The sequence below is a fragment of the Derxia gummosa DSM 723 genome (assembly GCF_000482785.1).
GTDB classification, from domain to species: Bacteria; Pseudomonadota; Gammaproteobacteria; order Burkholderiales; family Burkholderiaceae_E; genus Derxia; species Derxia gummosa.
In genome coordinates, this window is record NZ_KI519500.1 from 1,327 (window position 1) to 58,997 (window position 57,671).

Below are 57,671 nucleotides of genomic sequence, written 5' to 3' on the forward strand. Positions count from 1 at the left end.
CGCTCAGCTACGTCAACGGCACCCTCACCGTCGACAAGGCCGCGCTCACCGTCACCGCCAACGACGGTCGCAAGACCTATGGTGATGCCGATCCCACGCTCGGCTACACGATCGACGCGAGCCAGCTGCGCTACACCGACACGGCTTCGGTCGTCTCGGGCGTGCAGGTGGCAACCGTCACCGGCGCGGCCGCCACCGCAGGCACGCATGCGATCACCGCGAGCAGCGGCCTGGCCGACAACTACGCGCTGACCTATGTGAACGGCACCCTCACCGTCGACAAGGCCGCGCTCACGATCACCGCCAATGACGGTCGCAAGACCTATGGCGACACGGACCCGACGCTGGGCTACACGGTCGATGCCTCGCAGCTGCGCTACACCGACACGGCTTCCGTCGTGAGCGGCGTCCAGATGAGCACCGCCACCGGCGCGGCCGCCACCGCCGGCACGCACACGATCACCGCCGCGAACGGCGCGGCCTCGAACTACACGCTCAGCTATGTCAACGGCACCCTCACCGTCGACAAGGCGGCGCTGACGGTCACCGCCAACGACGGTCGCAAGACCTATGGTGACGCCGATCCCACGCTCGGCTACACAGTCGATGCGAGCCAGCTGCGCTACACCGATACGGCCTCGGTCGTCAGCGGCGTCCAGCTGAGCACCGCCACCGGCGCGGCCGCGACCGCAGGCACGCACACCATCACCGTCGGCAGCGGCCTCGCGTCCAACTACGTGCTGAGCTACGTCAACGGCACGCTCACCGTCGACAAGGCCGCGCTGACCATCACCGCCGACGACCAGTCGCGCACCGCTGGCGAGCGCGATCCGCTGCTGACCTGGCGCTACGACCCGAGCCAGCTGCGCTACAACGACACGATCGCGGTCGTGTCCGGCGTGCAGCTCAGCGCGCCGACCGGCGCGGCCGTGCCTCCGGGCAACTACGTGATCGTCGCGAGCAACGGCAGTGCCGACAACTACGCGCTGACCTACGTGGACGGCACCCTCACCGTGAAGCCAGCCGTGAACGTCAACGCCGAAACCCTCGTGAACCAGACGGCGAACACCAGCGCCACGACGCGCACCGGCGCCCTGCCGACGACGCTGCCGGCACCGGCAGCTCCGGGCGGCAACAGTCCGGCGAACGGCAGCTTCGGCGCACCGGGCAGCCTGACCGTCGTGGGCGGCGGTCTGGCGGGCGGCGGAGCCGAGAGCGGATTCGGTGGCGCCAGTGGCACTGGCGGCTTCGGTGCTGGCGGGCTTGGCGGCAGCGGCTTCGGCGGCAGCGGTTCGGCCGGCACCGGCGGACTCGGCGGCGCCAGTGGCACTGGCGGTGACGGAATCGGCGGCGCCAGCGGCAACGTGCGCCAAGGCGGCGGGCTTGGCGGCACCGGAGCCGACACGGGCAACTCCGGCGGCACCGGGGCCACCGGCGGCCAGGATGGTTCCGAAGGTCTCGGTACCACGAACGGCGTGGGCGCCAACGGTGGCGGCTCGACCGGCGCGGCTGGCTCGACCGGCGCGGCCGGTTCGGGTGCCGCGGGCGGCACGCGTGGCATGGGTGCGGCCAACGGCGGAAATGGCGGTGGCAGCGAAGGCAGCAGCTCCACTGACGGCTCGGCCGGCAGCCTGGGCAGCAACTCCGCCAGCGCCACCGGCAATCCCGGCAACACGAGCGGCACCGGCGAGGCCGGCAACACGGGCTCGGCTGGCGCCGGCAACGGCAACGGCAACGGCAACGGCAACGGCAACGGCTCCGGCTCCGGCTCCGGCTCCGGCTCCGGCTCCGGCTCCGGCTCCGGCTCCGGCTCCGGCTCCGGCAGCAGCGTCAACGGCACGGCCAGCGACAGCAAGGCGGCCGGCAATGCTTCCGGCGCAGCCTCCGCCGGCGCCAGCGGCAACAGCGCTTCCGGCGGCAGCGGCCGACTGGTGACCCTGCGCGCGACGACCGAGCTGGTCGTCATGCCGGGCGAGCCGGTCAACTTCCCGGCGGCGGCGGCCTTCCAGCGGCCGACCGAGACGAACGTGAGCTACAGCGCCACGCTCGCCGACGGCAAGCCGCTGCCGAAGTGGCTCACGATCGATGCCGACACCGGCGCGCTCAAGGGCACGCCGCCGCGCGGCGAGAGCCAGCCGCTCGACATCGTGGTCACCGCCACGACCGAGGCCGGCCAGACCGCGACCACGCGCCTCAACCTCGGCATCGGCGCCCGCTGATGCCGGAGGGCCCCGACGGCGACCGCTCCGGTCGCCGTCGGGCCGGTCCTGACGGGCGGCGGCGGCGCGGGACGGGCCGAACCCGCCCGCGCCGGTCCGCCAGGAACGGCAGACCGCTCAGCCCAGCTCGCTTTCGTGCCAGCCGCGCAGCGCGAGCCGCGACAGCCAGCTCATCACCACGAACAGCGCCACGCCCGCGAGCGCGATCAGCAGCAGCGCCGCGAACATCAGCGGGATGTCGAGCTGGAAGCCGGCCTGGAGGATCTGGTAGGCCAGCCCCGCGCTCGTCCCGCCGGTACCGGCCACGAACTCCGCCACCACCGCGCCGATCAGCGCAAGCCCCGACGAGATGCGCAAGCCCGCGAAGAAATACGGCAGCGCGCTCGGGATGCGCAGCCGCACCAGCGTCTGCCAGCGCGTCGCGCGGTTGAGCCTGAACAGGTTGAGCAGCCCCGGATTCACGCTGCGCAGCCCCAGCACCGTGTTGGAGATGATCGGGAACAGGCAGACGAGCACCGCGCACAGCACGAGCGCCGGCGTGGGCTCCTTGACCCAGATGATGATCAGCGGCGCGATCGCCACGATGGGCGTGACCTGCAACAGGATCGCGTAGGGGAAGAGGCTGGCCTCGATCACGCGGCTCTGCACGAGCAGGAAGGCGAACAGCACGCCCGCGACGATCGCGGTGGCGAAGGCGAGCAGCGTGATCTTCATCGTCACCGCGAGCGCGCCGAGCAGGCTGCTCCAGTTGGCTGCAAGCGTTTGCAGCACCTTGAGCGGCGTCGGCACGAGATAGATCGGAATCTCGAAGAAGCCGCAGGCCCATTGCCACGCGGTGACGAACACGAGGCCGACGACGACGGGCGCGAGCACGCGCAGCGCGGCGGGATGGGAGAGCAGCGGTTGCTTCATGGCGATGGCTTCGGTGCCGGATGACGGTTCAGGCGGGCTTGGGTCGGGCAATGGCGGGCGCGGCGCGGGTGGCGGGGACGCTCGCTCAGGCCTCGTCGGCATGCGCCTCGGTGAGCAGCGCCGACAGCCGCTGGCAATGGCGCAGGAAGGGTTCGGAAACCCGCCAGTCCTCGCCGCGCTCGTCGGGGCCGTCGATGTCGATCTCGGCGATCACGCGGCCCGGGCGCGCGGCCATCACGACCACCTTGGTCGAGAGGAACACCGCCTCGTAGATGCTGTGGGTGACGAACACGACCGTCAGGTCCTCGCGCCGCCACAGCGCGCGCAGATCCCCGTCGAGCTTGTTGCGCGTGAACTCGTCGAGGGCGCCGAAGGGCTCGTCCATGAGCAGCAGGTTCGGGCCCGTGGCGAGCGCGCGCGCGATGGAGGCGCGCATCTGCATGCCGCCCGACAGCTCGCGCGGGCGGCTGCGGTGGAAGCGGCCGAGGCCGACCAGATCGAGCGCGTGATCGACACGCGGCTGCGCCTCGGCCTTCGGCATGCCGGCGAGATCGAGCGGCAGGCGCACGTTGGCGGCCACGTCGGCCCAGGGCATGAGCGTCGCCTCCTGGAACACCATCGCCAGCCGCCGGCCCTCGCTGTTGCGCGGCGGCGCCGGTTCGTTCCACCAGCGCAGATGGCCGGCCGAGGGCGTTTCCAGCCCGGCGAACATGCGCAGCAGCGTGCTCTTGCCGCAGCCCGACGGCCCGAGCAGCGAGACGAACTCGCCGCGCCGGATGTCGAGCTTGAGCGCTTCGAGCGCCTGCGTGCCGTTGGGATAGGTCTTCTCGACGCGCTGGGCCGAGAGCACGGGCGGCGAGGTATCGGAGGAATCGAAGGGCATGGGCGATGGGCTGCGGAGACGATGGCGGGACGCAGGCAAGCCATGTGCCCGCCGCGCGGGCCACCGTCAGGCGACCGACGAACGCCCCCCGCTCAACCGCGCAGACGGCGGCGCAGCAGCGCGACCAGCCCGATGCCGAGCGCGATCATCCCGCCGGCTTCCGGCTCGGGCACCGGCGACGCGCTGAACACCACCGGCAGCTCGCTGACGAAGGTCGTGCCGACGGTGTAGACCTCCTGGTAGACCGGCGGCGCGAGGAAGTCGGCCCAGTAGGGATTGGCGTAGGCGCCCGACGCCAGCGAGTAGCCGAAGCCGTGCACCGTGATCTGGCCGTCGCTGCCGAGGCGGATGACGTTGTCGAGCGCGAAGGGCTCGTTGCCGGGGATGGCCGAGCCACTCGGCCACAGGCCGGTGATGGCGACGCCATTGCGCTCGCCGGTGATGCCGAGGATCTCGTGAAAGCCGCTGGCGTCGGCAGTGTCGGAAACGTCGAGGCTGCCGCCGGCGCTGATGCCGGCGCCGGTGTAGCTCCAGCTCCAGGTGGCGGCCCGGGCGGCGGGCGCGGCGGCGATACCGGCGACAAGCGCCAGGGCAAGGGACAGACGACGAAGCGGATGGGTCATGGGCTTGGCTTTCTTCTCGACGGGTTGACGGGACGCGCCGGCGGCGCGTCCGAAGGAGCCGGACCAGCCAGACCACGGCCGGCATCGGCGGGAATATCGACGCCGGGCGGCGCGTACCGGCGTCAGCGCGAGCCGGCCCGTTCCACCACGGGTGCGGCGGTGAAGATGCCCTCGGTCTCGGCCATCTTCCCGGCCCTGGACGACATCTCCTGGTACACGGCCGGCGTGCGCTTGAGGTCGTAGAACACATTGGCGCAGGCGCCTGACTTGAGGCAGTAGCCGAGGCCGAGGATGGTGAGCATGCCGCCCTCGTCGTAGCGGATGAGGTTGTCGACCGGATAGCCCTCGTTGCCCGGGATGGCGCTGCCGGCCGGGAACAGCGCGGCGATCTCCTCGCCGTTGCGCCTGCCCTCGATGCTGGTGATGCGGTGGAAGCCCTGGGCGTCGCCCGCGTCGGCGGTGGTGAGCACGCCGCGCGCGGTCACGCCCTTGCCGGTGAAGCTCCATTTCCAGAGCGTGTCGGCATGGGCGGCGGGGAGCACGGCGCAGGCGAGCACGGTGATGACGGCGGCGAGCAGCGGACGGCGGAGCGGCTTGGGCATGGCGGCGAAGGAGAGGAATGGAGGCGGCGCGGATTTGACCACCGTCGTGGCCGTCCGCCCATCGGGATCGACAACGCTTGCCAGCCCCGACCGACATGCAGGCCTCCGTCGCGCCGCTGCCGCCGCGTCCGGCCGGCGGCCAGCATGAGGCAATGCGCCGATGCATTCCGCGTCGGCCAAGGCATCAGGAGCAAGGCCATGGAAACCTTCCGCAGCGCGGCAAGTCGCCCCGGCAAGGGCACCGACATCGATCCCGCCGGCACCGGCGGCTGGGAGGGCTTCAGCACCGGCGCGGGCCATGCGTCGCGGCCCGAAGGCGCGGTCGAGGAAGCCGAGGCGGCCGGCCAGCCGCCGAGCGCGCCGCATGAGCCACGCACGAGCGTGGGCGGCACTGGCGATGCCGGCCCGGCCGGCGCCGGCAATACGAACGCCGGCTCGGCGGGCGGCGACGACGGTGCCGAAGCCGCCGCGACCGGCGGCGGTGCCAACGCCAGCAGCCTCGGCGGCCATCCCGAGCCGCGGCCGAGCGAGGACCTCGCCGCTCCCGCGCATGACGCGCCGCGCGCAGCCGCGCCCGGCATCGGCTCGACAAGCGCCGTCGTCAGCCGCGACGCCAACAGCAGCGACGGTGCCGGCTCGGGCGCGAGCGGCGCGGGCAGCGCCGGAACGATCCTCCGTGGCGAGGGCGACCAGGCCGCCACCATCACCGATCCGGCCTCGGTCGGCGGCGCCGGCGTGCCCTCGGGCAGCGGCGCGGCGGCGCAACCGTCGCCGCAAGGCAACGAGCCGTCATCGGGCAAGGGCATGGGCGACGGCAGCGAGCCGCCGGTTCTCCCCGGCATCGCGCCGACGGCCATCGGCGGTCAGGGGCCGTCGTCGATCGACGGCAACCTGGGGCAGGACGGGTCGGTGCCGCCGGCCAATCACCGCTGAGCGGCGGCCGCCCGGCGCCGCGACCGCTCAGCGCCCGGCGGCGTCGGCCCGGCCGCTGGCGCGTCGAGGCTGCGCCGGAGCAGGTCGGCGAGCGCATCCGCGTCGGGTGGCGGCTCGTCGCCGGGCGGCGGCGCGGGCGCGGCGACGAGCGCCCGGGGCTCGCCACCCCGCCGCTTGCGCTCGACCAGCGCGAGCAGCGCCTCGCGGTAGTCGTCGTGATGCTCGGCCGGCTGCCAGCCGGTGCGCATCTGCTGCACGAGGCGGTCGGCCATCTGAAGTTCGGCGGGCTTGATGCCGGCCTTGCGCGCGTCTTCCGGCGGAAAGCGCATCTCGCTGAAGTCGCGCAACTCGGCCGGCCAGCGCAGCGTGTTGAGGACGAGCGCCGGACCGCGCACCAGCAGCGCGGCGAGGTGCTCGCGGGTCTGGAGCACGATGCGCGCGAGACCGACCAGCCCGCTGCGCGCAAGCGTCTCGCGCAGCAGGGCGTACACCTTGTCGGCGCCGCGCTGGGGCGCGAGCACATACGGCGTCTCGAAGAACTCCGGCCCGATCGCCTCGACCTCGACAAAGCCGGTGATCTCGATGGCGCGCTCGCGGTTCGGCCGCAGCGCGGCGATCTCCTCGTCGGTCACGAGCACATGGCCGCCGTCCGCCATCGGCACCGCGCGTGCCACGGCCGATGCCGGCACGACGCGGCCGCTGGCCTTGTTGATGCGGCGGTAGCCGATGGGCTGCATGTCGCGCGAGTCCACCCACTCGAAGTCCACGCCGTCGCGGCCGGCGCCGGTGTGCATGCGCACGGGGATATGGACCAGGCCGAAGGTGATCGCGCCTTTCCAGAGGACATGGGGCATGGCGGGCTCGCTTGCGTTCAGACGGACATGGCCGCGAGCCTCGCGCCGGCCGCCGCGCCGAGCGGCAACGCTTTGTCAGCGTCGTGGGAGCGCGCCGACAGCGCGGCCGCCACGCCTGACGCCGGCAGACCGGTTGGCGACGCCGCCGGCCATGCGCCGCCGCCGCCGGGCCGGCAAGATGGCGCGGACCTCGTTCCGCCCGGTGTCGCCGCCATCGCCTGTCGCATGGCGGCTGGCCCGGGCACCTTCGCCGGAACCGCCGCATGAGCCTCGCCCAGACCTATCTCCTCCTCGGCTTCGCGATCGTCGCCGAGGTCATCGCTACCACGGCGCTCAAGGCCTCGGACGGCTTCACGCGCCTGTGGCCGAGCGTGATCGTCGTCGTCGGCTACGGCATCGCCTTCGTGCTGCTGAGCCTCACGCTGCGCGTGCTGCCGACGGGCATCGTCTATGCGGTGTGGTCGGGCGCGGGCGTGGTGCTGATCACCGCGGTGAGCTGGATCTGGTACCGCCAGGCGCTCGACCTGCCGGCGCTGGCCGGCCTCGGGCTGATCGTGGCGGGCGTGGTGGTGATCAATCTGTTTTCGAAATCGGTGTCGCACTGAGACGACGGCGTCGGGCCGTGACGCGAACGGGAGGCGACGGCGCCCGCCGGCCACCGTACCGTCAAGCCGCGCGCGCCGGCCCCGTCATCGACGTGCGCAGGATGTAGAGCCCGCCGCGCAGCACGATCACTCCGATCACCGCGCCGATGACGAGGTCGGGCCAGCGCGAGCCGGTCAGCATCACCAGCAGCCCGCCCGCGATCACGCCCACGTTCGCGATCACGTCGTTCTTGGAGAAGATCCAGCTCGCCTTCATGTGGACCTCGCCATCGCGGTGCCGGCTCAGCAACCTGAGGCAGGCCACGTTGGCGATCAGCGCCAGCAGCCCGACGCCCATCATCAGCAGTGACTCGGGCTCGGCGCCGAACAGCGCGCGCTGCGCCACCTGCATCAGCACGCCCAATCCGAGCGCCAGCTCGACCACGCCGCTCAGCAGCGCCGCACGCCGCTTGTGCTCCAGCGTGCGGCCGACGGCGTAGAGCGACACGCCGTACACCATCGCGTCGGCCGCCATGTCGAGCGAATCGGCCAGCAGCGCGGTCGAGCCCGCGATCCAGCCCAGCCCGCCCTCGACGAAGAACATCACCGCGTTGATCGCCAGCAGCTTGCGCAGCACCGACGTCTGTTCCCGATCACGCGCCTCGAATCCGCAGCCGCAGCCGCCATTGCCGCATCCCGACACTGCCATCTCCCGCAAGAAGTTGAGTGAAACGCGCGGATGCTAGCCGGGAAGGCGCCACGCCCGGCGTCAGCGCGCCGCCGCGGCTCTTTTTTGAGCATGGGCAACGGCAACCGCGCCGCCGGTCCGGCCCACGCGAGCCGACGTTCCCCGTTTTTGCGCCCGCTCAAGGAGAAACGCCCGCGACGCAAGACTGTCATTCGGACAAACATGCTGCGAAGCACAATCCTCAACGAAAGACCGCATGCGGCGACGTACTGGCAGGCTTGTGCGCAATCGGGCAGCCCGCAGGCGACCGCCGCAGCCCCCGCTCCTCCGGAGAACAGCATGGACATCCGCAGCACCGACCTCATCACCAACCGCACCTGGGACGAGATCGCCGTCGGCGACACCGCCACCCTGGTTCGCACCCTCACCGCCGACGACATCCGCGTGTTCGCCGCGATGTCGGGCGACGTGAACCCTGCCCACCTCGACGCCGAATACGCCAAGGCGAGCGTGTTCCACGAGGTCATCGCCCACGGCATGTGGGGCGCGGCGCTGATCTCGGCGCTGCTCGGCACCGAGTTTCCCGGCCCGGGCACGATCTACACCGGCCAGTCGCTGCACTTTCTGCGGCCGGTGCACATCGGCGACGTGCTCACCGTCAAGCTCACGGCCAAGGAGAAGGTCGAGCGCGGCCACCGCATCGTGTTCGACTGCGAATGCAGCAACCAGAACGGCGAGCCGGTCATCACCGGCGAGGCCGAGGTCAAGGCGCCGACCGAGCGCATCAGCCGCCCGCGCTGGCCCGTGCCCGACCTGATCGTCAACGACAGGCACGCGCGGCTCGCGGCGCTCGTGGGCCTCGGGCGCGGGCTGGCGCCGGTGAGCATCGCGGTCGCCCATCCCTGCGACACCGAATCGCTCAAGGGCGCGCTCGACGCGGCGGAGGCCGGGCTGGTGCTGCCGATCCTCGTGGCGCCGCTCGGCAAGCTGCGCGAGGTGGCGGCGGCCGCCGGCCTGAGCCTCGACGGCATCGAGTGCATCGACGTGCCGCACAGCCATGCCGCCGCCGAGCAGGCCGTGGCGCTGGTGCGCGCGGGCCGCGCCGAGGCGCTCATGAAGGGCAGCCTGCATACCGACGAACTCATGCACGCCGTCGTCGCCCACGACACCGGCCTGCGCACCGCGCGCCGCCTGAGCCATGTGTTCGTGATGGATGTGCCGACCTATCCGCGCCGGCTGCTCATCACCGATGCCGCAATCAACATCGAGCCGACGCTGGAAGACAAGGCCGACATCCTGCGCAACGCGATCGACCTCGCGCGCGCGCTCGGCATCGCCACGCCCAAGGCCGCGATCCTCGCGGCGGTCGAGACCGTCAACCCGAAGATGCGCGCCACGCTCGACGCCGCGGCGCTGTGCAAGATGGCCGACCGCGGCCAGATCGCGGGCGCGGTGCTCGACGGGCCGCTCGCCTTCGACAACGCGATCTCGGCGGCGGCGGCGAAGACCAAGGGCATCGTCTCGCCGGTCGCGGGCGAGGCCGACATCCTGCTCGTGCCCGACCTGGAGAGCGGCAACATGCTCGCCAAGCAGCTCGAATACCTCGCCGACGCCCAGGCCGCCGGCATCGTGCTCGGCGCCAAGGTGCCGATCGTGCTCACGAGCCGCGCCGACGATGCCGAGACGCGGCTTGCGTCCTGCGTGCTCGCGCTGCTGCTCGCGCGCGCCGGCAAGGGCGGCGCCGGCGGCCTCGGCCGCGCGGGCGCGAGCCTGAGCGCTGTGCCGCAGGCGGCACTGGACGGGAGCGTGGAATGAGCGGCGGCGCCCTGCCCGGCGAGGCGGCGCGCCGCCCGGCCGATGCAGCCGCCCCGCCCGTGATCGCCGCGACGGCCGGCGGCGACGTGCCCGCCATCCTCGTCATCAACGCCGGTTCGTCGAGCGTGAAGTTCGCGGTGTTCCAGACCGACGGGCACGACCTGCGCGAGCCGGCCGCGCTGCACGGCCAGCTCGAAGGCATCGGCGGCGCGCCGCATCTCGTCGCGAAGGACGCGGCCGGCCGCAAGCTCGCCGATGACGCCCTGCCCCACGACCCGGCCGCCTCGCTCGACACCGCCTATGACACGGCGCTCGCCGCACTGCTCGCGTGGATCGGCGAGCACGAGGTCGGCTTCGCCATCGAGGCGATCGGCCATCGCGTCGTGCACGGCGGACCGACGCACGCCGCGCCGGTCGTGGTGGACGACGCGGTGCTCGCCGAACTCGACCGCTACGTGCCGCTCGCGCCGCTGCACCAGCCGCACAACCTCGACGCGATCCGCGCCCTCGGCCGCATCGAGCCGGACGCGATCCAGATCGCCTGCTTCGACACCGCCTTCCACCGCAGCCAGCCGGCGGTCGCGCAACGCTTCGCGCTGCCGCGCCGCTTCGAGGCGGCCGGCGTGCGCCGCTACGGTTTTCACGGCCTGAGCTACGAGTACATCGCGGGCCGCCTGCCCGAGCTGCTCGGCGAGCGCGCGGATGGCCGCGTGATCGTCGCCCACCTTGGCAACGGCGCGAGCCTGTGCGCGCTGCACGGCCGCCGCAGCGTCGCCTCGACGATGGGCTTCTCGGCGCTCGACGGCCTGATGATGGGCACGCGCACCGGCGCCATCGATCCGGGCGTGCTGCTCTATCTGCTCGACACCGAGAAGATGGATTCAGCGCGCATCTCCAGGCTGCTCTACAAGGAGTCGGGGCTGCTCGGCGTGTCGGGCATCAGCGCCGACATGCGCACGCTGCTCGCCAGCGACGCGCCCGAGGCTGCCGAGGCGGTGGAGCTGTTCTGCTATCGCATCGCGCGCGAGATCGGCTCGCTCGCGGCGGCACTGGGCGGGCTGGATGCGCTCGTGTTCACGGCGGGCATCGGCGAGCATGCGGCGCCGGTGCGCGAGCGGGTGTCGGCGGCCTGCGGCTGGCTCGGCGTGAAGCTCGATGCCGAGGCCAACGCCGCCGGGCAACTGCGGCTGGACGCGGCGGGCAGCGCGGTGGCCGTCGCCTGCATCCCGACCGATGAGGAAGTGATGATCGCCCGCCATGCGCTGCCGGCGCTGCGCGTGCATCACGCCGAGCTGGTCAAAGCTTCATCCTGAAGGCGGGTTTGGCGGCGAGTGTCGGGTTGCCGTTGACGTCGGCAACCCGCCCCTGCCCAGCCGGACACGCGGCCGCCGGCCCGATGTGCGTCGGGCCGGGGCACAGCCGACAGGTCGCCCCGCGTTCAGCCCGCCGCCTGGCTCCCGCGCCGGGGCTGCTCCAGATACTCCTTGCTCTGCATCTCGACGATGCGGCTCACCGTGCGGGTGAACTCGTTGGCCATGCGACCCTCGGTGTACAGCTCCTCGGGCACGACCTCGGCGCTCATGATCAGCTTCACGCGCTGGTCGTAGAACACGTCGATGAGCCAGGTGAAGCGGCGCGCCTCGCTCTGCATCGCGGGCGTCATGCGCGGCACGCCCGACAAAATGACGGTGTGGAACTGCGAGGCGATTTCGAGATAGTCGTTCTGCGAACGCGGCCCGCCGCACAGCGTGTGGAAGTCGAACCAGACCACGCCGCCCGCGCGCCGCAGCGAACGCAGCTCGCGGTGCTCGATGTGCAGGATCGGGCTTTCATCCGACGCCTCGGCAATGCGCGAAAAGGCCTGGCGCAGCTTCTCGTCGGTGTCGGCGCCGAGCGGCGTGAGGTAGACGTCAACCTGCTCCAGCGCGCGCTGGCGGTAGTCCACGCCACTGTCGACGTTCAGGATGTCGAAGCGCTGCCTGATGATCTCGATCGCGGGCAGGATGCGGTCGCGGTGCAGCCCGTCCGGATAGAGCGTGGACGGCTCGTAGTTCGAGGTCATCACGAAGGTCACGCCGTTCGCGAACAGCTGGTCGAGCAGACGGTAGAGGATCATCGCATCGGCGATGTCGCTCACGTGGAATTCATCGAAGCAGATAAGCCGGTACTTGCGCGCGATGCGCCTGGCCACCTCGTCGAGCGGGTCGGCCATGCCCTTGAGTTCGTCGAGCTGCCGATGCACCTCGCGCATGAACTCGTGGAAGTGCAGCCGCGTCTTGCGCACGACCGGCACCACCGAATAAAAGGCATCCATGAGGAAGCTTTTGCCGCGCCCGACGCCGCCCCAGAAGTAGATCGCGCGCGGCAGCGCCGGCCGACTCACCATCTTGAGGAAGGCGTTGCGCCGCTGATGCTTGTAGGCGACCCATTCTTCGTAGGCCTGCTGGAGCCGGGCGACCGCGCGCTTCTGGGCATCGTCGGGCTTGAAGCCGCGACGGCCGAGCGCGTCGGCGTAATAGCTGCTGACGTCGTGAGGCGTCGTGGAGGAGGAGCTGTCCATCTTCGGCCGTTGTAATGAGGAAGGGGCGCCGAAGCGCCCCTTTGCCATGCGCGGCCCCGCTCGGCCGCACCTGCTGTGCTGATGCGGATCGTCGCCGGTCCGGCGCCCGCCGCCGCGCCCGACTGCTGTCGGGCCGACGGCCGGTCGCCGCGAGGGCGAGCGCGCCGATCAGAAGTTGAGCGTGCGACCGAGGACGGCGAGCGCGGCTTCCTTGGTGGACTCGGACAGCGACGGGTGGGCGTGGCAGATCATGCCGATGTCTTCCGACGAGGCCTTGAACTCCATCGCGACCACGCCTTCCGAGATCAGCTCGGACACCATCGGGCCGATCATGTGCACGCCGAGGATCTCGTCGGTCTCGGCATCGGCCAGGAACTTGACGAAGCCCGTCGTGTCGCCCAGCGCCCGCGCACGGCCGTTGGCCAGGAACGGGAACTTGCCGGCCTTGTACTTCACGCCTTCGGTCTTGAGCTGCTGCTCGGTCTTGCCGACCCACGCGATTTCCGGGCTCGTGTAGATGACCCAGGGAATCGTGTTGAAGTTGACATGGCCGTGCTTGCCCGCGATGCGCTCGGCAACCGCGACGCCCTCTTCCTCGGCCTTGTGCGCGAGCATCGGGCCGCGAACCACGTCGCCCACCGCCCAGATGCCCGGGACGCTGGTCTTGCAGTCTTCATCGACGACGATGAAGCCACGCTCGTCGAGCGGCAGGCCGACGGCTTCGCCGTTGAGGCCGTTGGTGTTGGCCACGCGGCCGATCGAGACGATGAGCTTGTCGACGGCCAGCGTCTGGGCTTCGCCCTTGGCGTTGGCGTAGGCGATGGTCACGCCCTCGCCGTCCGTCTTGACTTCGCTGATCTGCACGCCGAGCTCGATCTTCAGGCCCTGCTTGGTCAGCTGCTTGTGCGCTTCCTTCGCGACTTCCTCGTCGACCGCGGCGAGGAAGTTGGGCAGGCCTTCGAGCACCGTCACGTCGGCGCCGAGACGGCGCCAGACGCTGCCCATTTCGAGGCCGATGACGCCCGCGCCGATGATGCCGAGCTTGGCCGGCACCGCGCCGACGCGCAGCGCGCCGTCGTTCGACAGGACCTTCTCTTCATCGAAGGCGGCGAGCGGCAGCGCGCGCGCGTTCGAGCCGGTCGCGACGATCACGTTCTTCGCGATCAGGTCTTCTTCCTTGGCGCCCGTGACCTTGATCTCGGTGCCTTCGGCGCCCGTCTTCACGAACGACGCGAGGCCGTGGAAGAAGGTCACCTTGTTCTTGCGGAACAGGAAGAGGATGCCCTGGTTGTTCTGGTCGACCACCGCGTCCTTGCGGGCGATCATCTTCGGGACATCCATCGACAGGTTGTCCAGCGAGATGCCGTGCTCGGCAAAGCCGTGGGCCGCGTGCTCGAAGTGCTCCGAGCTTTGCAGCAGGGCCTTCGAGGGGATGCAGCCCACGTTCGTGCAGGTGCCGCCGGGGGCGGGACCGCCCCTGGCGTTCTTCCAGGCGTCGACGCAGGCGACCTTGAGGCCGAGCTGCGCCGCGCGGATCGCGGCGACGTAGCCGCCGGGGCCCGCGCCGATGACGACGACGTCGAATTGCTGTGCCATGTCGTCGTCCTCGCTCAGATGCCGAACAGCAGGCGCGACGGATCTTCCAGCGCGTCCTTCATCGCCACGAGACCCAGCACCGCTTCGCGGCCGTCGATGATCCGGTGGTCATACGACATCGCGAGGTAGTTCATCGGACGCACCACGACCTGACCGTTCTCGACCACCGCGCGGTCCTTCGTGGCGTGCACGCCGAGGATGGCCGACTGCGGCGGGTTGATGATCGGGGTCGACAGCATCGAGCCGAAGGTGCCCCCGTTCGAGATCGAGAACGTGCCGCCGGTGAGCTCTTCGAGGCTGAGCTTGCCGTCCTTCGCCTTCTGGCCGAACTCGGCGATCTTCTTCTCGATTTCCGCGAACGTGAGCTGGTCGGCGTTGCGGATGATCGGCACCACGAGGCCGCGCGGCGAGCCGACGGCGATGCCGATGTCGAAGTAACCGTGATAGACGATGTCGGTGCCATCGACCGAGGCGTTCAGGACCGGATACTTCTTGAGCGCATGCACCGCGGCCTTCACGAAGAAGCTCATGAAGCCGAGCTTGACGCCGTGTTCCTTCTCGAACTGCTCCTGGTACTTCTTGCGCAGCGCCATGACCGGGGCCATGTTCACTTCGTTGAAGGTGGTCAGGATCGCGTTCGAGGCCTGCGATTGCAGCAGACGCTCGGCGATACGGGCACGCAGGCGGCTCATCGGCACGCGCTGTTCCGGACGGCCTTCGAGGCCGGCGTCCGGGCCCAGCGGGGGCGCGACGACGGGCAGCGCGGCGCCGGTCTTGGGCGCGGGGATGCTCGACGGCGCGGCGGCAGGCGCGGGCGCCTTGCCGGCGGCGATCACGTCGCCCTTGGTGACGCGGCCGTCACGGCCGGTGCCAGTCGCGGGCGTGGTCGCACCTTCGGCGATCAGCTTGGCGGCGGCAGGCATGGCGTTCGACACGGCGGCGGCCGGAGCCGCAGCGGCAGGCGTCGGCGCGGCGGCAGCGGGCGCCGGGGCCGCAGCGGCCGGCACAGGCGCGGCAGCGCCGGCGGTGGCTTCGGTGTCGATCTTCGCGATCAGCTGGTCGGCGACGACGGTCGCGCCATCGGCCTGGGTGATCTCGACGATGACGCCGGCGCTCGGGGCCGGGACTTCGAGCACGACCTTGTCGGTCTCGACTTCGATGAGGATTTCATCGGCGGCAACAGCTTCGCCAACCTTCTTCTTCCACTGGAGGAGGGTCGCCTCCGCAACCGATTCCGACAGCTGGGGGACCTTGACTTCTACGAGTGCCATTTGGATTGCTCCTGGAGTTCTTTGGCGCCCGTCGTGCGGTCGCGCGGGCAAGCGGCGTCCTGCGCCGCTTGCTCGTCGCGCATATCAACCGTCACGCGAGCGTGACGGGAATTACTTGTTGATGACGAAGCCCTTGAGCTTGCCGAAAGCTGCGTCGAGGAGCGCCTTCAGTTGCTCGTTGTGCTTGGCGTAGTAGCCGACCGCCGGCGAGGCCGACGCGGGGCGACCCGCGTAGCCGAGCTTCTGGCCTGCGTCCATGTTCTCCAGCAGGTTGTGCTGGATCTGGAACCACGCGCCCTGGTTCTGCGGCTCGTCCTGCGCCCACACGACCTCGGTGAGGTTCGGGTACTTCTTTAGCTCGGCCGAGAAGGCCTTGTGCGGGAAGGGATAGAGCTGCTCGACACGCAGGATCGCGACGTCATCGGCCGAACGCTCGCGGCGCGAGGCAACGAGGTCGTAGTAGACCTTGCCCGAGCACGCGACAACGCGCTTGACCTTGTTCGCGTCGATATCCGCCGAGACTTCGGGGATGACGGTCTGGAACGAACCCTTGGCCAGGTCCTGGAGCGAAGACACGGCTTCCTTGTTACGGAGCAGAGACTTCGGGGTCATGATGACCAGCGGCTTGCGGAACAGCCGGATCATCTGGCGACGCAGCAGATGGAAGATCTGGGCCGGGGTGGTCGGCTGGCAGACCTGCATGTTGTTGTCGGCGCAAAGCTGCAGGAAGCGTTCGAGGCGGGCCGAGCTGTGCTCCGGACCCTGGCCTTCGTAGCCGTGCGGCAGCATGAGCGTCAGGCCGTTCACACGGCCCCACTTCACTTCGCCCGAGCTGATGAACTGGTCGATCACGACCTGGGCACCGTTGGCGAAGTCGCCGAACTGGGCTTCCCAGATCACGAGCGTGTTCGGCTCGGCGGTCGCGTAGCCGTACTCGAAGCCGAGCACCGCCTCTTCCGACAGCACGGAGTCGATGACCGTGAACGGAGCCTGCTTTTCGGTGACGTTCTGCAACGGGATGTACGAGCCCGAATCCCAGCGCTCGCGGCTCTGGTCATGCAGCACGGCGTGGCGGTGCGTGAAGGTGCCGCGACCGCAATCCTGACCCGACAGACGCACCGCGTAGCCCGAGGCCACGAGCGTCGCGAAACCGAGGTGTTCGCCCATGCCCCAGTCGAGCGCGAGCTTGCCTTCGGCCATCGAGCGACGGTCGGCGACGACCTTCTCGACCAGCGGATGCAGCTTCATCGTCTCGGGGATGGTCGTGATGCGCTCGCCGATCCGCTTGAGTTCGGCCAGCGGCACGCCGGTGTCGGCGGCATCCGTCCACTTGCGGTTCAGGAAGGGCATCCAGTCGACCGAGTACTGGCGCTTGTAGTTCGACAGCACCGGATCGGACGTGCGCTTGCCTTCGTCCATCGCGGCGCGGTAGTCCTTCACGTACTGCTCGACATCGGCGTCGGCCATCAGCTTCTGGGCCACGAGCTTGTCGCCGTAAAGGCGGCGCGTGCCCGGGTGCTGGCTGATCTTCTTGTACATCAGCGGCTGGGTGACGGCCGGCGTGTCCTGCTCGTTGTGGCCGAGCTTACGGAAGCACACGATGTCGATGACGATGTCCTTGTGGAACTCCGCGCGGAAGTCCACGGCGATCTGGGTCGCGTAGGCGACGGCTTCGGGATCGTCGCCATTCACGTGCAGCACCGGCGCCTCGATCATCTTGACCACGTCCGAGCAGTACAGCGTCGAACGCGAGTCGCGCGGATCGGAGGTCGTGAAGCCGATCTGATTGTTGATGACGAGATGGATCGTGCCGCCCGTACCGTAGCCGCGCGTCTGCGCGAGGTTGAGCGTTTCCATGACCACACCTTGACCGGCAAAAGCCGCGTCACCGTGCACGAGCACCGGCAGGACCTGGTCGCCCTTCTCGTCGCCGCGACGGTCCTGGCGAGCCATCGCCGAACCTTCGACCACGGGGTTGACGATTTCGAGGTGCGACGGGTTGAACGCGAGGCTCAGGTGCATCGGACCGACCGGCGTGCTCACGTCGCTCGAGAAACCCTGGTGGTACTTGACGTCACCCGCCGGCAGATCGTCGCCGTGCTTGCCTTCGAATTCGGCGAACAGATCCTTGGGCATCTTGCCGAGGATGTTCACGAGCACGTTCAGGCGGCCGCGGTGGGCCATGCCGATGACGATTTCCTGCACGCCCTTCGTCGCGGCGCGCGAGACGAGTTGGTCCATCGATACGATGAAGCTCTCGCCGCCTTCTAGCGAGAAGCGCTTCTGGCCGACGTACTTGGTGTGCAGATAGCGTTCGAGGCCCTCGGCGGCCGTCAGGCGCTCGAGGATGTCCTTCTTGGTCTGCACGTCGAACGACGGCTTGCTGCGCGTCGATTCGAGACGTTGCTGAAGCCAGCGCTTCTGCGCCGGATCGGTGATGTACATGAACTCGGCACCGATCGTGCCGCAGTAGGTCTCACGCAGCGCCGCCACGATCTCGCGCAGCGTCATGTGCTCGGCGGTCGTGAAGTAGGTGTTCGTGGCGCTGAACACCGTGTCCATGTCGGCTTCGCTGAAGTCGTAGAAGCCGGGTTCGAGTTCGGGGATGCGCGGACGTTCCTGACGCTTGAGCGGATCAAGGTCGGCCCAACGCGAGCCGAGGAAACGGTAAGCGGCAATGATGGACTGCACGTCCACCTGCTTGCGGGCAATGCTCAGGTCGCGTTCGGCGACGCGCGGCAGGAAGGCATTGGCCTTGGCGCGCTGTGCGAAGGATTCGACCACCGGGGCGTGCGCGACATCGCGGCTTTCGGTGCCATCGGCCGCGGCAACGAGCTGCATGCGGTCGAAGTACTCACGCCAGTTTTCGGGGACCGATGCCGGGTTGTCGAGATAGGCCTCGTACAACTCTTCGACATACGGAGCGTTGCCGCCGAACAGGTAAGAGTTCAGCTGGTACTGCTTCATCATGACGTTCACCTTTCCTTCGAGCTTCTCGAAGATGGATGCGGGATATCGAAAGCGCGGCACCGTCAGCCGGCCTGCTGGCCTTGACTGACGCCGGACTGTCGCCCATCCGTGCCGCCGGTCATACCGTCGGTACGGACAACGAAGCGCCGGCCGGACTGGGGCTTGTCCTGACGGCGCGTTTCGAGTTCGCGGATGCTAGCACCATCACGCGAGCGACTTCGGGACCGGGTTGACGGATCAACCCTGAGTTGCGTTCACCAAACAAAAAGGCGGACTTGAAGTCCGCCTTTTGAGAGGCCTCGACGAGGCCCTGAACGATCACGAGGATCAGCGCGCCGACAGATCCGGCACGTTGCGGGTGACCGCGCCCGTGAACAGCTGGCGCGGACGGCCGATCTTGTATTCCGGATCGGTGATCATCTCGTTCAGCTGGGCAATCCAGCCGACCGTGCGCGCGAGCGCGAAGATGGCCGTGAACAGCGAAACCGGAATGCCGATCGCCTTCTGCACGATGCCCGAATAGAAGTCAACGTTCGGGTAGAGCTTGCGCTGCACGAAGTAGTCGTCTTCGAGGGCGATCTTTTCGAGCGCCATGGCGAGCTTGAACAGCGGATCGTTCTCGAGACCGAGGGCGCCGAGCACTTCGTGGCAGGTCTCGCGCATCAGCTTGGCGCGCGGATCGTAGTTCTTGTACACGCGATGGCCGAAGCCCATCAGGCGCACGCCCGAGTTCTTGTCCTTCACCTTGGCCACGAACTCGCCGATCTTTTCCACGCCACCCTGAGCCTGGATGTCGTACAGCATGTTCAGCGCGGCTTCGTTCGCGCCACCGTGCGCCGGACCCCAGAGGCAGGCAACGCCAGCGGCAATCGCGGCGAACGGGTTCGTGCCCGACGACGCGCACAGGCGCACGGTCGAGGTCGAGGCGTTCTGCTCGTGATCGGCGTGCAGGATGAAGATGCGGTCGAGGGCGCGCACGAGAACGTCATTGACCTTGTACTCCTCGCACGGGGTCGCAAACATCATGCGGGTGAAGTTCGCGGTGTACGACAGGTCGTTGTGCGGATAGATGAACGGCTGGCCGATCGAGTACTTGTACGCCATCGCGACGAGCGTCGGCAGCTTGGCGATCAGGCGGATTGCCGAGATCTCGCGCTGATGCGCGTCGTTCAGGTTCATCGAGTCGGGGTAGAACGCCGACATCGCACCGACGAGACCGGTCAGGACGGCCATCGGGTGGGCGTCACGACGGAAGCCGCGCAGGAAGAAGTGCATCTGCTCGTTGACCATCGTGTGCTGGGTCACACGCGCAACGAAGTCGTCCTTTTGGGTCGCGTTCGGCAGTTCGCCGTTCAGCAGCAGATAGCAGGTTTCGAGGAAGTCGCACTTGGTCGCGAGCTGCTCGATCGGGTAGCCGCGATACAGCAGCTCGCCCTTGTCACCATCGATGTAGGTGATGGCCGACTGGCACGAGGCGGTGGAGAGGAAGCCAGGGTCGAACGTGAACTTGCCGGTCGAGCCGTAGAGCTTGCGGATATCGATGACATCCGGGCCTACCGTGCCCTTGAGGATCGGAAAGTCAACCGACGGCGATCCGTCGGAAAAGCTAAGCGTTGCCTTTTGATTGGCGGCCGTCATGGAACTCCCTCCTAGTTTTCTTTCATCGATGCCGGGCCTCGTCGAACCGGCGATTGCGGACCGCTGCCAGCCCTCTGCGCTGCCTGCCTCAGGCGGCGCGAAGCATGCCGAGCACCCTGTGCACGGCCGGCGCGTCAAGCCCCCCCTCGGGCTCGCGCCTCGCGAGAATCAGGTCGAGAAGCTCGTTGTCGGGCAACTCGAACAGCTCGCTCAGTACGGCAACGTCCTCGTCGGACAGCTGCAATTCATGTTGGTCGAGAAAGCGCGTGATGATCAGGTCGTTCTCGAGCAGACCGCGGCGCGCGCGCCAGCGAAGACGCGCGCGCTTGAGCGGATCGGCCTGATGCTCGAACGAGGTGGTCATCACACCGCGCGCCGGACCATCAGTTCCTTGATCTTGCCGATCGCCTTCGTCGGGTTGAGACCCTTCGGGCAGACGTCGACGCAATTCATGATGGTGTGGCAACGGAACAGGCGATACGGATCTTCGAGGTTGTCGAGACGCTCGCTCGTGGCCTGGTCGCGGCTGTCGGCGATGAAACGGTAGGCCTGGAGCAGGCCGGCGGGACCGACGAACTTGTCGGGGTTCCACCAGAACGACGGGCAGGACGTCGAGCAGCAGGCGCAGAGAATGCACTCGTACACGCCATCGATCTCTTCGCGCTCCTCGGGCGACTGGTAGCGTTCCTTTTCGGGCGGCGGGTCGTTGTTGATGAGGTAGGGCTTGATCGAGTGGTACTGCTTGAAGAACTGCGTCATGTCGACGATGAGGTCGCGAATGACGGGCAGGCCCGGCAACGGCTTCAGCACGATGGGTTCCTGCAGTTCGCGCAGGTTCGTAATGCAGGCGAGGCCGTTCTTGCCGTTGATGTTCATCGCGTCCGAGCCGCACACGCCTTCGCGGCACGAACGACGGTAGGCGAAGCTGTCATCGACATCGGACTTGATGCGGGTGAGCGCATCCAGAAGCATCTTGTCCGTCGGCAGCAGCTCGACTTCTAGCTTCTGCATGTACGGACGCTCGTCCTTGTCCGGGTCGTAGCGGTAGATCTCGAAGCGCACGACGCGCTTGCTGGTGCTGGCGGCGGAGCCGACGGCCGTGAGTTCGCTGGGATTCGTAGCGGTCATGTCCTGTCCCTCTGGCTCAGAAAGTGCGCTTCTTCGGTTGGAAGGTCTCGACGGTCAGCGGCTTCATGTTGACCGGCTTGTAATCGAGACGGTTGCCTTCCGAATAGAACAGCGAGTGCTTGATCCAGTTGGCATCGTCGCGCTCGGGATAGTCGTCACGAGCGTGGGCGCCGCGGCTTTCCTGGCGCGCCTCGGCCGAGATGATCGTGGCCTTGGCGGTCTCGATGAGGTTGTCGAGTTCGAGGGCTTCGACACGGGCAGTGTTGAAGACCTTCGACTTGTCCTTCACATGCACGTGCATGCGACGCTTATCGAGTTCGAGGATCTTCTTGACGCCTTCTTCCAGCAGTTCCTGCTTGCGGAACACGCCGCAATGCGCCTGCATGTCCTTGCGGATCTGGTTGGCGACGTCCTGGACGCGCTCGCCCGAGCTCGAACCGTCGATGCGCGCGAGACGCGACAGCGGCAGGTCGGCGGCATCGGCCGGCAGGTCCTTGTGAGCCTTGTCCTTGAGGTTCTGCTTGACGATGAAATCGCCCGAGGCACGACCGAACACGACCAGGTCGAGCAGCGAGTTCGTGCCGAGGCGGTTCGCGCCGTGCACCGACACGCAGGCGCATTCGCCGATCGCGTACAGGCCGTTGACGACCTCCGCGTGGTTGCCGTTCTTCGGCACAACGACCTGACCGTAGTAGTTCGTCGGGATGCCGCCCATCTGGTAGTGGATGGTCGGCACGACCGGGATCGGTTCCTTGATCGGGTCGACGTTCGCGAACTTGAGCGCGATCTCGCGGATCGATGGCAGGCGCTTGAGGATGGTGTCGGCACCGAGGTGGTCGAGCTTGAGCAGCACGTGATCCTTGTTGGGACCGCAGCCGCGACCTTCCTTGATTTCCTGGTCCATCGAGCGCGAGACGAAGTCGCGCGGCGCCAGATCCTTCAGCGTCGGCGCGTAGCGCTCCATGAAGCGCTCGCCCTTGTCGTTCAGCAGGATGCCGCCCTCGCCGCGCACGCCTTCGGTGATGAGGACGCCTGCGCCGGCCACGCCGGTCGGGTGGAACTGCCAGAACTCCATGTCTTCGAGCGGAATGCCGGCGCGCGCCGCCATGCCCATGCCGTCGCCGGTGTTGATGAAGGCATTGGTAGACGCGGCCCAGATGCGGCCCGCGCCGCCGGTCGCGAAGATCGTCGCCTTCGCTTCGAGAATCATCACCTCGCCGGTTTCCATCTCGAGCGCCACGACGCCGACGACATCGCCGGCCTGGTCGCGCACCAGGTCGAGCGCCATCCACTCGACGAAGAACTGGGTACGCGCGCGGACGTTGCGCTGGTAGAGCGTGTGCAGCAGGGCGTGGCCGGTGCGGTCGGCAGCCGCGCAGGCGCGCTGGACCGGCTTCTCGCCGAAGTTGGCGGTATGGCCGCCGAACGGACGCTGGTAGATCGTGCCGTCGGAGTTGCGGTCGAACGGCATGCCAAAGTGTTCGAGCTCGTACACGACGTGCGGCGCCTGGCGACACATGAACTCGATCGCATCCTGGTCGCCGAGGTAGTCCGAACCCTTGACGGTGTCGAACATGTGCCAGTACCAGTTGTCCTCGCTCATGTTGCCGAGCGACGCGCCGATGCCACCCTGGGCGGCAACCGTGTGCGAACGGGTCGGGAACACCTTCGAGAGCACCGCGACGTTCAGACCGGCCTCGGCCAGTTGCAGCGAGCAGCGCATGCCGGAGCCGCCGGCTCCGACGATCACGGCGTCATAGCGACGACGCGGCAGATTCGACTTGATAGAAGCCATTTCTTAGATTCCCCACAGGATCTGCGCCGCGTACACGACGGAGATGATCAGCCAGATGATCGTCAGGACTTGCAGCGTCAGCCGGATGCCGGCCGGCTTGACGTAGTCCATCCAGATGTCGCGAACGCCGATCCAGGCGTGATAGGCGAGCGCGAAGATTGCGATCAGGGCGAGGATCTTGCCGAGCGGGAAACCGAACAGCGTCCAGTTGAACAGGCCGACCCAGTCCGCGTACTGCATCGGCGCGGGCGCGATGAGCAGGCCGACGAACAGGACGAGGGTGTAAATCAGCATCACGATTGCCGTAATGCGCTGCGCAAGCCAGTCCTTGAGACCGTAATGCGCGCCGACGACGAGACGCTTCGAACCGACGTTGGCCATGATCAGAACACTCCGAAAATCTTGAGCGCCACCAGGACGGTGAGCGCGATGCTGACGGCGAAGACGGCGGCCGCGCTCTTGCGCGACGATTCCTTGTCGATGCCCACGTGCAGGTCGAGCAGCAGGTAGCGCACGCCGGCGCACATGTGATGCAGATAGCCCCAGGACAAGACCAGCAGGATCAGCTTGACGATCGGGCCACTGGCGATTTCACGGTAAGCCTCGAAGCTGAGTTCGGACGTCAGACTCTTTTCGAAGAGCGGCAGGAGAACAACGGGCAGCGCCAGGAACAACATCGCGCCGGTAATCCGGTGCAGGATGGAAAGGCGCCCTGCGAGAGGAAGCCGGTACTTGGAGATGTCGGAAACATGGATGTTCCGAAACTCCGGTCGTTGTCGGGATGTTGTTGCCTCTGCCATGGGATGCCTCAGCGGATTTGTGTGTAGTGAAAAGTTTTGAACCGCGCCCCTGCCGGAACAGCTAGCTATTGTGTCGAATTTTCGGCGCTGCACCAAACGGCGCTGACGCCGCTCAATCCGACGACGCGATCATCGCCACATCAACTGACTTCGTTGTGGTAGTGGTGCTCTCGTGTGACATACAGACCGCGCCGAAATTCCACCGGCCGATCCAGATAGGTGTAGGCGATCCGCTCAATCAGCAGCAGCGGCGCCCCCACCTCCACACCCAATGACTGCGCGCTGCCCGCATCCGCCGAGACCGCCTTCAGTCGCTCGTCGGCACGCACCATGCGCGTGCCGTACTCCTTCTCGAAGAGGCCGTAGAGCGGCCCCTTGTAGCCGGTGAGCTTGTCGGCCGTCAGGCCGCGAAAGATGGATCCGGGAAGCCAGATTTCGTCGAGCACGCCCGGCCGGTCATTGATGGACAGCAACCGGCGGAGTTGCACCACGCTCTCCCCCACCTTGAGATCGAGCTGACGCGCCACGTCGGCCGGCGCGCGCAGGCGACGGCAATCGAGGATGTCCGACTGCGTGGTAAGCGCGCGGCCGTCATCCGCCATCAGTCGCATGAACTTGAAACCCTTGCGCGGCTCGTCGTTGTGCGATGCAACAAAGGTCCCCTTGCCCTGGCGGCGGACGACGAGGTTCTCCTTGGCGAGTTCGTCGATGGCCTTGCGCACCGTGCCCTGCGACACCCGGAACCGCGCCGCCAGCTCCATTTCGGACGGAATGACCTCTCCCGGCTTCCACTCCCCCGCCTCCAGGCTTTGCGTGAGCAGGGACTTGATCTGCTGATAGAGCGGAAGGAACTGCGCCGCGCCATCGGGACGGACGGCGCCCGATGAACCGGCGGAGCCGCCGTCGGCGCCCGCGGGGGCGCTCAATCCGAAGGTATTGGTCTTGGGGGGCATGCGCGGATTCTTCCACACCGCTTCCGGCAGCGTCCAGCCGACACATGAGTCAGATGTCTTATATAAGACATAAGATGATTGACGCATGAAAACCCAACACCTAGACTGCAAGGCATCCGACGCGGTGCGGCGGACTTAGAATTGCGGCGGCAACGCACGGCCGGGAATTTCAGGTACCGGGACTCAAGGCAAGTCCTCCCGGGCACACGGTTCCGGCCGGCTTCGGCTTCCGCGACCGTTCATGCGCCCGTCAGGTTGTGGCGGGATTGAAGGGCGGCCCGAAGCGGCGTCCCCCTGATCCATCACTTCCGGAGAACCTCATGACCAAACCCGCCATGCGCGTCGCCGTTACCGGCGCTGCCGGCCAGATCGGCTACTCGCTGCTGTTCCGCATTGCCTCGGGCGAAATGCTCGGCAAGGACCAGCCCGTCATCCTCCAGCTGCTGGAGATCCCGGACGAGAAGGCCCAGAAGGCGCTCAAGGGCGTGATCATGGAAGTGGAAGACTGCGCCTTCCCGCTGCTCCAGGAGATCACCGCGCACAGCGACCCGATGACCGCCTTCAAGGACATCGACGTCGCCCTGCTCGTCGGCGCCCGCCCGCGCGGCCCCGGCATGGAGCGCAAGGACCTGCTGTCGGCCAACGCCCAGATCTTCACGGCCCAGGGCAAGGCGCTGAACGCCGTCGCCAAGCGCACGGTCAAGGTTCTCGTCGTCGGCAATCCGGCCAACACCAACGCCTACATCGCGATGAAGTCGGCGCCGGACCTGCCCAAGGAAAACTTCACCGCCATGCTGCGCCTCGACCACAACCGTGGCCTGTCGCAACTGGCCACCAAGGCCGGCGTCGCCGTCGCCGACATCAAGACCTTCACGGTCTGGGGCAACCACTCGCCCACGATGTACGCCGACTACCGCTTCGCCACAGTGGGCGGCAAGTCGCTGAAGGACATGATCAACGACCAGGACTGGAACGCGAACGTGTTCCTGCCGACCGTCGGCAAGCGCGGCGCCGCGATCATCGACGCGCGCGGCCTGTCGTCGGCTGCCTCGGCCGCCAACGCCGCCATCGACCACATCCGCGACTGGGTGCTCGGCACCAACGGCGAGTGGGTCACGATGGGCATCCCGTCGGACGGCTCCTACGGCATCCCCGAAGGCACGATGTTCGGCTTCCCGGTCACCTGCGCCGACGGCAAGTACACGATCGTCCAGGGCCTGCCCATCGACGAGTTCTCGCAAGCCTGCATCAACAAGACGCTGGCCGAACTCGAAGAAGAAAAGGCCGGCGTCGCTCACCTGCTGTGAGCCTGACCCGAGCCTGAGCAGTGCAAAGCCGAGGACTTCGAGCCCTCGGCTTTTTTTAAACCCGAATTTCCCGAAAAGTCGTCAGAAGCGCGTCAGCCACGCATGAATCTGCATCCCGGTCATGTCCTGTACGACGGCGAGCATGCCGATCGCATCCGTCTCCCGGTCTGCGATCACTACGCGGGCAGCGAAAAGCTGATCCGCAAATCGCTCGCCCTGCAGGCCCAGCTGGCCGTGGCCCAAAAGGCGACTTTCGACATCACCTTCGATTGCGAGGACGGCGCCGCCGCCGGTCGCGAGACCGAGCAGGCAGCCCTCGTCGCCACCCTGCTGCAAGACCCCGCCAACCTCTTCGACCGCTGCGGCGTGCGCGTGCACGACCCGCGTCACGCGGCGCTCGACGAGGAGCTCGACATCATCGTCGGGCGTGCCGGCCAACGGGTCGCCTACGTCACCTTCCCCAAGCTCCACGACGCCGCCGAGGCGCATGACTGCGTCGCACGCCTCAATGCCGTGGCCGACCGCCACGGCATCGCGCGCCGCATCCCGGCGCATGTGCTGATCGAGACCCACGGCGCGCTGCGCGAGGTGTTCGACATCGCGGCCGTGCCGCAGATCGAATGCCTCTCCTTCGGGCTGATGGACTTCGTCTCGGCGCATCACGGCGCGATCCCCGATGCCGCGATGACCTCGCCCGGCCAGTTCGACCATCCGCTCGTGCGTCGGGCCAAGGTCGAGATCGCCGCCGCGTGCCATGCCTTCGGCAAGGTCGCCTCGCACAACGTCACGACCGACTTCGGCGACACCGAAGCCGCGCGCGCCGATGCGCGCCGTGCCTCGCGCGAGTTCGGCTACACGCGCATGTGGAGCATCCATCCGTCGCAGATCGCCTCCATCGTCGGCGCCTTCGCGCCCGCGCCGGAAGCGGTGGAGGAAGCCGCCGACATCCTGCTCGCCGCCCAGGCCGCGCAATGGGGTCCGACCCAGCGCGCGGGGCGCCTGCATGACCGGGCGAGCTACCGCTACTACTGGGAAGTTTTGCAGCAGGCCGCGCTGGTCGGCGCGGCCTTGCCCGAGCGAGCGCGATCCGCGTTCTTCGCCTCGGCCTGAAGTCCTCTCTATCGAAGGAGACGCAACATGACCACCCCGTCCGCCGGCGCCCTGTTCCGCAAGGCGCTTGCCGAAGAAAAGCCGCTGCAAGTCATCGGCGCCATCAACGCCAACCACGCCCTGCTCGCCAAGCGCGCCGGCTTCCACGCGATTTACCTGTCGGGCGGCGGTGTCGCCGCCGGCTCGCTCGGTCTGCCCGACCTCGGCATCAGCAACCTCGACGATGTGCTGACCGACGTGCGCCGCATCACCGACGTGTGCGACCTGCCGCTGCTGGTCGACGTCGATACCGGTTTCGGCTCCAGCGCCTTCAACGTCGCCCGCACGACCAAGACGCTCATCAAGGCCGGCGCCGGCGCGATGCACATCGAGGACCAAGTCGGCGCCAAGCGCTGCGGCCATCGTCCCAACAAGGAAATCGTCAGCCTGCAGGAGATGGTCGACCGCGTGAAGGCGGCCGTCGACGCGCGCACCGACCCCGACTTCGTGATCATGGCGCGCACCGACGCGCTCGCCGTCGAGGGCCTGGAGTCGGCCATCGAACGCGCGATCGCCTGCGTCGAAGCCGGCGCCGACGCGATCTTCCCCGAGGCCATGACGGAACTCGGCATGTACAAGCAGTTCGCGGCCCAGGTGAAGGTGCCGGTGCTCGCGAACATCACCGAATTCGGCTCGACCCCGCTCTACACGGTTGACGAGCTGCGCGACGCGGACGTGAGCATCGTGCTCTACCCCCTCTCGGCATTCCGCGCCGCCAACAAGGCCGCGGAGACGGTCTACAACGCGGTTCGCAAGGAAGGCACGCAAAAGAACGTCGTGCCGACCATGCAGACCCGCATGGAGCTGTACGACGTGATCGGCTACCACGCCTTCGAGCAGAAGCTCGACGCGCTGTTCGCGAAGGCCAAGGAAAAGTAAGGCGCGCGTCCCTCCCGTACCACCCTCACACAGCACGGCGCTGTCGCCGGAGAGGGCGACGCGCCAAGCCATACCTTGAAGAGGAAATGCCATGAGTGAACAAGCCACGACCCCGGGCTTCAAGCCCAAGAAGTCCGTCGCCCTGTCGGGTACCGCCGCCGGCAACACCGCGCTGTGCACGGTCGGCCGCACGGGCAATGACCTGGCCTACCGCGGCTACGACATCCTCGACCTGGCCACGACCAGCGAGTTCGAGGAAATCGCCTACCTGCTCGTCCACGGCAAGCTGCCGACCGTCGCCGAACTGACCGGCTACAAGGCCAAGCTCAAGGCGCTGCGCGGCATCCCCGCTGGCGTGAAGACCGCGCTCGAACAGCTGCCGCCGTCGGCCCACCCGATGGACGTGATGCGCACCGGCGTGTCGGTGCTCGGCTGCCTTGCCCCCGAGAAGGATGACCACAACCATCCGGGCGCCCGCGACATCGCCGACAAGCTCATCGCCTCGCTCGGCTCGATGCTGCTGTACTGGTACCACTTCAGCCACAACGGCAAGCGCATCGACGTCGAGACGGAAGACGACTCGGTGGGCGGCCATTTCCTGCACCTGCTGCACGGCAAGACGCCGGACGAGCAATGGGTGAAGGCGATGCACACCTCGCTCATCCTCTACGCCGAGCACGAGTTCAATGCGTCCACGTTCACCGGCCGCGTCATCGCCGGCACGGGCTCGGACATCTACTCGGCCATCACCGGCGCGATCGGCGCCCTGCGTGGCCCGAAGCACGGCGGCGCGAACGAAGTGGCCTTCGAGATCCAGAAGCGCTACGACTCGCCCGACGAAGCCGAGGCCGACATCCGTGCCCGCGTCGAGCGCAAGGAAGTCGTGATCGGCTTCGGCCACCCGGTCTATACCGTCAGCGACCCGCGCAACAAGGTGATCAAGCAGGTCGCGCATGACCTGTCGAAGGCCCAGGCGAACACCAAGATGTACGACATCGCCGAGCGCCTCGAATCGGTGATGTGGGAAGTCAAGAAGATGTTCCCGAACCTCGACTGGTTCAGCGCGGTCAGCTACCACATGATGGGCGTGCCGACCGCCATGTTCACGCCGCTGTTCGTCATCGCGCGCATGACCGGCTGGAGCGCCCACATCATCGAACAGCGCATCGACGGCAAGATCATCCGCCCGAGCGCGAACTACGTCGGTCCGGAAGACCAGAAGTTCGTGCCCATCAGCGAGCGCTGATGCGTGACGGCCGGCGCTCCCTCAGCGGAGCCCGGCCCGCGACGGCGGCCTGCAACGGGCCGCCCTCCCCTGCGGGCGGCTGAAAGCGCTTGCAAGCCCTTCCCGCCCGACCCCTTCCCCGGATTCGCCGTCATGAACACCGCCTACCGCAAGAACCTGCCGGGCACGAAGGTCGATTTCTTCGACACCCGTGCCGCCGTCGAAGAGATCGCCCCCGGCGCCTACGACAAGCTGCCCTACACGTCGCGCGTGCTCGCCGAGAACCTCGTGCGCCGCTGCGACCCGGCCACCCTCACCGATTCCCTCAAGCAGATCATCGAGCGCAAGCGCGAGCTGGACTTCCCGTGGTTCCCGGCGCGCGTGGTGTGTCATGACATCCTGGGCCAGACCGCACTCGTTGACCTCGCCGGCCTGCGCGACGCGATCGCCGACCAGGGCGGCGATCCGGCGCTCGTGAACCCGGTCGTGCCGACCCAGCTCATCGTCGACCACTCGCTCGCGGTGGAATACGGCGGCTTCGATCCGGACGCGTTCCAGAAGAACCGCGACGTCGAAGACCGCCGCAATGAAGACCGCTTCCACTTCATCGACTGGACGCGCACCGCGTTCAAGAACGTGGACGTCATCCCGGCGGGCAACGGGATCATGCATCAGATCAACCTGGAGAAAATGTCGCCCGTCATCCAGGTGCGCGAAGGCGTGGCCTTTCCGGATACCTGCGTCGGCACCGACAGCCACACGCCCCACGTCGATGCGCTCGGCGTGATCGCGATCGGCGTCGGCGGCCTCGAAGCCGAGACCGTCATGCTGGGCCGCGCGTCGATGATGCGTCTGCCCGACATCGTCGGCGTCAAGCTCACCGGCGCGCGCAAGCCCGGCATCACCGCGACCGACATCGTGCTCGCGCTGACCGAGTTCCTGCGCAAGGAGCGCGTGGTCGGCGCCTATGTCGAGTTCTTCGGCGAGGGCGCGGACAGCCTGTCGATCGGCGACCGCGCGACCATCTCGAACATGTGCCCGGAATACGGCGCGACCGCCGCGATGTTCTACATCGACGGCCAGACCATCGACTACCTCAAGCTCACCGGCCGCGATCCCGAGCAGGTCGCGCTGGTCGAGAACTACGCCAAGACCACCGGCCTCTGGGGCGATGCGCTCAAGACCGCCGAATACGAGCGCGTCCTGAGCTTCGACCTCGGCACCGTCGTGCGCAACATGGCCGGCCCGTCGAACCCGCACAAGCGCCTGCCCACCAGCGCCCTCGTCGAGCGCGAGATCGCCGGCGCCGACAAGCTCGCCGCCGCCAAGGCGGAAGAAGCCGAAGGCAAGCTGCCCGACGGCGCGGTCATCATTGCCGCCATCACGAGCTGCACCAACACCAGCAACCCGCGCAACGTCGTGGCCGCCGCCCTGCTCGCGCGCAAGGCCAACGAACTCGGCCTCGTGCGCAAGCCCTGGGTCAAGACCTCGTTCGCGCCGGGCTCGAAGGTCGCCAAGCTCTATCTCGAAGAAGCCGGCCTGCTGCCCGAACTCGAAAAGCTCGGCTTCGGCATCGTCGCCTACGCCTGCACGACCTGTAACGGCATGTCGGGCGCGCTCGATCCGAAGATCCAGCAGGAAATCATCGACCGCGACCTGTACGCGACTGCCGTGCTTTCGGGCAACCGCAACTTCGACGGCCGCATCCACCCGTATGCGAAGCAGGCCTTCCTGGCCTCGCCGCCGCTCGTGGTCGCCTATGCGATCGCCGGCACGGTGCGCTTCGACATCGAGCAGGACGCGCTCGGCACCGACAAGGACGGCAAGCCCGTCACGCTGAAGGACCTCTGGCCGAGCGACGAGGAAATCGACGCGATCGTCGCCAAGTCGGTCAAGCCGGCGCAGTTCAAGGCCATCTACGACCCGATGTTCGACCTCGGCACGGTCGAGGCGGCCAAGAGCCCGCTGTACGACTGGCGTCCGCAGTCGACCTACATCCGCCGCCCGCCCTACTGGGAAGGCGCGCTGGCCGGCGAACGCACGCTGAAGGCGATGCGCCCGCTCGCCGTGCTGCCCGACAACATCACGACCGACCATCTGTCGCCGTCGAACGCCATCCTGGCCAGCTCCGCCGCCGGCGAATACCTCGCCAAGATGGGCCTGCCGGAAGAGGACTTCAATTCGTACGCGACGCACCGCGGCGACCACCTGACGGCCCAACGCGCCACCTTCGCCAACCCCCAGCTCGTCAACGAGATGGCGGTGGTCGATGGCCAGGTCAAGAAGGGTTCGCTCACGCGCGTCGAACCGGACGGCACCGTGATGCGCATGTGGGAAGCGATCGAGACCTACATGAACCGCAAGCAGCCGCTGATCATCGTGGCCGGCGCCGACTACGGCCAGGGCTCGTCGCGCGACTGGGCGGCCAAGGGCGTGCGCCTCGCGGGCGTGGAAGCGATCGTGGCCGAAGGCTTCGAGCGCATCCACCGCACCAACCTCGTCGGCATGGGCGTGCTGCCGCTCGAATTCAAGCCGGGCGTCAACCGCAAGACGCTCGCGCTCGACGGCACCGAGACCTATGACGTGATCGGCGCGCGCACCCCGCGCTGCGACCTCACGCTCGTCATCCACCGCAAGAACGGCGAGACGGTCGAAGTGCCCGTCACCTGCCGCCTCGACACGGCGGAAGAAGTGCTCATCTACGAAGCGGGCGGCGTGCTGCAGCGCTTCGCGAAGGACTTCCTGGAATCGACCCAGGCAGCCTGAGGACCGGCGCCCCAAGCGCCCGTCCGGGGCGGCGGCCATCAGCCGCCGCCCCGCCCCCACGCAAAGGATTCCCCATGGCCCATGTGCCTCAAGTGAAGATTCCCGCCACCTACATCCGCGGTGGCACGAGCAAGGGCGTGTTCTTCCGCCTGCAGGACCTTCCCGAGCGCTGCCAGCAGCCGGGCAAGGCCCGCGACAAGCTGCTGCTGCGCGTGATCGGCAGCCCCGATCCCTACGGCAAGCAGACCGACGGCATGGGCGGCGCCACGTCGAGCACGAGCAAGACCGTCATCCTCGCGAAGAGCAGCAAGCCCGACCACGATGTGGACTACCTGTTCGGCCAGGTGTCGATCGACAAGGCCTTCGTGGACTGGAGCGGCAACTGCGGCAACCTGTCGGCGGCGGTCGGCTCGTTCGCGATCAGCGGCGGCCTGGTCGATCCGGCGCGCGTGCCCGAGAACGGCATCTGCACCGTGCGCATCTGGCAGGCCAACATCTCCAAGACCATCGTCGCCCACGTGCCCGTCACCAATGGCGAAGTGCAGGAAACCGGCGACTTCGAACTCGACGGCGTGACCTTCCCGGCCGCCGAAGTGCAGCTCGAATTCCTCGACCCGGCCGATGAAGGCGAAGGCGACGGCGGCGGCTCGATGTTCCCGACCGGCAATCTGGTCGATGACCTCGAAGTCCCGGGCCTGGGCACGCTCAAGGCCACGATGATCAACGCTGGCATCCCGACCATCTTCGTGAACGCCGACGCCATCGGCTACACCGGCACCGAGCTGCAGGACGCGATCAACGGCGACGCCAAGGCGCTCGCGATGTTCGAGAACCTGCGTGCCCACGGCGCGCTGCGCATGGGCCTCATCAAGGAACTCGGCGAAGCCGCCAAGCGCCAGCACACGCCCAAGATCGCCTTCGTCGCGCCGCCCACCACCTACACCGCGTCGAGCGGCAAGACGGTCGAGGCAGGCGAGATCGACCTGTGCGTGCGCGCGCTGTCGATGGGCAAGCTGCACCACGCGATGATGGGCACGGCCGCGGTCGCGATCGGCACCGCCGCCGCAATCCCCGGCACGCTCGTCAACCTCGCGGCCGGCGGCGGCGAGCGCGCGGCGGTGCGCTTCGGTCATCCGTCGGGCACGCTGCGCGTCGGCGCCGAGGCGAAGCAGGCCGACGGCGAATGGACCGTGACGAAGGCGATCATGAGCCGCAGCGCCCGCGTGCTCATGGAAGGCTTCGTGCGCGTGCCCGGCGATTCGTTCTGACCCGACGTACCTGCGGGTATTGATGCTGCGCTGCCACGTCCCGACCGCCTCCGCCGCGAGTCCGGCGGGTGCGGCGCGTGCTTGGGTGACTCGTCGTCACTGCGCTGCACCAATGTCGCATATCCTTACGTGTTCCACGCCGTCGCACCGACGGCGGCCTGCTGCTCACGGCCCGGCGCAACCCCGCCCGGCCCGCGCTTCCCGGCGGAGCAGCGAGAGGCAATCCGCGACGGCGTCCGCGCCGGGCCCGATCCGGCCCGCCAGTCGCCCGACCATGTCTTGATCAACGAGAGCGAGGCAGGAGGAGACCCTTCGATGACGCGCAGCGCATCACCGAACGCCAGCCGGGACCGCCTTGCGCGACCCGGCCACGAACGGGGTCGCGCACGGATCGAAGTGCCTGCCAGCCCGTCGCGACCGGCCCTGCCCGGCGCGACGGGCGAGATGTAGAGAACCGGGGCGCAAGCCCCGAACGGGCGTGTGGCCGCTGCCCGGGGCCCACGCCCTCGTGTTTAGTCGAGGGAGCGAAACCGTGCTTGAAACCTACCGTCAACATGTCGCCGAGCGTGCCGCGCTCGGCATTCCGCCGCTGCCGCTGTCGGCCCAGCAAACGGCCGACCTGATCGAGCTGATCAAGAACCCGCCGGCGGGTGAGGAAGACTTCCTCGTCGAACTGCTCACCTTCCGCGTGCCCCCGGGCGTGGACGATGCCGCCAAGGTCAAGGCCAGCTTCCTCGCCGCCGTCGCCCATGGCGACATCAAGGTCGGCCTCATCTCGAAGGCCAAGGCCACCGAGCTGCTCGGCACGATGGTCGGCGGCTACAACGTCAAGCCGCTGATCGACCTGCTCGAAGACGGCGAAGTCGCCGCGATCGCCGCCGAGGGCCTGAAGAAGACCCTGCTGATGTTCGACTTCTTCCACGACGTGGCCGAAAAGGCCAAGGCCGGCAACGCCAAGGCCAAGGAAGTCATCCAGTCGTGGGCCGACGCCGAGTGGTTCACCACCCGTCCGGAAGTGCCCAAGAGCATCACCGTCACCGTCTTCAAGGTGCCCGGCGAAACCAACACCGACGACCTCTCGCCCGCCCCCGACGCGTGGAGCCGCCCGGACATCCCGATGCACTACCTCGCCATGCTGAAGAACACGCGCCCCGACGCGGCCTTCAAGCCCGAGGAAGACGGCAAGCGCGGTCCGATGCAGTTCATCGAAGACCTCAAGAAGAAGGGCCACCTCGTCGCCTACGTCGGTGACGTCGTCGGTACCGGCTCGTCGCGCAAGTCGGCGACCAACTCGGTCATCTGGGCCACGGGCCAGGACATCCCCTTCGTGCCGAACAAGCGCTTCGGCGGTGTGACGCTCGGCGGCAAGATCGCCCCGATCTTCTTCAACACCCAGGAAGACTCGGGCTCGCTGCCGATCGAAGTTGACGTGAGCAAGCTCGAAATGGGCGACGTCATCGAAGTCCTGCCGTACGACGGCAAGATCACGAAGGACGGTGCCACGGTTGCGGAATTCGCGCTCAAGAGCGAAGTGCTGCTCGACGAAGTGCGCGCCGGCGGCCGCATCAACCTGATCATCGGCCGCTCGCTCACCGGCAAGGCCCGTGAATTCCTCGGCCTGCCCGCCTCGACGCTGTTCCGCCTGCCGAAGGCGCCGGTCGACAGCGGCAAGGGCTTCTCGCTGGCCCAGAAGATGGTCGGCCGCGCGGTCGGCCTGCCGGAAGGCCAGGGCGTGCGCCCGGGCACCTACTGCGAACCGAAGATGACCACGGTCGGCTCGCAGGACACCACCGGCCCGATGACCCGCGACGAACTCAAGGATCTGGCCTGCCTCGGCTTCTCGGCCGACCTGGTGATGCAGTCGTTCTGCCACACCGCCGCCTATCCGAAGCCCGTCGACGTCAAGACCCACCGCGAGCTGCCGGCCTTCATCAGCAACCGTGGCGGCGTCGCGCTGCGCCCGGGCGACGGCGTGATCCACTCCTGGCTCAACCGCCTGCTGCTGCCCGACACCGTCGGCACCGGCGGCGATTCGCACACCCGCTTCCCGATCGGCATCTCGTTCCCGGCCGGTTCGGGCCTCGTGGCCTTCGGCGCGGCGACCGGCGTGATGCCGCTCGACATGCCGGAATCGGTGCTCGTGCGCTTCAGCGGCAAGATGCAGCCCGGCATCACCCTGCGTGACCTCGTGCATGCGATCCCGCTGTACGCGATCAAGGCCGGCCTGCTGACGGTCGAGAAGAAGGGCAAGAAGAACATCTTCTCGGGCCGCATCCTCGAAATCGAAGGCCTGCCCGACCTCAAGGTCGAGCAAGCGTTCGAACTGTCCGACGCCTCGGCCGAACGCTCAGCCGCCGGCTGCGCGATCAAGCTCAACAAGGAGCCGATCGCCGAGTACCTGAAGTCGAACATCGTTCTGATGAAGAACATGATCGCCGACGGCTACCAGGACAAGCGCACGCTGGAACGCCGCATCAAGTCGGTCGAAGCCTGGCTCGCGAACCCGCAGCTGCTCGAAGCCGACGCGGATGCCGAATACGCCGCCGTCATCGAGATCAACCTCGACGACATCAAGGAACCGATCCTCTGCGCGCCGAACGATCCGGACGACGCCCGCCTCCTGTCGGACGTGGCCGGCACCAAGATCGACGAAGTGTTCATCGGTTCGTGCATGACCAACATCGGTCACTTCCGCGCCGCCTCGAAGCTGCTCGGCGGCCAGAAGGACATCCCGGTCAAGCTGTGGGTGGCCCCGCCGACCAAGATGGACGCGGCCGAGCTGACCAAGGAAGGTCACTACAACGTGTTCGGCACCGCCGGCGCGCGTACCGAAATGCCGGGCTGCTCGCTGTGCATGGGCAACCAGGCGCAAGTGCGCACGGGCGCGACCGTCGTCTCGACCTCGACCCGCAACTTCCCGAACCGTCTGGGCAAGGACACCAACGTGTTCCTGGCCTCGGCGGAACTGGCGTCGATCGCGTCCAAGCTCGGCAAGCTGCCGACCGTGGCCGAGTACAACGAGTACATCGGCGTCATCAACGCCGATGCGGCGAACATCTACCGCTACATGAACTTCGACCAGATCGCCGAGTACGCCGACGTGGCGAAGACCGTCGAAGTCTGAGTGAGCTGACGGCGCCGGCCGGAACAGGTCGGCGCTGAATGAAGAACGGCCCGCCGTGGGAAACCCGGCGGGCCGTTTGCATTTGCGGCGATGACGGCCGTGGGCGGTCGCCGTCTCAGTCCGGCCAGTTGTTCTTCAATCCATACACCCGCCCCAGACTCGCCGCGACCGCAGGCGAGATCGTCGCGCCGGTGCGCGGATAGCACTGCTCGACCCGGCCGTCCACCTTGGTCGCGAACTGGTACTGGGCACCGCCACCGGACTGCGGAGTCCACCAGTGGATGGCGTTCGCGTTCAACGCTGCGCCGAGATGCTGATCGAACTCGCCGCAGATCGCGCGGACGGTGTCGAGCGTGGCCGCCGCGGGCATCAGCGTCTTGCTTTCGGGCACGCCCGCATCCGGCCTCAGACCGCGCAGCGTGTGATGGCGCGAGAAATGCCCGACGCGATAGCTGTTGTGGGTCTGCTGCTCGTAGTCGTCATGACCGGGCGGCGCGTCCTTGGCGAAGTGACGCAGCCATCCCACCGGCGTGTCACTCAGCTGCTCGAGCGCGAGCTGGTTGATGACGTCGTAGGTCGGCGCCGCCAGCTCCAGATAGCGCAGCACATCGGGCTGACGATCGTGCAGCCAGTCGATGGCGCGCTTGATTTCGGGACCGTGCGCGGCATGGTTCGCCTCGACGACGGCCACGAAGGATGGCATGTGGTCGAACACCCGGCCGAGCTTGCCGACGTTGTCGATGTCCGTCGAATCGAACAGCGCAAGAATGGTCCGCCGCGCCGCCGGCACCGGCGTGCCGCACATGCGATCGACCGTCGCCGAATTGAGTCCCTTGCGCAGGAGCGCGAGGAAGCGGTCGGCCGATTCGCTCAGGTGCCGGGCGACCGAGTAGTAGTGCGCGTCGAGAGCGGCGAGCGCACGGTAGCGGTCGTCCTTGTCGGCCAGATCGCCGATCACGCGCTGCAGATACGCGGGCGTCACGCCGAGCTTGGTCACGAGGTTCCACGCTCGGACCCAGCCGCCGGCAATCTCCTTGAGCGTGTCTGCGTCATCGCCGGTGAAGCCCTCGCCGATGATTTTGTCGCGCTTGGTTTGCACGCACTGCGCGACGGCGCCGCCCACTCCCCGCGCCACCCGTGGGCGCGCGAGCCGCTGTGTCGCCATGGTGCGCGCGGCAGTCTCGCCGATGTGCGCGCCGAGCGTGGCGAGCCGTCGTGTCTGGTCGCTCGAGTCGCGCAGGGCGGCGAAGCGAAGCTGGGTCGGGCTGCCCGGCCGAACCGGGCCCTGGCCCGGGATGCCGGCCTGCGCACGAGAAGCGGCGCGGTCACGGTCAACCGATGCGATCCGAAGTTTCATGGTGGCTGCCAGCGGTCGGGTCAGGCGCCCGACAGGGCACGGGCGCCCATCGCGTCGGCCTCGCTTTCGAGCGAGTGGTCGTCATTGACCGCGACGCCATCGACCTCCGTCGTCGGCTGCACGCGGCCCTCGGCCTGCTGCACCACATGCCAGGCTTCATGCGGCAGATGCTGCTCCTGCCCCGGCGCGACATGGATGTCGGTGCCCTGTGCGTAGGCATGGGCATTGAGCTGGGCCGGCTGGGGCGAGTTGTAGTGCACGCGCACGTTGTCGAGCGACATGCCCGACAGCGATTCGACGCCCGACTTGAGGTTGTCGGGCAGGCCGGTGCGGTTGGGCTCGGCCTTCATCTGCGCGGGTTCCTCCTCCTCGGTGGCGAGCTGGGCGGGCTGACCGGCCCAGTGGCCCTGCAAGGGATCCTCCTCGTCAGCCGCGAGCTGGGCCGGCGCGGCACCAGCCCAGCGGCCCTGGAGCGGCTCCTCTTCCTCGGCCGCGAGCTGGGCGGGCGCCGCATCGGCCCAGCGGCCCTGGAGCGGTTCTTCTTCGTCCTCGGCGCGCTGGGCGGTCGCGCCTTCGAGTGCCGACAGCTGCGCGCCGCCCGCCGCCTCGATGCTGCCCGCGAGCGAGCGCAATTGCGCGGCGCGCGCGCTGGACTCGGCGAGGGCGGCCTGCCTGAGCTGGGCCGCGCTGCCGGCACGACCGGCGGCACGGCTGCCGACCTGGGCGGCGGCAGCGGAATTCGACGACTGATGGACGAGTTGCTCGGCTTTCATGGCGGCTCCGGCGCGGCGGCGAGGGGGAAGCCGCAACTATCGCGGCGCTCCCCCGGCGACAGCAATCACTCCGGGGTGTCGTCCGCTGCGGGAGCATGCGCGGCGTCAGACGCCGGCGGATGCGCGGGGACGGGCTGCATCACGCGGCGCCGGATGCGCGGCGACGACGACAGCACAGTCACCGGCCCCGCGCCGCCCTCGACGTCAGAAGCACTCGCGCTCCAGCCGGTCGAGGTCGTCCAGCGCCGCTTCGTCGTCGCCGGCCTCGAACAGGTCACGCACCGCGTTGGCCAGGCTGTGCAGCAGCAGCAGGTCGTCGCGGCGGGCGCCGCGCGTGCTGTTGCGCTGCTTGTCGAGGTAGGCGATGAAGCGGTTGCCGGGGTCGCGCTGGCGGTGGCGCTCGATGTGGTCGAGCACGCGCTTCACATTGCCGTCGAAGTCGATGTCGCGGAAGGACACGTAGCGGTCGGGGCCGCCGGCGGGCTGGATCTGGTTGAGGGAAATCGGGGCAAGGGCCATGTCGCGCACTCCTGTGGGTTGAGTGCGCCGGAGGCTAGGTGGGGTGACGCGGGCCGGTCTGTCGCGCGGGCGACAGTTGCGGCGGGTTCCGCGCGTCGAGCCGCGCCAGATCAAGGATGCGCAACTCGCGCCGGCCGCGCCGCTCGACGATGCCGGCGCGCTCCAGGTCGGCGAAGGCGGTGGAGATGGTCTGGCGGCTCGCGCCGAGCATGAGCGCGATGTCGGTGAGCGTGAACGGCAGCGCGACGCTCCAGACCTCGGGCGCGGCGCCGTTGCGGGTCGCGGCTCCCTCGCCGGCACCGGCGTCCACGGCGGCCGACGGTCCTGCGGACATCGCCTCCCCGGTCGCGCGCCCCGTCGGCTCGCGCCGCCCCTGCCGGCGCGCGAGCGTGGCGAGAAAGCTCGCCAGCCGTTCGTGCGCCTCGCGGAAGACCAGGTGCTCGACCAGCTCGACCGTGCGCGCGAGCAGCATGCCGAGCACCCGCATCACCGCCACCGTCGCGGGCGACTGCCCGGCCATGCGCGCCGAGAAGCGCCGCGTCTCGATCAGCGCGAGCGCGGACGGCTGCACCGCCGTCACCCAGGTGGGCGTGTGGGTGCTGAACACGTCGCCGGCTTCGAGGAAGACGAGCGTGAGTTCGCGCGTCTCGCTCGCGAGCCACACGCGCAGCCGGCCCGAGCGCACGACGAACACGCAATCGCTGGCATCGCCGGGACGGCTCACGACCTCGCCGCGCGCCACCTCGCGCACGCGGAAGTCGGCGAGGAAGGCGGTGCCGTCTGGGCTGTCGAGGAAGGCGAGGAAGGGCGAGGGATGCATGACTTGTCGTGAAGGCGACGGCCACGCGCGACGGAAGGCCCGTCGGCGGGCGTCATGCGACGGGCACGCAGGTGGCGTGCCCGCACCTCACCGCACCACCACCGGCACGCTGCGGTCCACCGCCACCGCCGTGATGCTGTTCTTGGGCGAGCCGTCGATGAGCTTGTCGGAATAGGTGAGATACACGAGCGCATTGCGCTTCGGATCGGCGATGCGCACGACGCGCAGCCGCTTGAAGAGGATGCTCAGGCGCTGATCGAACACCTCCTCCTGGCGCGGCAGCGGCGCCGGGATGCTCACCGGCCCGACCTGCCGGCAGGCGATCGACGCATCCGACGTGTCCTCGGCCAGACCGAGCGCGCCGCTCACGCCGCCCTTCTTCGCGCGCGAGACATAGCAGGTCACGCCCTGCACCTTGGGGTCGTCATAGGCCTCGACGACGATCTTGTGGTCGGGGCCGATGAGCTTGAAGGCGGTGTCGACCTCGCCGATCGGCTCGGCGAGCGCGGATTGCATCAGCCCCGCGCCGACGGCGATCGGCAGCAGGCAGCGGCGGAGGATGGCGGACCGGAGGACGGTCGCGGGCGGGGACAGGCGGCTGGCAGGCATGGGCGCTCTTCGCTCGAAGGAAAACGGCCCGACGATAACGCCGCCCCGCGTCGGCGCCGCCGGCCATCGCGCGCCGCCACGCCATCGTGGCGGCCGGCGCCGGACGCGCTCAGAACGTCAGCGCCGACTCCGCATCCACCAGCGCGCGGCGCGCCAGCGCCAGGTTGGCGCGCGCGCGGTCGAGCACGAAGTACATGAACACGCCCTTCTTGGCCACGACCGGACGCAGCAGGTGGTACTGGCGACCGAGGGTGATGAGGAAATCCTCGATCTGGTCGTCGATGCGCAGCAGCTCCATCGTCTTCATCTTGGCGCGCATCACCTCGGTGTTGCCGGCGGCGGCGAGTTCGAGGTCGAGACCACTCCCGGCGCTGCCCAGCATCATGCCGCTGCCGTAGTCGACCAGCGCCGCGCACAGCGCGCCGTCGGTCTTGAGCAGGCCCTGGAGGCTTTCGTTGATGGTTGCCATGGCGACGTACTCCTTGTGTTTCGTGGTGGTTGGGGTGGGTGGAGCACGGCGGCTGGCTCAGCCGGCCGCTCCGGAAACCGATTCGACGAGCGACTCGCCCAGACGGCGCGCGAACCACAGCGCCTGTCCCTGGTTGACGCCCTGCTCGAAGACGATGAACAGCACGAGATCGCGCGCCGCCGCGTCGAGGCTGCGCACGACGACCACGCCGTTCTGGCTCTCGATCACGACGCCCTCGTGGCTGCCGCCGACCGTCTCGCGCACCATCGTCTGGACCAGGCCGCTGAAGGCCGAGGCCAGCGCCGACTGGCGCCGCGCGCGCTCGTAGTCGCCGCCGACCCAGGCCAGCGGCAGGCCGTCGCCGGTGGCGATGACGATGTGGGCGCTGATGTCGAGCGACTCGGGCAGCGTGCGCAGCTGGCGGTTGAACAGCACGCCAAGGCGACGGATCCCGTCGCTCATGAACTCGTTCATGCCGCGCCTCCGCCGGCCGCATGGCCCGCGTTCAGCTCGGCCGTGGCGATCAGCGCCTCGACCAGCAGCAGCACGTCGTCGCGCCGGCGCACATCGACCGCGAAGATCGGCAGCGCGCGACCGTGCGCGCGCGCGACGGCCTGGTAGTCGTGGATGCGCGCCTGCGCCTCGGGCGCGAGCCGGCCGACGCCGATCACGAGGTTTCCGCGCCCGGCAAAGGTGGCGAAGCTGTCGAGATAGCGGTCGAGGTCGGCGAGAGGATCGGGCCGCGTGTGGTCGAGCAGCAGCACCGCTCCGAGCGCGCCGCGCATGAGGATGGTCCACATGAAGTCGAAGCGGTCCTGGCCCGGCGCGCCGTACAGCGCCACGATCTCCTGGTTGCCGAGCATGATCTCGCCGTAATCCATCGCCACGGTGGTCGTGTCCTTGGCCGATTGCGCGCGGTCCTCGTTGCCTGCCTCGGTGCGGATCGGCTCGATGCTGCTGATGGCGGCGATCGCGGTGGTCTTGCCGGCGCCCATCGGACCGACGAACAGGATCTTGCTCATGCAAACGCTTTCATCGTCATGACGGATGGCGGCGACCGCGCAGGAAGTCGAGCCCGAGCCGCTGGCGCAGCCGGGCGAAGAAGCCGCCGCCGACCGGCTCGCCCGTGTCGGCGGCGGCGTGGGCGGGCGGGCGTTCGATGGCGGGCACGGTCACGAGCAGGCTCGCGGGCGTGCGCGGCGTCTCGGCGGTCAGGCCCAGATCGCAGATGCTGCTGGCGTACAGGAAGCGCCGCACCAGTTCGGGCGTGACACCGGCGGCGCGCGCGGCATGCGGCACGTCGGCCGCGACCTGCGTGAAGAGCGCGGCCAGCCGCATGGCCTCGGGCGTGGACTCCCATTCGCCGAAGCGCGGCCACAGCGCGAGGCGGTAGACGCTGCTGTCGGCGAGGCTGTTCATGTCGGGGCCACGACGCAGCGCGAGCGACCAGCGCAGGCTGTCGAAGGTGCAGACGAAACGCATCTCCGGCTCGGGCACGAGATCGTTGGCCGGCACGTTCTCGATGCGCTCGGGCTGGGCCAGCAGCGCGGCCACCACGTCGGCGCGGCTGTGACGGTTGGAGAACACATGGCCGCGCCGCATGCAGATCACGGCGCGCAGGTCGTCGTTGTCGAAGCGGGCGGCGGGTTCGAGCCGGCGCAGCAGCTGGTTGAAGGGCAGCCGCGCCGGCACCGGCGGCGGCGAGGCGATCGGGCGGCGCGCCTCGATGCGCAGCGCCGCTTCATCGAGCAGATACAGCAGGCGGAACAGCCGCAGCGGCCATTCGATCTCGAAGGACGCGACCAGGCCGCGTTCGCGGCCAGCGGGCGTCACGGCCACGAGGGTGTCGGGCAGCACGCGCAGCGGCGCGTCGCAGTCATCGCCGTGCACGATGACGAGCTCGGCCTGATCGACCGGCGCGACCACCCAGTCGCGCCGCATCCGGCGTTGCAGCAGGCGCAGCTGGTGTTCGAGGACGGCGATGTCGACCGGCGTGAAGCCGATCGGCGCGAGCCGTAGCGGTTGGTCCATGGCGGGGCGAAGGCGAGGCAGCAGTGCGTTCTTGGGTAACGCATGCTAGGGGCCGCTCCCCCGAGGCAATCGCCGAGATGTGCCCGACAAAACCGGACAATTCGGCCGGTCGGGCAAAGGCCCGCCGTAGCCGCCGGCCGCATCTTCGGGCCGGGCCGGGCCGCGAGGCGAGCCGGACCGCGCCAGCCGGCGCCGCTCGCGGCTCGCCGTTCGCGGCCCTCAGTCCACCGCCGCCGCGCGCGTCTCGGCGTCGGCGTGGCGCTGCTGCTCCTCCATCACCAGCCTGCCCAGCTCGCGCTTGAGGTCGTTGAACGCGGCCGACGCCGGGTCGCGCGGGCGCGGCAGGCTCACGCGCTGGTCACGCTTGATGGTGCCGGGGCGGTAGGTCATGACCACGATGCGGTCGGCGAGGTAGATCGCTTCCTCGATCGAGTGTGTGACGAACAGGACGGTCTTGCGCGTCTCGCTCCAGATGCGCAGCAGCTCGTCCTGGAGGTTGCGCCGCGTGAGCGCGTCGAGCGCGCCGAAGGGCTCGTCCATGAGCAGGATGGGCGAGTCGAGCGCGAGCACCCGCGCGATGGCGACGCGCTGACGCATGCCGCCCGACAGATCCTTCGGGAAGCGGTCGCGGAAGTCGCGCAGCCTGAGCATGTCGAGCAGGCGATCGACCGTGTCGCGGATTTCCGCCCGGCCGCGCCTCTGGATTTCGAGACCGAAGGCGATGTTCTGCGCCACCGTCATCCACGGGAACAGCGCGTACTCCTGGAACACCATGCCGCGCTCCGGGCCGGGGCCGGTGACGGGCCTGCCGTCGGCGTCGAGCCGGCCGCTGGTCGGCAGGCTGAAGCCCGCCACCGCGTTGAGCAGCGTGCTCTTGCCGCAGCCCGACGGCCCGAGCAGGCAGACGAACTCGCCGCGCTCCACCGTCAGGTCGATGTCGCGCAGCGCGACCACCTCGCGCCCGTCGGTGGCGAACACCTTGTTCACGCCGCGCGCCTCGATGCGGCCGGTGGCAGCCACCCCGCCGCCCGCGTCGCTGCCGGCCGCCGCGCCCTGATGCTTGATGCGATCCATCCCCGCCCCCTTCAATGATCGAGGCCGCGGTGCCAGCGCAGCAGATGGTTGTTGAGCCGGCTCACCGCCGTGTCGATCGCGAGGCCCAGCAGGCCGATCGTGAACATGCCGGCGATGATCTTGTCGCTCCACATGAACTCGCGCGCCTCGAGGATGCGGAAGCCGAGCCCGTCGTTCACCGCGATCATTTCCGACACGATCACGACGATGAACGCGGTGCCGATGCCGATGCGCACGCCCGCGAGGATGTAGGGCGTGGCGGCCGGCAGCATCACGCGCGTGAACATCGTCCACTGCCCGGCGCCGAGGTTGCGCGCCGCGCGCAGGTAGATGCCGTCCACATGGCGCACGCCGGTGATGGTGTTCATCAGCACCGGGAAGAAGGCGCCGATCGCGATCAGGAAGATCGCCGGCGGATTGCCGAGCCCGAACCACAGGATGCTGAGCGGGATGTAGGCGATGGGCGGGATCGGCCGCAGCACCTGCACCAGCGGATTGAACAGCCCGTACACGCGCCGGCTTGCGCCCATCAGCAACCCGAGCGGCAGCGCCAGCCCCGCGCCGACGACGAAGCCGACCACCACGCGGTAGAGGCTCGCCACCGCGTCATGCAGCATCTCGCCCGAGAACATCCAGGCCACATAGCCCTGCTCCGCCGGATCGAAGGGCGCGGCCGGCAGCAGCGACTGCCACCACTTGAGCGCCACCGCCGACGCCGCCGGCAGCACCACCGGCGAGAAGAAGCCGGCGCGCGCGCAGCCCTCCCACAACGCCAGCAGCGCGAGCGGCACGACGAGCCCGCGCGCGAGGTCGCGGGTGCGGCGGCCGAGGCCAGCGCCGGCCCGCACCATTTGCGCCGAGGCTTCGGCCTGGCTTGCCGCCTGCGCGGGCTCCGTCCGCGCCCCCGCCCCGCCCGCCTCCTGCCTTGCATTCATCGCCCGCTCCTCACTTCACGCCGAGGTCGGCCTTGGCCTTCTGCAGCAGGTCGAGCTTCACCCACTCGTCGGCCCTGGGCGGCTTGCTCATGCGGCCGACGCCGTACTTGTTCATGAAGTCGGTGGTGATGTCGATGTGCTGGGACGTGACGTCGTAGGTGTAGTCGGCGTTGTCCATCGCGTCGCGGAAGTCCTGGGACGTGATCTGGCCCTTGAACATCTGCTCGACCACGTACTTCTCGGCGACGGCCGGGTTCCTGTTGAACAGCGCGGTCGATTCGACGAAGCACTTCATCACGCGCTGGGCCACGTCCTTGTTGGCGTAGAGCTTCTCGGTCATGACCAGCAGCCGGTAAGGCTCGCCCATCGCGGTGTCATAGGGCTTGAGCACCTCGACGCCGAACTTCTTGTTGATGGCCTGCGAGGACTGCGGCTCGCTCTGGCACATCGCGTCGATCTGCTTCGCGGCGAGCGCCTGGTTCAGGTCGGCGAAGGCGAGATAGACGATCTGCACATCCTTGCCGCCCTTGTCCGACCAGCTCAGGCCGGCCTTGTCCAGTTCGGCCAGCAGCAGCAGTTCCTGCGCGCCACCGCGCGTCACGCCCACCTTCCTGCCCTTGAGGTCCGCGAGCGACTTGATGCCCGACTCCGCGCCCGCGACGATGCGCGCCCCGCCCTTCGCGAAGCCGGCCACGGTGTAGATGGCGACGCCGTTGGCCCGGCCCGAAATCGCGCCGTCCGACGCGAGCGCGGCGATGTCGATGTCGCCCGAGACGATGGCCGGCAGGATGTCCGGCCCCTTGGCGAACATGCGCTCGTCGAGCCTGATGCCGTGCTTCGGGCAGACCTCCTTCATGTACGACACCGCGCCGTAGTGCGCGAACTTGAGGTTGCCGAGATGGACCGTGTCGTCGGCGCGGGCGGCGGTGGCGGCGAGCGCGAGCAGCGCGCCGAGGACGAGGCGGGTCGCGGGCGCGACGGTCTTGTTGTTGGGCATGCAATGTCTCCTGTCTGACGCGAGCTGCGATCAGCCTGAAGCATTGCAGAAGTCATGCCGCGAGGGGCTAGCCCCGGCGCGCCGGCACCGCCCTAGCCCTTGCGCCCCGTCCAGCGCGCGATCGTCGCCGCGAGGTCATCGGGCCGGAACGGCTTGGCCACGTGGTCGTTCATGCCGGCGGCGAGGCATTCCCGGCGGTCCTCGGCGTAGGCGTTGGCCGTCATCGCGATGATGGGCAGGGCCTCGCGGCCCGGCAGGCGGCGGATCTGGCGCGTCGCGCCCAGGCCGTCGAGGCGCGGCATCTGCACATCCATGAGCACCACGTCGAACTCGTGCTCGCGCACCAGCGCCACCGCCACGATGCCGTCGGGCGCGACCGTGACGACCGCGCCGGCCGCCTTCAGCAGCTCGACCGCGACCAGCTGGTTGAGCGCGTTGTCCTCGGCCAGCAGCACGCGCACGCCGTCGAGCGGCGGCCGGGCCGGCGCGGCCGGGGCGCCGTTGCCGGCGCGCGCGTCGGCCGAGGCGCGCGCGCCCGACGCTTGCGGCGTGATGGCGTCACCGGCGTCGCGCATCGGCGCCGAGGCCGGCGGGCCGCTCACGCCCGGCAGACCCGAGGCGGCGGCGATGACGGCGCCCGGATCCGCCACCGCGTCGAGCGCGCGGATGCTCGGCAACGTGTCGGTACCGGCGCCGCCCGCGAGCGTCGAGGCGCCCATCGCCGGCGCGAACGGCAGCTCGACCCAGAACTGGCTGCCCGCGCCCGGCTCGCTCTCGGCGCCGATGCGCCCGCCCATCAGCTCGGCCAGTCGCTTGCAGATCGCGAGGCCCAGGCCGGTGCCGCCATAGCGCCGCGTGGTCGAGGCGTCGGCCTGCTCGAACATGCGGAACATGCGGCCGAGCTGCTCGGGCGTCATGCCGATGCCGCTGTCGCGCACTTCCATGCGCATCCAGACGCGGCCGTCGGTCGCGCTCATGCGGCGCAGCGCCACCACCACCCGGCCCTGCTCGGTGAACTTGACCGCGTTGGACACGAAGTTGAGGAGGATCTGCTCCAGCCGCAGCGAGTCGCCGTGCAGCCAGGCCGGCAGCGCCGGATCGATCTCGGTGTCGAGCGCCAGACCCTTGGCCTCGGCACCGCCGCGCAGCAGCCGCGCGACATGCTCGGCCACGGTGGCGGGCGCGAAGTCGGCGGTGGACAGCGACAGCTTGCCGGCCTCGATCTTCGAGATGTCGAGGATGTCGTTGATGAGCGCCAGCAGGCGCCCGGCCGCCTCGGAGATGTGGTCGAGCCGGCGCCTGGGCTCGCCCTCGGGCAGGCCGGCGCGCAGCAGGTGGGTGAGGCCGATGATCGCGCTCATGGGCGTGCGGATCTCGTGGCTCATGTTGGCCAGGAAGCGCGTCTTGGCGAGATTGGCCTGCTCGGCGTCCTGACGCGCCTGCTCGGCCTCGCCGCGAGCGCGCTCGGCCTCGGCGCGCGCGGCTTCGAGCGCGGCGGTGCGCTCGCGCACGAGGTCTTCGAGATGGTCGCGGTGGCGCGCCAGCTCGGCTTCGGCGGAGACACGCGCGGCGCGGGCGCGCAGCACGCCGATGCCGTAGGCGAGATCCTCGGCCAGCCGCGTCAGCAGCGCGACCTCGTCGGGGCCGAAGGCATCGGGCTCGTCGGAATAGATCGACAGCACGCCGCGCTCGCCGTCGAGCCGCAGCGGCAGCGCGATCGAGGCGCGGAAGCCGCGCGCCATCGCCGCGTCGCGCCAGGGGCCGGCATGGGGATTGGTGGCGAAGTTCTGGTTGACGACCGGCTGGCCGCCGCGGACCGCCTCGCCCGACGGGCCGCGACCGCGGTCGTCATCGTCGCTCCAGCGGATGTCGGCCGCGTCGAGATAGCCCGAATCGGCGCCGGCGCGCGCGAGCACGCGGATGCGCCGGGGCGGCGCCTGCTCGGCGATGCCGACCCAGGCCATGCGGTAGCCGCCGCCCTCCACCGCGACACGGCAGATGTCGGCGAACAGGCCGCTCTCATCGTCCTGGCGCACCAGCGCGTGATTGCATTCGTTGAGCAGCCGCAACGCGCGGTTGCTGCGGCGCAGCTCGCTGCCGGCGTGATGCAGCTCGGTGATGTCGCGCGCCACGCCCAGCACGCCCACGAGCCGGCCCTCGGCATCGCGCATCGGCGTCTTGATGGTCTGGAGCAGGTGCTGCCGGCCGTCGGTCTTGTAGGTGACCCATTCCTCGTTGATCGTCGGCACGCCGGCCTGCATCGCGGCCACGTCGTTGCGGCGGAAGAAGGCGGCCAGCTCGGGCGCGACGTAGTCGGCGTCGCGCCGGCCGATGATCTCGCCCGACGGCACGCCGTAGAAACGGCAGAACTCGGGATTGCAGGCCAGATAAACGCCCTGCGGATCCTTGAGGAAGACCATGTCTGGGATGGTCTCCACCAGCGTGCGCAGCTGGGCCTGCTCGCGCATCAGCTCGGCCGTGCTCTCGCGGATGCGGCGGCGCAGGCTCGTGCTCCAGGCCACGAGGATGAGGCCGCCGAACATCAGCGCCGCCACGGCGTAGAGCAGCGGCCGCAGCCAGACGATGGGCGCCAGCCGCGAGCCGAGCCACTTGTCGTGCAGCGCCGCCTGCTCGGAGGCCGGGATCGCCGCGAAGCCGCGCTCGACCCGTTCGAGCGTGGCCGTGTCGCCCTTGCGCACCGCGCGGTGGAAGGCGCCGCGCAGCAGCGTGAAGGCGAGCCGGTACTGCTGGTCGGCGTTGGCGCGGTAGAGCAGATAGTCGGCCGGCGGCTGGTCGATGCAGAACACCTTCACCTCGCCGTGCAGCGCGGCGTCGATGGTCTTCTCGTAGCTGTCGTAGGTGGCGATGCTGTCGATGCCCGAAGCCTTGAGCGTATCGACGCAGATGTCGCCGGCCTTCGCGCCCACCAGGAAGCCGTGCAGGCTGTCGCGGTCGACGATGCCGCCGATGCTGGCGTGGGTGTAGATGCCGACCGGCAGCTCGGCATAGGGCGCGGTGAAGTCGAGACTGCGCTCGCGCTCGGGCGTGCGGAAGATGGTGTCGATCACATCGGCGCTGCCCTCGGCCATCAGCGCCTTGGCGCGCACCCAGTCGGTCGCCTCAATCTCGACATGCGTGCCGCTGTGCTTCTCCCAGGCCTGCCACTGATCGATCAGCAGGCCCTGCACCCGCCCGAAGGCGTCGCGGAAGACATAGGGCGGGTAGTTGTCGTCCATCACCACGCGCAGCGTGGGCGGATCGTCGTCGAGGCTCGCCCGCGCCGGTGCCAGCACGCAGGCCAGCAACAGCAGCAGGATCGCCCGCCAACCGTCATGCATCGGTAAACCTCGTCGCGACCGTCATCTCGAATTTGCGCAGCAGTGAATGTGTCGGGCGCGGGGCGGTCGTGGCCCCGCTGTCATCCAAGCTTGCCGCAGAGCACATCGCGGGCGTTGACCGCCGGACGGATGAGGCGCACTCCGGGTACACGGAGCGCGCCATTGCTGCGCAAAAACCACGCTGGCGCTTTGGACGAACCGGCCGGGCCTGCGCCGACATCGGCGCGTCGTCCGCGCACGGGTCGCGCGCGTACCGGGCTGACGCCCGGCTTCGTCGGCACTCAGGCCGCGCTGCCCAGCCCCAGCAGCACGCCCGCGCCGAGCGCGACGAACACCACCGCCGCCGCGAGCCGGATCCACTTGAGCGGCAGCTTCGGCGAGGCGAGCCGGCCGAGGATGACCGCCGGCACGTCGGCGATAAGCATGCCGAGCGTGGTGCCGCTCACGACGGCCACCAGATCGTGGAAGCGCGCCGCGAGCATCACGGTGGCGATCTGCGTCTTGTCGCCGATCTCGGCCAGGAAGAAGGTCGCCACCGTCACGCCGAACACGCCCCACTGGCCGCGCGGCTCGGCCTCGTCGTCGTCCATCTTGTCGGGCACGAGCGCCCACAGGCCCACGGCGATGAAGGACGCGCCGAGCACCCAGCGCAGCAGCTCGGGGCCGAGCAGGTCGCGCACCACGGTGCCGAGCGCGCCGGCGAGGCCGTGGTTGAGCAAGGTCGCGACGAGGATGCCGAGGATGACGGGCACCGGCCGCCGGAAGCGGGCCGCGAGCATGAGGGCGAGGAGCTGGGTCTTGTCACCGATTTCGCCGAGGGCGACGACGCCGGTCGAGACGAGGAAGGCTTCCATGGTTTCTTGGTACGGGAGAGGGGCGGTCGGGCGGGCGAGAGGCCACGGCGCGGCGATCCCGGCCCGACCACGAGCGGAATGCCGGCCGATGGTCTCGCCTGCATGCCCGAGCCGCATTGCGCGGCGCCGGCCCTGCCGGATGCGCCATGCCCGATGCGCGGGCAAGTGTGTTGACGCATCCCCCGCCGATGACCGGCGGGCGGCTACTCCCCAAGGGACGAGGCGCGGAGGATAGCCGAGCCATGCGGCGCGTCGGCCAATGCCACGCACGCCGGCCGACCTGCGGCGCGCCTTCCCGCGATGCGTGGCGCGACGACCACGCCTGATGCCGCCAGGACGACTACGGCTGCTGACAAAACGTAAACGCTCGAACGCTTGGTCTCCCCGGGTTCCGCCCGTCATGGCGGCTGCCGATACTCGATGGTTCCGCTCAACCAGAAGTACAAGGGAGTTGCCATGCCGAAGACGCCGTTCAACACGCTCAAGAACTTCAAGATCGGCGAGAAGGTCGCGAAATTCCATTCGCTGCCCGCGCTCGAAAAGACACTGGGCCTGCCGGTGAGCCGGCTGCCGGTGTCGATCCGCATCGTGCTGGAGTCGGTGCTGCGCAACTGCGATGGCCGCAAGGTGACCGAGGAGCATGTGCGCCAGCTCGCCGCCTGGCAGCCGAACGCGCCGCGCACCGAGGAGATTCCCTTCGTCGTCGCGCGCGTGGTGCTGCAGGACTTCACCGGCGTGCCGCTGCTGGCCGACCTCGCGGCGATGCGCAACGTCGCCGCCGACCTCGGCCACGACCCCAAGACGATCGAGCCGCTGGTGCCGGTCGATCTCGTGGTCGATCACTCGGTGATGATCGACCACTACGGCAGCAAGAAGGCGCTCGACCTGAACATGAAGCTGGAGTTCGAGCGCAACCGCGAGCGCTACCAGTTCATGAAGTGGGGCATGCAAGCGTTTGACAGCTTCAGCGTCGTGCCGCCGGGCTTCGGCATCGTGCACCAGGTGAATCTGGAATACCTCGCGCGCGGCGTGCACAAGGGTGGCGACGGCGTGTACTACCCCGACTCGCTCGTCGGCACCGACAGCCACACGACCATGATCAACGGCATCGGCGTGGTGGGCTGGGGCGTGGGCGGCATCGAGGCCGAGGCCGGCATGCTCGGCCAGCCGGTGTACTTCCTCACGCCCGACGTGGTGGGCTTCGAACTCACCGGCAAGCTGCGCGAGGGCGTGACCGCCACCGACCTCGTGCTCACGATCACCGAGCAGCTGCGCCGCGAGAAGGTGGTGGGCAAGTTCGTCGAATTCTTCGGGCCGGGCACGGCGAGCCTGTCGGTGCCCGACCGCGCGACCATCGGCAACATGGCGCCCGAGTACGGCGCGACGATGGGCTTCTTCCCCGTCGATGAAAAGACGGTCGAGTACTTCAGGGGCACGGGCCGCACCAAGGGCGAGATCGCGGCCTTCGAGGGCTACTTCCGCGCGCAGAAGCTGTTCGGCGTGCCGATGGCCGGCGACATCGACTACACCAAGGTGGTGACGCTCGACCTCGGCACGGTCACGCCCTCGCTGGCCGGCCCCAAGCGGCCGCAGGACCGCATCGAGATCACCAATCTCAGCAGCAGCTTCAGCGAGCTGTTCAGCAAGCCGGTGAGCGAGAACGGCTTCAACCAGCCGGCCGACAAGCTCGGCCAGACCTTCACCACCGACGACGGCATCGCGCTGCGCAACGGCGACGTGCTGATCGCCGCGATCACCTCCTGCACCAACACCAGCAACCCGAGCGTGCTGCTCGCCGCCGGCCTGCTGGCCAAGAAGGCGGTCGAGGCCGGCCTCAAGGTGAAGAAGCACGTCAAGACCTCGCTCGCGCCCGGCTCGCGCATCGTCACCGAATATCTCGACAAGGCGGGCCTGCTGCCCTGGCTGAGCAAGCTCGGCTTCGACGTGGCTGCCTACGGCTGCACGACCTGCATCGGCAACGCCGGCGACCTGACGCCCGAGATCAACAAGGCGATCATCGACAACGACCTCGTGGTGGCGGCCGTCCTCTCGGGCAACCGCAACTTCGAGGCGCGCATCCATCCGAACATCAAGGCCAACTTCCTGGCCTCGCCGCCGCTGGTCGTGGCCTATGCGATCGCGGGCAACGTGACGGTCGATCTCATGACCCAGCCCGTGGGCAAGGGCAAGGGCGGCAAGCCGGTGTACCTCGGCGACATCTGGCCGACGAGCGACGAGATCGCCAGGCTCATGAAGTACGCGATGAACGGCAAGGCCTTCCGCGACAACTACGCCAAGGTCGATGCCGAGCCCGGCAAGCTGTGGGAGAAGATCAGCGGCACGAGCGGCCAGGTGTACGACTGGCCCGCGTCCACCTACATCGCAAAGCCGCCTTTCTTCGACAGCTTCGGCATGGCGCCCGAGGCGGCGGCCAGCGCGATCCGCGGCGCGCGCGTGATGGCGCTGTTCGGCGACTCGATCACCACCGACCACATATCGCCCGCCGGCTCCATCAAGGAAGCCTCGCCGGGCGGCCAGTACCTCGTCGGCAACGGCGTGATGAAGGCCGACTTCAACAGCTACGGCTCGCGGCGCGGCAACCATGAAGTGATGATGCGCGGCACCTTTGCAAACGTTCGCATCAAGAACCTCATGATCCCGCCGCGCGACGACGGCAGCCGCGAGGAAGGCGGGCTGACGCTGTTCCAGCCCTCGGGCGAGAAGATGTTCATCTACGACGCGGCGATGAAGTACATCGCCGAGGGCACGCCCACCGTCATCTTCGGCGGCGAGGAGTACGGCACCGGCTCCAGCCGCGACTGGGCCGCCAAGGGCACCCAGCTGCTCGGCATCAAGGCCGTGGTGGCGCGCAGCTTCGAGCGCATCCACCGCAGCAACCTCGTGGGCATGGGCGTGCTGCCGCTGCAATTCATCGGCGACGATTCGTGGCAGTCGCTCGGGCTGCGCGGCGACGAGCTCATCGACATCGAGACCGACGAGGCGCTGCGCCCGCAGTCGGAGGCGCGGCTCATCATCACCAAGCCCGACGGCAGCCGGACCGAGACCAGGCTGCGCCTGCGCATCGACACGCCGATCGAGGTCGACTACTACCGCCACGGCGGCATCCTGCCCTTCGTGCTGCGGCAGTTGCTGGCGGCCTGAGCGGCGTCAGGGATGCAGCTGGGCGAGGCTCAGCCGCAGCATCTCCACGGCTGCATCCACCTCGGCCAGCTCGATCGTGCCGAGGCCGAACATCAGCCCGCCGCGCTGGCCCGGCCGCACCTGGCAGGCATCGAGCGATTCCAGCGCCACGCCGGCGCGCCAGGCATGGCCCACCAGCCGGCGCGCATCCACCGGGGCGCGGAACATCGCGCTCAGGTGCAGCCCGGCCACGCTCGGCACCCGCTCCAGCCAGTGCGACAGCACGGTGTCGATGCGCAGCCCGAGCCGTTCGCGGCGCGCGGCATAGGCCTGCTGGGTCCGGCGCACATGGCGCAGCAGCTCGCCACCGTCGATGAAGCGCGCGAGCGCCCATTGCATCGGCGTCGAGGTATGCCAGTCGGTCAGCAGCTTGGCGTTGCAGATGGCGTCGAGCAGGCTCGGCGGCGCCACCACATAGCCCAGCCTCAGGTCGGGCGAGAGCGTCTTGGAAAAACTGCCGACGAAGGCGACGCAGCCGTCATCGTCGACCGACTGCAAGGCGTCGGCCGGCCGGCCCGAATAGCGCAGCTCGCTGTCGTAGTCGTCCTCGATGACGATGGCGCCGAGCGCGCGCGCCCGGTCGAGCAGCGCGAGCCGCCGGCGCGGGCTGAGCGCCATGCCGAGCGGGTACTGGTGCGTGGGCGTGGCATGGATGAGCCGTGCGCCGTCGGGGATCTGCTCCACCACCATGCCCTCGTGATCGACCGGCACCGCATGCACCCGGGCACCGAGCGCGGCGAACAGCATGCGCGCGGGCGCATAGCCCGGGTCTTCCACCGCCACCGCGCAGCCCGGCTCGATGAGGGCGCGCGCCACGAGGTCGATGGCCTGCTGGGCGCCGTTGGTGATGACGATGTCGTCGGCGGTGCAGCGCACGCCGCGCGCGAACGCGACATGGCGCGCGATGGCCTCGCGCAGCATCGGCAGGCCTCGCGCGTCGCCGTAGACGAGGCCGGCGCGGCTGGCCTGGCGCAGCCCCCAGATCACGCAGCGCCGCCATTCGTCCTGCGGGAAGAGCTGGATGTCGGGCCGCCCGGGCAGCAGTTCATGGCGCGCGCGGCTGGCGGTGGCGAGCACGCCGCGCCGCAGCGACGTGGGCTGGCCGCGCCAGCGCTCGGCCACCTGGCTGCCGCCGAGCGGCGGTGGCGGCTGGGCCAGCGGCTGGCGCCGGCCGTAGTCGCTCACATAGGTGCCGCTGCCGATGCGGCCCACCACCAGCCGGTCATAACTCAGGCGCGCGTAGGCCTCGGCCACCACCTTGCGTGACAGGCCGAGCTGGGTGGCGAGTTGTCTGGATGCCGGAAGTCGCTGCCCGGCGGGCAGGTGGCCCGCGCTGATCGCTTCCTTGAGTTGCCGGTAAAGCTGTCCGGTCTGGTCGCTGTCGCCCTCGATGACGACGTGCAACTCCATCGATAGGCCTCCTGCGGATCGGGCCGGCGCGCCGGGGGACGGGCGGCACTCCCGGCATCGGGCCCGGATTGAACCATCGACGGAGTGGCGGGCCGGTCGGGCGGCGGATCAGCGCTGGGCGTGCGCCGCGCCCGCGAACAGGTCCTTCAGCTCGCGGGGCTGGCAGCGCCAGTACTGCGGCGGCGCCGTCACCCGCGCGCCCAGTTCGGCCGCCGCGTGCCAGGGCCAGCGCGGATCGAACAGCATGGCCCGAGCCAGCGCCACCGCATCGGCCGTGCCTTCGGTGATCGCCTGCTCGGCCTGGCGCGCGTCGGTCACGAGGCCGACGCCGATCGTGGGCAGGCCGACCTCGTCGCGCACCCGGCGCGCATGCGGCAGCTGGTAGCCCGGGCCGAGCGGAATCTGCTGGCGCGGCGAGACGCCGCCGGTGCTCACGTGCAGGGCCGCCGCGCCGCGGGCCTTCAGCTCGCGCCCGAGCGCGACCGTGCCGTCCAGATCCCAGCCGCCCTCGACCCAGTCGGTGGCCGAGACGCGCATCCACACCGGCACCGAGGCCGGCAGCGCCGCGCGCACCGCGTCGAACACCTCCAGCGGAAAGCGCATGCGGTTGGCGAGGCTGCCGCCGTAGTCGTCCTCGCGCCGGTTGGCCAGCGGCGACAGGAACTGGTGCAGCAGATAGCCGTGGGCGCCGTGCAGCTCGATCGCCTCGAAGCCGGCATCGACCGCGCGCCGCGCCGCCGCGACGAAGGCGTCACGGATGCGCGCGAGGCCGGCCGCGTCGAGCGCGGCGGGCGGCAGTTCGCCCTCGGCATGGGCCAGGGCCGACGGCGCCAGCGTGGGCCAGCCGCCCGGCTCGCCGGGGCGCAGCTGGCTGCCGCCCTCCCAGGGCACGCGGCTCGACGCCTTGCGTCCGGCGTGGGCGAGCTGGATGGCGAGCGGCATCGCCGAGTGCCGGCGCAGCGAGGCCAGGAGCCGGGCCAGCGCGGCCGCGTGCGCGTCGCTCCACAGGCCGAGGTCGGCGGCGGTGATGCGGCCCTCGGGCGTGACCGCCGTGGCCTCGACGATGAGCAGTCCGGCGCCGGACAGCGCGAGTGTCCCGTAATGCATCAGATGCCAGTCGGCGGGCAGGCCGTCGGTGGCGGAGTACTGGCACATCGGCGCGATGACGATGCGGTTGGGCAGTTCGAGCGGGCCGAGGGCCAGCGGCGTGAAAAGCTTGGGCATGGTGACTCCGGGAGGACGAAGCCCGGCCGGTGCCGCTGGCGAAATGCCGGCCGGACGCGAACGGGCGACGGATGCTGCCCGGGCATGGTTGGCGCGCATCCGGGCGAGGGCAAGAGGCGCGACCGCCGGTTGCGCGGCCGCCGTCGCCTCAGACCACCCGGCCGCCGTCGCCTCAGACCACCCGGCCGGCGATCGCCAGCAGCGCGCCCGCCAGCGCGCTCGCCGCGATCACCTCGATCACGCCGCGCCCGAAGCGGAACAGCGCCAGCGCCGCCGCGACGGCGATGCCGGCCGCCGTCCAGTCCACGCCCCCGGCCAGCCCGGCCGGCCACAGCACATGGGCGCCGAAGGCCAGCGCGAGACTGGCGATCACCCCGACCACCGCCGCCGAGATGGCGGTGAGCGGCGCCGTGAGCCGCTCGCGGCCGTGGGTCGCCTCCACTAGCGGCCCGCCGGCCAGGATGAAGACGAAGGACGGCAGAAAGGTCATCCACAGGACGACGGTGGCCGCCAGCAGCCCGCCCGCGAGCCGCGCCTGCGGCCCGAGCACCGCCTGGTTCCAGCCACCGACGAAGGCCGCGAACACCGACACCATCACCAGCGGGCCGGGCGTGGTCTCGCCCAGGGCGAGGCTGTCGATCATCTGGCGCGGCGTGACCCAGCCCTCGGCTTCGACCATGCCCTGCCAGACATAGGGCAGCACGGCATAGGCGCCGCCGAAGGTCAGCAGCGACGCCCGCGTAAAGAAAAGCCCCATGCGCGCCAGCACCGATCCTGCGCCGAAGACGAGCACCAGCGCCGCCATCGGCAAGGCCCACAGCGCCAGCCCGGCCGCGAGCGTCGATGCCAGCCGCGCCGCCGAGAAGCGCGCATGCGGCGGCGGCGGCGTGCCGTCGTCGATGAGGCAGGGCAATGTCGCGCCTGACGCCGGCCCGTCGGCGGCGGGCGCCACGGCGGCCGAACCGCCGGACGCGGGCGGAATCTGGCCGGCAGCCGACGCCGTGCCCGCCTCGACGCCGAAACGCGCCGGCGCCAGCCACCCGCCGAGCAGTCCGGCCAGCGCCGCGCCACCGATGACCGCCGGATACGGCAGGCCGGCACGGAGCGCGCCGAGCGCCGCCAGCGCCAGCAGCCATAGCGGCCAGCCGCGCAGCACGCGCCGGCCCAGCCGCCAGGCCGCGTGCGCGACGATGGCCGTCACCGCCGGCTTGACGCCATGCAGCAGGCCCGCAACCACCGGCAGCTCGCCCCAGGTCACGTAGGCCGCGCCCAGCAGCATCAGCAGGACGAAGCCCGGCAGCACGAACAGCCCGCCAGCCACCACGCCACCCGCCGTGCGGTGCATCAGCCAGCCCAGATAGGTCGCGAGCTGCTGCGCCTCCGGCCCGGGCAGCAACATGCAGTAGTTGAGCGCATGCAGGAAACGCCGCTCCGAAATCCATCTTCTGCGCTCGACCAGCTCGCGGTGCATGAGCGCGATCTGCCCCGCCGGCCCGCCGAAGCTCACGCAGCCCAGCC

The 57,671-nt window shown here is 69.1% G+C and carries 48 protein-coding genes and 1 riboswitch (1 of these 49 running past the window's edge); of the genes, 14 read left to right on the forward strand and 34 right to left on the reverse strand.

Annotation, left to right across the window (positions count from 1 at the left end; translation table 11 throughout):
* Positions 1-2,219: MBG domain-containing protein (locus H566_RS30455; protein ID WP_281173155.1), on the forward strand; the 2,219-nt coding region annotated here is incomplete at its 5' end.
* Between the two features lie 117 nt (positions 2,220-2,336).
* Here the strand turns inward: H566_RS30455 and H566_RS0121145 are convergent.
* The 4 genes from H566_RS0121145 to H566_RS27840 form a co-directional block, all read right to left on the reverse strand.
* On the reverse strand, positions 2,337-3,131 hold the full coding sequence (locus tag H566_RS0121145) for an ABC transporter permease (protein ID WP_028313004.1): 795 nt from the start codon (positions 3,129-3,131) through the stop codon (positions 2,337-2,339).
* Between the two features lie 85 nt (positions 3,132-3,216).
* Positions 3,217-4,014: an ABC transporter ATP-binding protein gene (locus H566_RS0121150; protein WP_034412733.1), complete on the reverse strand. Its 798-nt coding sequence runs from the start codon at positions 4,012-4,014 to the stop codon at positions 3,217-3,219.
* 92 nt (positions 4,015-4,106) lie between these two features.
* Entirely contained in the window at positions 4,107-4,637 is a 531-nt protein-coding gene (locus tag H566_RS26865) for a PEP-CTERM sorting domain-containing protein (protein WP_034412735.1), read from the reverse strand.
* Between the two features lie 122 nt (positions 4,638-4,759).
* The gene (locus tag H566_RS27840) at positions 4,760-5,239 is read right to left on the reverse strand and encodes a hypothetical protein (RefSeq protein WP_051379119.1); all 480 of its coding nucleotides are present in this window, start codon (positions 5,237-5,239) and stop codon (positions 4,760-4,762) included.
* Positions 5,240-5,437: 198 nt separating this feature from the next.
* Between H566_RS27840 and H566_RS0121170 the strand changes: the two genes are divergently transcribed.
* Entirely contained in the window at positions 5,438-6,172 is a 735-nt protein-coding gene (locus H566_RS0121170) for a hypothetical protein (protein ID WP_051379120.1), read from the forward strand.
* On the opposite strand, the gene ku is transcribed toward H566_RS0121170, so the two are convergent.
* The gene (gene ku / locus H566_RS26880; RefSeq protein WP_051379121.1) at positions 6,163-7,026 is read right to left on the reverse strand and encodes a non-homologous end joining protein Ku; all 864 of its coding nucleotides are present in this window, start codon (positions 7,024-7,026) and stop codon (positions 6,163-6,165) included. The genes H566_RS0121170 and ku overlap by 10 nt on opposite strands.
* Before the next feature lie 27 nt (positions 7,027-7,053).
* Between ku and H566_RS0121180 the strand changes: the two genes are divergently transcribed.
* Positions 7,054-7,293 carry a hypothetical protein gene (locus H566_RS0121180; RefSeq protein ID WP_028313007.1) on the forward strand — a complete coding sequence of 80 codons (240 nt, stop codon included), beginning with the start codon at positions 7,054-7,056 and terminating at the stop codon, positions 7,291-7,293.
* Entirely contained in the window at positions 7,290-7,631 is a 342-nt protein-coding gene (locus tag H566_RS0121185; protein WP_028313008.1) for an SMR family transporter, read from the forward strand. The genes H566_RS0121180 and H566_RS0121185 overlap by 4 nt, the downstream gene beginning before the upstream one ends.
* Before the next feature lie 61 nt (positions 7,632-7,692).
* Here the strand turns inward: H566_RS0121185 and H566_RS0121190 are convergent, their stop codons facing one another.
* Complete coding sequence (locus H566_RS0121190; protein ID WP_245591434.1) at positions 7,693-8,247, reverse strand: cation efflux transmembrane domain-containing protein; 555 nt, start codon at positions 8,245-8,247, stop codon at positions 7,693-7,695.
* Positions 8,248-8,637: 390 nt separating this feature from the next.
* On the opposite strand from H566_RS0121190, the gene H566_RS26885 reads away from it, so the two are divergent.
* The gene (locus H566_RS26885) at positions 8,638-10,113 is read left to right on the forward strand and encodes a bifunctional enoyl-CoA hydratase/phosphate acetyltransferase (protein WP_084545381.1); all 1,476 of its coding nucleotides are present in this window, start codon (positions 8,638-8,640) and stop codon (positions 10,111-10,113) included.
* 86 nt (positions 10,114-10,199) lie between these two features.
* Positions 10,200-11,426: an acetate/propionate family kinase gene (locus H566_RS0121200; RefSeq protein ID WP_028313010.1), complete on the forward strand. Its 1,227-nt coding sequence runs from the start codon at positions 10,200-10,202 to the stop codon at positions 11,424-11,426.
* Between the two features lie 125 nt (positions 11,427-11,551).
* Here H566_RS0121200 and zapE read toward each other — a convergent pair whose 3' ends face one another.
* The 11 genes from zapE to H566_RS0121255 all read right to left on the reverse strand — a co-directional run bounded on the left by zapE (position 11,552) and on the right by H566_RS0121255 (position 24,824).
* On the reverse strand, positions 11,552-12,673 hold the full coding sequence (gene zapE / locus H566_RS0121205) for a cell division protein ZapE (protein ID WP_028313011.1): 1,122 nt from the start codon (positions 12,671-12,673) through the stop codon (positions 11,552-11,554).
* 168 nt (positions 12,674-12,841) lie between these two features.
* A complete protein-coding gene (gene lpdA, locus H566_RS0121210) occupies positions 12,842-14,269 on the reverse strand; it encodes a dihydrolipoyl dehydrogenase (protein WP_028313012.1) in 1,428 nt (475 codons plus the stop codon).
* A gap of 14 nt (positions 14,270-14,283) precedes the next feature.
* Positions 14,284-15,540: a 2-oxoglutarate dehydrogenase complex dihydrolipoyllysine-residue succinyltransferase gene (odhB, locus tag H566_RS0121215; RefSeq protein WP_028313013.1), complete on the reverse strand. Its 1,257-nt coding sequence runs from the start codon at positions 15,538-15,540 to the stop codon at positions 14,284-14,286.
* Positions 15,541-15,651: 111 nt separating this feature from the next.
* Entirely contained in the window at positions 15,652-18,519 is a 2,868-nt protein-coding gene (locus tag H566_RS0121220; protein WP_028313014.1) for a 2-oxoglutarate dehydrogenase E1 component, read from the reverse strand.
* A gap of 318 nt (positions 18,520-18,837) precedes the next feature.
* Positions 18,838-20,148, reverse strand: coding sequence for a citrate synthase (locus H566_RS0121225; protein WP_028313015.1), 1,311 nt, complete (start codon positions 20,146-20,148; stop codon positions 18,838-18,840).
* Between the two features lie 88 nt (positions 20,149-20,236).
* Positions 20,237-20,512: an FAD assembly factor SdhE gene (locus H566_RS0121230; protein ID WP_028313016.1), complete on the reverse strand. Its 276-nt coding sequence runs from the start codon at positions 20,510-20,512 to the stop codon at positions 20,237-20,239.
* Complete coding sequence (locus H566_RS0121235) at positions 20,512-21,276, reverse strand: succinate dehydrogenase iron-sulfur subunit (RefSeq protein ID WP_051379122.1); 765 nt, start codon at positions 21,274-21,276, stop codon at positions 20,512-20,514. The genes H566_RS0121230 and H566_RS0121235 overlap by 1 nt, the downstream gene beginning before the upstream one ends.
* Positions 21,277-21,292: 16 nt before the next feature.
* Complete coding sequence (gene sdhA / locus H566_RS0121240) at positions 21,293-23,071, reverse strand: succinate dehydrogenase flavoprotein subunit (RefSeq protein ID WP_028313018.1); 1,779 nt, start codon at positions 23,069-23,071, stop codon at positions 21,293-21,295.
* A 3-nt stretch (positions 23,072-23,074) separates the two neighbouring features.
* Positions 23,075-23,452: a succinate dehydrogenase, hydrophobic membrane anchor protein gene (gene sdhD / locus H566_RS0121245; RefSeq protein WP_028313019.1), complete on the reverse strand. Its 378-nt coding sequence runs from the start codon at positions 23,450-23,452 to the stop codon at positions 23,075-23,077.
* A gap of 2 nt (positions 23,453-23,454) precedes the next feature.
* The gene (sdhC, locus tag H566_RS0121250; protein ID WP_028313020.1) at positions 23,455-23,871 is read right to left on the reverse strand and encodes a succinate dehydrogenase, cytochrome b556 subunit; all 417 of its coding nucleotides are present in this window, start codon (positions 23,869-23,871) and stop codon (positions 23,455-23,457) included.
* Positions 23,872-24,011: 140 nt separating this feature from the next.
* Entirely contained in the window at positions 24,012-24,824 is an 813-nt protein-coding gene (locus tag H566_RS0121255; protein WP_028313021.1) for a GntR family transcriptional regulator, read from the reverse strand.
* Positions 24,825-25,144: 320 nt separating this feature from the next.
* On the opposite strand from H566_RS0121255, the gene H566_RS0121260 reads away from it, so the two are divergent.
* The 7 genes from H566_RS0121260 to acnB all read left to right on the forward strand — a co-directional run bounded on the left by H566_RS0121260 (position 25,145) and on the right by acnB (position 36,542).
* Complete coding sequence (locus H566_RS0121260) at positions 25,145-26,131, forward strand: malate dehydrogenase (RefSeq protein ID WP_028313022.1); 987 nt, start codon at positions 25,145-25,147, stop codon at positions 26,129-26,131.
* 108 nt (positions 26,132-26,239) lie between these two features.
* Positions 26,240-27,241, forward strand: coding sequence for an HpcH/HpaI aldolase/citrate lyase family protein (locus H566_RS0121265; RefSeq protein ID WP_028313023.1), 1,002 nt, complete (start codon positions 26,240-26,242; stop codon positions 27,239-27,241).
* Between the two features lie 27 nt (positions 27,242-27,268).
* Positions 27,269-28,159, forward strand: coding sequence for a methylisocitrate lyase (prpB, locus tag H566_RS0121270; RefSeq protein ID WP_028313024.1), 891 nt, complete (start codon positions 27,269-27,271; stop codon positions 28,157-28,159).
* Positions 28,160-28,250: 91 nt separating this feature from the next.
* The gene (gene prpC, locus H566_RS0121275; RefSeq protein ID WP_028313025.1) at positions 28,251-29,405 is read left to right on the forward strand and encodes a bifunctional 2-methylcitrate synthase/citrate synthase; all 1,155 of its coding nucleotides are present in this window, start codon (positions 28,251-28,253) and stop codon (positions 29,403-29,405) included.
* 132 nt (positions 29,406-29,537) lie between these two features.
* Positions 29,538-32,150: a Fe/S-dependent 2-methylisocitrate dehydratase AcnD gene (acnD, locus tag H566_RS0121280; RefSeq protein WP_028313026.1), complete on the forward strand. Its 2,613-nt coding sequence runs from the start codon at positions 29,538-29,540 to the stop codon at positions 32,148-32,150.
* Positions 32,151-32,224: 74 nt separating this feature from the next.
* Positions 32,225-33,418: a 2-methylaconitate cis-trans isomerase PrpF gene (gene prpF / locus H566_RS0121285; RefSeq protein ID WP_028313027.1), complete on the forward strand. Its 1,194-nt coding sequence runs from the start codon at positions 32,225-32,227 to the stop codon at positions 33,416-33,418.
* Positions 33,419-33,950: 532 nt separating this feature from the next.
* A complete protein-coding gene (acnB, locus tag H566_RS0121290) occupies positions 33,951-36,542 on the forward strand; it encodes a bifunctional aconitate hydratase 2/2-methylisocitrate dehydratase (RefSeq protein ID WP_028313028.1) in 2,592 nt (863 codons plus the stop codon).
* A gap of 115 nt (positions 36,543-36,657) precedes the next feature.
* Here the strand turns inward: acnB and H566_RS0121295 are convergent, their stop codons facing one another.
* The 14 genes from H566_RS0121295 to H566_RS0121360 all read right to left on the reverse strand — a co-directional run bounded on the left by H566_RS0121295 (position 36,658) and on the right by H566_RS0121360 (position 50,318).
* On the reverse strand, positions 36,658-37,899 hold the full coding sequence (locus H566_RS0121295; protein ID WP_169732569.1) for a hypothetical protein: 1,242 nt from the start codon (positions 37,897-37,899) through the stop codon (positions 36,658-36,660).
* A gap of 20 nt (positions 37,900-37,919) precedes the next feature.
* On the reverse strand, positions 37,920-38,672 hold the full coding sequence (locus H566_RS30295; protein WP_084545382.1) for an eCIS core domain-containing protein: 753 nt from the start codon (positions 38,670-38,672) through the stop codon (positions 37,920-37,922).
* A 204-nt stretch (positions 38,673-38,876) separates the two neighbouring features.
* Positions 38,877-39,191 (reverse strand): N(2)-fixation sustaining protein CowN, encoded by a 315-nt coding sequence (gene cowN, locus H566_RS0121305; RefSeq protein WP_051379123.1) that lies wholly within the window; start codon positions 39,189-39,191, stop codon positions 38,877-38,879.
* Between the two features lie 34 nt (positions 39,192-39,225).
* Positions 39,226-40,011 (reverse strand): Crp/Fnr family transcriptional regulator, encoded by a 786-nt coding sequence (locus H566_RS26895; RefSeq protein WP_051379124.1) that lies wholly within the window; start codon positions 40,009-40,011, stop codon positions 39,226-39,228.
* Between the two features lie 87 nt (positions 40,012-40,098).
* Entirely contained in the window at positions 40,099-40,620 is a 522-nt protein-coding gene (locus tag H566_RS0121315; protein ID WP_084545383.1) for a CreA family protein, read from the reverse strand.
* A gap of 109 nt (positions 40,621-40,729) precedes the next feature.
* The gene (locus H566_RS0121320; protein WP_028313032.1) at positions 40,730-41,089 is read right to left on the reverse strand and encodes a hypothetical protein; all 360 of its coding nucleotides are present in this window, start codon (positions 41,087-41,089) and stop codon (positions 40,730-40,732) included.
* A gap of 57 nt (positions 41,090-41,146) precedes the next feature.
* Positions 41,147-41,563: a roadblock/LC7 domain-containing protein gene (locus H566_RS0121325; protein ID WP_028313033.1), complete on the reverse strand. Its 417-nt coding sequence runs from the start codon at positions 41,561-41,563 to the stop codon at positions 41,147-41,149.
* A complete protein-coding gene (locus H566_RS0121330) occupies positions 41,560-42,111 on the reverse strand; it encodes a GTP-binding protein (protein ID WP_028313034.1) in 552 nt (183 codons plus the stop codon). The genes H566_RS0121325 and H566_RS0121330 overlap by 4 nt, the downstream gene beginning before the upstream one ends.
* 16 nt (positions 42,112-42,127) lie before the next feature.
* Positions 42,128-43,120 carry a hypothetical protein gene (locus tag H566_RS0121335; RefSeq protein WP_028313035.1) on the reverse strand — a complete coding sequence of 331 codons (993 nt, stop codon included), beginning with the start codon at positions 43,118-43,120 and terminating at the stop codon, positions 42,128-42,130.
* A 219-nt stretch (positions 43,121-43,339) separates the two neighbouring features.
* The gene (locus H566_RS0121340; RefSeq protein ID WP_084545384.1) at positions 43,340-44,194 is read right to left on the reverse strand and encodes an ABC transporter ATP-binding protein; all 855 of its coding nucleotides are present in this window, start codon (positions 44,192-44,194) and stop codon (positions 43,340-43,342) included.
* A gap of 11 nt (positions 44,195-44,205) precedes the next feature.
* The gene (locus H566_RS0121345; RefSeq protein ID WP_034412743.1) at positions 44,206-45,045 is read right to left on the reverse strand and encodes an ABC transporter permease; all 840 of its coding nucleotides are present in this window, start codon (positions 45,043-45,045) and stop codon (positions 44,206-44,208) included.
* Positions 45,046-45,139: 94 nt separating this feature from the next.
* The gene (locus H566_RS0121350; protein ID WP_028313038.1) at positions 45,140-46,126 is read right to left on the reverse strand and encodes an ABC transporter substrate-binding protein; all 987 of its coding nucleotides are present in this window, start codon (positions 46,124-46,126) and stop codon (positions 45,140-45,142) included.
* A gap of 92 nt (positions 46,127-46,218) precedes the next feature.
* Positions 46,219-49,464 (reverse strand): ATP-binding protein, encoded by a 3,246-nt coding sequence (locus H566_RS27845; RefSeq protein ID WP_051379125.1) that lies wholly within the window; start codon positions 49,462-49,464, stop codon positions 46,219-46,221.
* A gap of 281 nt (positions 49,465-49,745) precedes the next feature.
* Positions 49,746-50,318, reverse strand: a complete 573-nt coding sequence (locus H566_RS0121360; RefSeq protein WP_028313039.1) for a TMEM165/GDT1 family protein — start codon at positions 50,316-50,318, stop codon at positions 49,746-49,748.
* A gap of 128 nt (positions 50,319-50,446) precedes the next feature.
* A riboswitch (yybP-ykoY riboswitch) is annotated at positions 50,447-50,535 on the reverse strand.
* 239 nt (positions 50,536-50,774) lie between these two features.
* Between H566_RS0121360 and acnA the strand changes: the two genes are divergently transcribed.
* Entirely contained in the window at positions 50,775-53,480 is a 2,706-nt protein-coding gene (acnA, locus tag H566_RS0121365; protein WP_028313040.1) for an aconitate hydratase AcnA, read from the forward strand.
* 6 nt (positions 53,481-53,486) lie between these two features.
* Here the strand turns inward: acnA and pdxR are convergent, their stop codons facing one another.
* The 3 genes from pdxR to H566_RS0121380 all read right to left on the reverse strand — a co-directional run.
* Complete coding sequence (gene pdxR / locus H566_RS0121370; protein ID WP_028313041.1) at positions 53,487-54,929, reverse strand: MocR-like pyridoxine biosynthesis transcription factor PdxR; 1,443 nt, start codon at positions 54,927-54,929, stop codon at positions 53,487-53,489.
* 108 nt (positions 54,930-55,037) lie between these two features.
* Entirely contained in the window at positions 55,038-56,153 is a 1,116-nt protein-coding gene (locus tag H566_RS0121375) for an NADH:flavin oxidoreductase/NADH oxidase (protein WP_028313042.1), read from the reverse strand.
* Between the two features lie 172 nt (positions 56,154-56,325).
* A protein-coding gene (locus H566_RS0121380; RefSeq protein ID WP_051379126.1) for a chromate transporter crosses the window boundary here: on the reverse strand, positions 56,326-57,671 show its 3' portion. 85 nt of this gene lie beyond the right edge of the window; the window shows 1,346 of its 1,431 coding nt (coding positions 86-1,431); its start codon lies beyond the right edge, outside the window; it ends in the stop codon at positions 56,326-56,328.

Bases quoted from the DNA above. Each gene is read 5' to 3' on its own strand.
- H566_RS0121225 (WP_028313015.1), bottom strand. From the start codon at position 20,148: ATGACGGCCGCCAATCAAAAGGCAACGCTTAGCTTTTCCGACGGATCG.
- cowN (WP_051379123.1), bottom strand. From the start codon at position 39,191: ATGGCCCTTGCCCCGATTTCCCTCAACCAGATCCAGCCCGCCGGCGGC.
- pdxR (WP_028313041.1), bottom strand. From the start codon at position 54,929: ATGGAGTTGCACGTCGTCATCGAGGGCGACAGCGACCAGACCGGACAG.
- H566_RS27845 (WP_051379125.1), bottom strand. From the start codon at position 49,464: ATGCATGACGGTTGGCGGGCGATCCTGCTGCTGTTGCTGGCCTGCGTG.
- H566_RS0121315 (WP_084545383.1), bottom strand. From the start codon at position 40,620: ATGCCTGCCAGCCGCCTGTCCCCGCCCGCGACCGTCCTCCGGTCCGCC.
- odhB (WP_028313013.1), bottom strand. From the start codon at position 15,540: ATGGCACTCGTAGAAGTCAAGGTCCCCCAGCTGTCGGAATCGGTTGCG.
- H566_RS0121295 (WP_169732569.1), bottom strand. From the start codon at position 37,899: ATGAAACTTCGGATCGCATCGGTTGACCGTGACCGCGCCGCTTCTCGT.
- sdhD (WP_028313019.1), bottom strand. From the start codon at position 23,452: ATGGCCAACGTCGGTTCGAAGCGTCTCGTCGTCGGCGCGCATTACGGT.
- H566_RS26895 (WP_051379124.1), bottom strand. From the start codon at position 40,011: ATGCATCCCTCGCCCTTCCTCGCCTTCCTCGACAGCCCAGACGGCACC.
- ku (WP_051379121.1), bottom strand. From the start codon at position 7,026: ATGCCCCATGTCCTCTGGAAAGGCGCGATCACCTTCGGCCTGGTCCAT.
- H566_RS30295 (WP_084545382.1), bottom strand. From the start codon at position 38,672: ATGAAAGCCGAGCAACTCGTCCATCAGTCGTCGAATTCCGCTGCCGCC.
- H566_RS0121330 (WP_028313034.1), bottom strand. From the start codon at position 42,111: ATGAGCAAGATCCTGTTCGTCGGTCCGATGGGCGCCGGCAAGACCACC.
- H566_RS0121235 (WP_051379122.1), bottom strand. From the start codon at position 21,276: ATGACCGCTACGAATCCCAGCGAACTCACGGCCGTCGGCTCCGCCGCC.
- prpF (WP_028313027.1), top strand. From the start codon at position 32,225: ATGGCCCATGTGCCTCAAGTGAAGATTCCCGCCACCTACATCCGCGGT.
- H566_RS0121180 (WP_028313007.1), top strand. From the start codon at position 7,054: ATGGCCGCGAGCCTCGCGCCGGCCGCCGCGCCGAGCGGCAACGCTTTG.
- H566_RS0121325 (WP_028313033.1), bottom strand. From the start codon at position 41,563: ATGAACGAGTTCATGAGCGACGGGATCCGTCGCCTTGGCGTGCTGTTC.
- H566_RS0121350 (WP_028313038.1), bottom strand. From the start codon at position 46,126: ATGCCCAACAACAAGACCGTCGCGCCCGCGACCCGCCTCGTCCTCGGC.
- H566_RS0121335 (WP_028313035.1), bottom strand. From the start codon at position 43,120: ATGGACCAACCGCTACGGCTCGCGCCGATCGGCTTCACGCCGGTCGAC.
- prpB (WP_028313024.1), top strand. From the start codon at position 27,269: ATGACCACCCCGTCCGCCGGCGCCCTGTTCCGCAAGGCGCTTGCCGAA.
- H566_RS0121185 (WP_028313008.1), top strand. From the start codon at position 7,290: ATGAGCCTCGCCCAGACCTATCTCCTCCTCGGCTTCGCGATCGTCGCC.
- acnD (WP_028313026.1), top strand. From the start codon at position 29,538: ATGAACACCGCCTACCGCAAGAACCTGCCGGGCACGAAGGTCGATTTC.
- prpC (WP_028313025.1), top strand. From the start codon at position 28,251: ATGAGTGAACAAGCCACGACCCCGGGCTTCAAGCCCAAGAAGTCCGTC.
- sdhA (WP_028313018.1), bottom strand. From the start codon at position 23,071: ATGGCTTCTATCAAGTCGAATCTGCCGCGTCGTCGCTATGACGCCGTG.
- lpdA (WP_028313012.1), bottom strand. From the start codon at position 14,269: ATGGCACAGCAATTCGACGTCGTCGTCATCGGCGCGGGCCCCGGCGGC.
- acnA (WP_028313040.1), top strand. From the start codon at position 50,775: ATGCCGAAGACGCCGTTCAACACGCTCAAGAACTTCAAGATCGGCGAG.
- H566_RS0121150 (WP_034412733.1), bottom strand. From the start codon at position 4,014: ATGCCCTTCGATTCCTCCGATACCTCGCCGCCCGTGCTCTCGGCCCAG.
- H566_RS0121145 (WP_028313004.1), bottom strand. From the start codon at position 3,131: ATGAAGCAACCGCTGCTCTCCCATCCCGCCGCGCTGCGCGTGCTCGCG.
- H566_RS0121345 (WP_034412743.1), bottom strand. From the start codon at position 45,045: ATGGTGCGGGCCGGCGCTGGCCTCGGCCGCCGCACCCGCGACCTCGCG.
- H566_RS0121260 (WP_028313022.1), top strand. From the start codon at position 25,145: ATGACCAAACCCGCCATGCGCGTCGCCGTTACCGGCGCTGCCGGCCAG.
- H566_RS0121375 (WP_028313042.1), bottom strand. From the start codon at position 56,153: ATGCCCAAGCTTTTCACGCCGCTGGCCCTCGGCCCGCTCGAACTGCCC.
- H566_RS0121360 (WP_028313039.1), bottom strand. From the start codon at position 50,318: ATGGAAGCCTTCCTCGTCTCGACCGGCGTCGTCGCCCTCGGCGAAATC.
- H566_RS0121340 (WP_084545384.1), bottom strand. From the start codon at position 44,194: ATGGATCGCATCAAGCATCAGGGCGCGGCGGCCGGCAGCGACGCGGGC.
- H566_RS0121320 (WP_028313032.1), bottom strand. From the start codon at position 41,089: ATGGCAACCATCAACGAAAGCCTCCAGGGCCTGCTCAAGACCGACGGC.
- H566_RS26865 (WP_034412735.1), bottom strand. From the start codon at position 4,637: ATGACCCATCCGCTTCGTCGTCTGTCCCTTGCCCTGGCGCTTGTCGCC.
- zapE (WP_028313011.1), bottom strand. From the start codon at position 12,673: ATGGACAGCTCCTCCTCCACGACGCCTCACGACGTCAGCAGCTATTAC.
- sdhC (WP_028313020.1), bottom strand. From the start codon at position 23,871: ATGGCAGAGGCAACAACATCCCGACAACGACCGGAGTTTCGGAACATC.
- H566_RS26885 (WP_084545381.1), top strand. From the start codon at position 8,638: ATGGACATCCGCAGCACCGACCTCATCACCAACCGCACCTGGGACGAG.
- H566_RS0121230 (WP_028313016.1), bottom strand. From the start codon at position 20,512: ATGACCACCTCGTTCGAGCATCAGGCCGATCCGCTCAAGCGCGCGCGT.
- H566_RS0121170 (WP_051379120.1), top strand. From the start codon at position 5,438: ATGGAAACCTTCCGCAGCGCGGCAAGTCGCCCCGGCAAGGGCACCGAC.
- H566_RS0121255 (WP_028313021.1), bottom strand. From the start codon at position 24,824: ATGCCCCCCAAGACCAATACCTTCGGATTGAGCGCCCCCGCGGGCGCC.
- H566_RS27840 (WP_051379119.1), bottom strand. From the start codon at position 5,239: ATGCCCAAGCCGCTCCGCCGTCCGCTGCTCGCCGCCGTCATCACCGTG.